Source organism: Flavobacterium gillisiae, assembly GCF_900107635.1.
Taxonomy (GTDB): Bacteria; Bacteroidota; Bacteroidia; order Flavobacteriales; family Flavobacteriaceae; genus Flavobacterium; species Flavobacterium gillisiae.
Window position 1 is genome coordinate 230,685 of the sequence record NZ_FNRD01000002.1, and the last position, 57,671, is coordinate 288,355.

Below are 57,671 nucleotides of genomic sequence, written 5' to 3' on the forward strand. Positions count from 1 at the left end.
ACTTTAAAATTTGGAAAACCACTAATTATCCTTGGTCACGAATCAAAATTAATCGTAGAAATACTCAATATCCCTAAAAAAATTTTTGCTTTTTATTTTAAGAATACCATGTTTAAAGATATGCCTCACAACCAGATGGCAATGATTATGCTCGTTGATGGGTTCCCGAAGGCACAATATGTTTTAGAAAACACAAATGAGCAAACTGTTCAATTAGAATTAAAAAAAGGAACTTGGATAGCTGTAGAAAAAACCGAATTGATAATTAAAAAATATAGTTTGATTCTTTTCTTCTTACTGCTATTAACGATGCCTTGGTTGTATGTGCGTTTTATAGATAAGAAACATTTAAAAACACAGTAACAAAGTAAACGATTGGTTATTGAAAAACACTGCTGACTTCCCAAAATAGGAATTTCAGCAGTGTTTTTTATTTTAGTGCATATTGGCTTAGCTTATTTCTAGCCCAGATAGCAGCGGCATCCTCTTGCGGTAGCGCTAGCGGACACAAGAGATATAGCGGATAGCTGGACACGAGCGAAGCGAACTGACGAAGTAAATAGCTCCAAAAAACTTTGGAACTAAGAAACTTTGGAACTAAGAAACTTTGCCACTTAGTCCCTTTTCCGTACTTTTGCAAAAATAATTTTTCACACTTAAACCGTTTATAGCATGCAACTGTATAACACTTTAAGCGCAGAAGAAAGAGCCATCATGATTGATGATGCCGGAAAACAGAGACTTACTTTGTCGTTCTATGCTTATGCGCAAATTCAAGATCCAACACAATTTCGTAACGATTTATTCCGTGCTTGGGACCCGCTAGTGGTTCTTGGTCGTATTTATGTGGCCAAAGAAGGAATAAATGCTCAGTTATCGCTTCCCGCAGATAATTTTTATGCTTTTAAGGATACAATTGAAGCCTACGATTTTATGCAAGGAATTCGACTGAATATTGCCGTGGAGCATGACGACCACTCGTTTTTGAAATTAACCGTTAAAGTGCGTGACAAGATTGTTGCTGATGGTTTGAATGACGAGACTTTTGATGTGACCAACATTGGAGTGCATTTAAAAGCGAAGGAATTCAACACTATTTTAGACGATCCCAATACCATTGTGGTTGATTTCAGAAATCACTACGAGAGTGAAATTGGCTATTTTAAAGGAGCGATTACACCTGATGTAGATACTTTTCGCGAATCATTGCCTATTATAAACGAGCAATTACAAGATTTTAAAGAAGATAAAAACTTGGTGATGTATTGCACCGGAGGAATTCGTTGTGAGAAGGCTTCGGCTTATTTTAAACACCAAGGTTTTAAAAATGTATACCAACTAGAAGGTGGAATTATTAATTACGCCAAACAAATCAAGGAAGAAAACTTAGAGAGTAAATTCATTGGTAAAAACTTTGTATTTGATCACCGCTTAGGCGAAAGAATTACAGACGATATTGTATCTAAATGCCACCAATGTGGAAAACCTTGTGATGTACACACCAATTGCATCAACGAAGGTTGTCATTTACTTTTTATCCAATGTGAAGAATGTGCACAAGCCATGCAAGGTTGTTGTTCACAAGACTGCGTAGATGTGATTCATTTGCCAGAAGAAGAGCAAAAAGCGATTCGTCGTGGGGTGAAAAACGGCAATAAGATTTTCAAAAAAGGAAAATCGGATGTGTTGACTTTCAAGAATCGAGAAGCGAATCTTGATCCTTTGGCGGCAGTTCCTAACCTTGCTGATTTAACAAAATCGAAAGCGTTGGCTAAAAAGCAACCAAAAATCAAGAAACAATACATTGGGAACGGAACGCATTTTTATCCAAAACCAAGTATTGGTCAATTTTCTATCGAAGAAAATGAAATCAACGTGGGTGATACTATCATGATTAAAGGAATGACTACTGGTGAACAACAACTAGTAATTACTGAAATGCAAGTGAATGATGTGAAGGCTGACAAAGCAGTTGCGGGAGATGTTTGTACTTTTCAATTGCCATTTAGAATTCGATTATCAGATAAATTATATAAGGTTTTAAACTAGTATTTATAACCTTACGTTCCAAAAAAGCCTATTTCATCTACTTGAAATAGGCTTTTTTTTAGCGCCTTTTTTATCTAAAAATTGGATGAACTAATTTTTATCCAAAAAATTAAAAAAAACAGCTCAAATTAGCATTGCTATACTATCAACAACAAAAAGACGTAATTACCGAAAATAAAATGTTAAATATTGTTAAATTGTCTTAGATTTACTTAAACTAATTCAAATTAACTAATCATGAAAAAAAAGTATTTAATTCTTCTACTTTTATTTTTGGGGATTATTACAAGTTACTCCCAAAACACAACGGTAAAAGGTAAAGTTACAGACGCCAAAGGTTTACCATTACCAGGCGCAAACGTTAATCTGAAAGGATCTAAGTCCACCGTTGCAACAGATATGGACGGGACTTATCAAATTCAAGCTTCAAACGGAGCGAGTCTGATATTTTCATACATTGGCTTCAAAAACCAAGAAATCAAAGTTTCTGGAAACACAATCAATGCCTCATTAAAGGAAGATACTGAAACAAAATTAGATGAAGTTGTTGTAACGGCAATGGGGATTAAAAACAAAACCAAATCACTAGGTTACGCCAATCAAACCATCAAAGCATCAGATATTGAGCGTCCTGGTCAATTGAATGCACTACAATCACTACAAGGAAGCATCTCTGGTGTTACAATCAGTAAAACTTCTGGAGAAGCTGGTGGAGGAGTCGACATCTTAATTAGAGGGGTTTCCTCTTTGAGTACAGGAAGTAATAACCAACCTTTAATTGTTATCGACGGTAATCCCGTAAACAATAGCACAATATCTGGAAATGTATTGTCGAGCGCCAATAATTCTTCTCCGGGAAGTAATGAGCAATTTGGTTTTTCAAACCGATCCATCGATATAAATCCAAATGATATCGAAAGCTATACCGTACTTAAAGGAGCGGGAGCAACAGCACTTTATGGAATTTTGGCAGGTAATGGAGTTATAATCATTACTACTAAAAAAGGAAAAGAAGGCAAAACAAGAGTAAACATTTCATCTAGTGTAACGATGAGCGACGTAAACAAATACCCTGAATTGCAATCAAAATGGAGAGAGGGATCTAGTTTAACACCAAGAGTATTGAGCATGAATGCCACTACACCTTCCGGAATTTCATTTTACCCAGGATTTACTTCGGCCTTCCAGAGTAATGGCCCTGCCTATTCAAGTACAGATGATGCTAGCATCAAATTCAGACATTTCTACAAAGATTTTTTTAAAACAGGGATTAACACTACTAACAATATTAGCCTAAGTGGAGGAACTGAAAAAATGAATTATTACGTTTCTGCTTCGACTAGTAAAGACGAAGGAATTGTTCCTAATACTGACTATGCTAGAAAAACATTAAAATTTAATGGCGGGTACAAACTATCAGAGAATTTAAAATTAGGAACTTCAGTTTCTTATGCAAATTCAGGAGGATCACGCGCAAACACCGGCGACAAATCGATAATGAGTTCACTATCTTATTGGTCCCCATCAATATATGTTAATGATTATTTAACTAAAGCTGGAGCCGAAAAAGACTGGACTTCTGGGATTATCGACCAACCGGTTTATTTTGCTAAGACAAGTAATCTAAATGACAATGTAGATCGTTGGATTGCTTCGGCCGACTTAAATTGGCAAGCTAAATCTTGGTTAAACATAACTTACAGAGGAAGTGTTGATAATTATGCCGAAAGTAGAAATAGATATGCTGGTCCTGACTTAGACCCTGGCTCCCCTGTTAACGGGTTTATCGTAAACGAAAAGATCAACTTCAAAGGATTGAATTCAGATTTCCTAGTCTCTGCCACTAAAAAATTCGGAGATTTTAATACTTCGGCAATGATTGGTAATCAAATTTTTGAAACCAACTCTGACTACAGTTTATCAAGAGGTGAAGGTTTGCTTTTATCGAACTTTAACAATATTGCAAACACCATTAATAAATATGCGGCTCAAACCAATGAGGTTGTTAGAACCGTAGGTTACTTTACAGAGTTAAAAGCCGATTATAAGGAACGCATTTTCTTAGCAGCAACAGGACGAAGAGATTATGCTTCTACTCTGCCTGCCGCAAATCGCGCATTCAATTACTTCTCTTCAAATCTTGCATTTGTATTTCATGATTTGATTGACAAAGAAGGAAGCGTCCTTTCCTTTGGAAAACTACGTGGTTCTTGGGCGCAAGTAGGTAAAATTCCACCATTTGGTATAGGAAGATACAGCTATCCAGATATCCCTTTTAATGGTGTTGGCGGCGTAAGTATTGGAACCGTAGATTCTGATCCAAATATAAAAGCTGAGATTGTAACAACAACAGAGATGGGTACAGACTTACGTTTCTTCAACAATCGCATTCGTTTAGAATATACTTATTTTGATAGAAAAAGTGATGGACAAATCCTAAAAGTTACCTTGCCTCAAAGTACTGGTTTAACAGGAACTTGGACTAACTCAGGTTCATTGCAAACAACTGGACACGAACTAACATTGGCTGCTGATATTTTTAAAAACAAAGACTTTACTTGGACTACCATAGCTAATTTTACTGCTTACAAAACAGAAGTTTTAACATTGCCATTTGACAATATTGACTTTGCTTACAATGGTGGTGCCGATATATATTCTCGAATAAAAGTGGGAGATGCCGCAGGTTCATTATACGGTAGAACTTGGACTTATGTAAATGGTCAAAGATTAATAGGCACAAATGGATTACCCGTAATTGCAAAAGATACGAACGGAGCAGTTCTTTATTCTAAAGTTGGAAACGCGTTCCCAGACTATGTAGTTACGCTTAACAACAACTTCAAATATAAAAATTGGGATTTAGCGTTTATGTTTGAGTACAAAAAAGGAGGAGAAGGATTTGATCCAGCAGAAAGAAACGGGATTAGAAACGGGATTCTAAAAATGACCGAGGACAGAAACCACACTCAAGTTTTAGAAGGTGTAAAAGCAGATGGAACTCAAAACAACACACCAGTAACGATTGACGGAAACAGCTATTACAGAAACACAATTATCAATCAAGCTTCGGAAATATTGATTCAAGACACTTCATGGTTGAAACTTAGAAATGTATCATTAACCTACAATTTAGCATCAGATTTAACGTCAAAATTAAAACTATCAAACGCTTCTTTCTCTGTAAGTGGAAATAACTTTTTGCTATGGACTCCTTTTAGAGGGTTTGATCCAGAAGGACAACAATTTGGTTCAGGAAGTAATGTATATGGTTTCTCTGGTTTAAACATCCCTTTAACACAATCTTATACATTGGGCTTAAACATTGGTTTTTAATCTATTAAACGAAACAAATTATGAAAAATATACTTAAAATTGCTAGCGTTTTAACTTTAGTAATCTCCATTTATAGTTGCAGTGATAGCTATTATGACACAAATCTCCCAAGCAACTCTGTTTCAACTGAATCTGTTGCTATTAATAACATTTTGCCTTCTGCTATTCAAGCTACGATGAGTGCGCAATATAGTGCCGCTACTAGTTTGGCACAAGTAGATCAACACATTGCGTCGGCTTTCAATGACCAAAATATTGATAAGCACTATCAAAACTCATTAGATGAATATTGGAGACTAGTTTACTCTAAAGCACTTCCTAATATTAAAATTTTAGAAGACAAAGCAAATTCAACAAATTCAAGTCATTACCTCGCTATTGCAAAAGTCTTAAAAGCAATAAACATTGGATTAACAACTGATCTACACGGCGATGTTCCTTATACCGAAGCAACGCTTGCTGCAACAAATTTTTATCCAAAATACGATGCGCAACAATTAATCTATACTGATGTCATTAAATTATTAGATGACGCTATCGTATTATTTTCAACAGCAAACACTTCTATTTACAGTCCTGGCGCTGATGATTTAATCTACAGCGGAAAAGCAGCAAGCTGGACTAAGGCTGCTTATACTTTCAAAGCTAGATTTCAATTGCATCTAATGAAAGTAAACGGCGGAACCATGACAGCTACAGCGGTTTTAGCAAGCTTATCCAAAGGATTTACAGCAAATAGCGATGACTTTCAATTAAAATACAATAGTGTAAATACAAATCCATGGTATCAATCACAATTGGGTTTATCAACTGGAAATCTTACTTTTTATATTTCGAATCATTTCATAAGCTACATGAATGGAGGTACTGTATTTCCTTTTGCTTCTTCGTTAGTAAAAATGGATCCAAGAATGCCGCTATTAGTAGATTTAAATACGTATTCAAGTGCAAGTATTACTGCAGGTCCAGATCCAACCGTAGTGACAAACTACATAGGGTCAACTAATGGTACTGGAGGTACTTCTAAAACTAAAATCGGCACGCAGTTTTTTTATTCCAAAATCGATTCTCCGCTAGTCTATCTTACCTATGCCGAAGCTAAATTTATCGAAGCGGAAGCACAATTTTTACTCGCTGGAGGAAGTCCAACATCTACAGGAACAAATGCGGCTTCTTACTCTGCTTATCTTACTGGAATTGCTGCTAATATGGATAAAATAGGCGTTATAGCAACTAATAAAAACAACTATTTAGCCGATGCTTCTATCGCAAAAGGAAATACAGCAATTCAATTGAAAGACATTATGAGACAAAAATTCATTGCTTTATTCTTAAATCCAGAAGCGTTCACTGATTATAGAAGATATGATTTTTCTACAAATGCTTTCAAAAACCTAACCATTCCTGCAAATACAGATCCGTTAAATGGAGGTAAATGGATAAGAAGATTTGTTTATTCTAACAACGAAAGAAGTGCAAACACAGCAAATTACAATTTGAATTTTAAATCGATGATTACACCTGTTTGGTGGGATAAATAACATTTAAGTTTCTAGTATAAAGCCTCTATTTCAATAAATAAGGAATTGAGGCTATAGGTTTTCATAAAACGAAATCAATGTTGGTGCTACTATCATGATTAAAGGAATGACCACTGGTGAACAACAACTAGTTATTACCGAAATGCAAGTAAATGATATAAAAGCTGACAAAGCAGTTGCGGGAGATGTTCGTACTTTTCAATTGCCATTTAGAATTCGATTATCAGATAAATTATATAAGGTTTTAAACTAGTATTTATAACCTTAAGTTCCAAAAAAGCCTATTTCATCTACTTGAAATAGGCTTTTTTTTATAAAAACTTTATTATTTTGAGAAAAGTTAACTTTTGCAACTTAAGTTTAAAAAATGCTATCTTTACACATTAATCTTTTTAAGAACTTAAGTTGTGCTCGTCACAACACTATATATAAAATTATGGCATGTACAAGTTGTTCAACTTCTGATGGTGGCTCACCAAAGGGTTGTAAAAATAATGGGACTTGCGGCACCGATAGCTGCAATAAATTAACTGTTTTCGATTGGCTTTCAAATATGACTTTACCTAATGGACAAGCACCTTTTGACTGTGTTGAAGTTCGTTTTAAAAATGGAAGAAAAGAGTTTTATCGCAATACTGAAAAATTGACTTTGAGTATGGGAGATATTGTGGCAACTGTCGCTTCTCCTGGACATGATATTGGAATTGTTACTTTGACTGGAGAGTTAGTTCGAATCCAAATGAAGAAAAAAGGAGCTAATCCTAATAGCAACGAGATTCCGAAAATTTATAGAAAAGCATCACAAAAAGACATTGATATTTGGTCTACTGCACGTGAAAGAGAAGAACCAATGAAAGTTCGTGCACGTGAATTAGCTATTTCTCAAAAACTGGAAATGAAAATTTCTGATATTGAATTTCAAGGAGATGGATCTAAAGCTACGTTTTACTACACAGCAAATGACAGAGTCGATTTTAGACTTTTAATTAAAGATTTTGCCAAAGAATTCAGCACTAGAGTAGAGATGAAACAAGTTGGTTTCCGTCAAGAAGCAGCTCGTTTAGGAGGAATAGGTTCATGTGGAAGAGAATTATGTTGTTCGACTTGGCTAACCGACTTTAGAAGTGTGAATACTTCGGCAGCTCGTTACCAACAACTGTCATTGAACCCACAAAAATTAGCAGGACAATGTGGTAAACTAAAATGCTGTCTAAACTATGAGTTAGACACTTACATGGACGCCTTGAAAGGATTTCCTGATTTTGAAACTAAATTAGTTACTGAAAAAGGGGACGCAATTTGTCAAAAACAAGATATTTTCAAAGGATTAATGTGGTTTGCCTACACTAATAATTTTGCGAACTGGCATGTACTTAAAATTGAAAAAGTACAGGAAATCATCGCCGAAAATAAACTCAAAAACAAAGTCTCTTCACTTGAGGATTATGCAATTGAAGTGATTCAAGAAACGGAGAAAGATTTTAACAATGCGATGGGCCAGGAAAGTTTAACTCGTTTTGACCAACCTAAAAAGAGAAAAAAACCAAACAAAAAACCAAAACCTGCAGGAGATAATAAACCAGCGACTGATAATAAGATTATAGCAAACAATAAAAAGCCAGCAAACAATGGTCCTTCACCTTCAACCGAGAAGAAACCAGCTATAGCAAGAAAACCAATAATTATTACTAAGAATGAGGCTAAGAAATAGCATTTTTTTCGTTTTGATTGCGATACTTTTTTTTTCATGTGATAAAAAAAGAGCTTTTGACGAATATAAATCTGTCGGAAGCGCTTGGCATAAAGACAGTATTATAACTTTCGATTTGCCAGAATTAGATTCCACACAACGATATGATTTGTTCATCAATTTAAGAGACAACAACAATTATCAATACAATAATCTTTTTTTGATCGTGTCCGTTGAAAAACCCAATGGTTATACAAAAGTGGACACATTAGAATACCAAATGGCAAATCCTGACGGAACATTGCTAGGTGACGGATTTACAGACATAAAAGAAAGTAAATTGTTCTTTAAAGAGAATGTGAAATTCAAAGGAAAATACAAAGTCCATATAAAACAGGCTGTCAGAGAAACCGGTAAAGTTCCCGGTGTGACGCTTTTAGAAGGAATTACAGAAGTGGGATTACGAATAGAAAAAAAAGACTAGGATAATTTATGGCTGCTATAAAAAACAACAATAAGGGCAATACTGCTGATAAAGACTTTAAGTATTATACTAAAACATTTTGGAAGATTTTTCTTTACGGAATGGCTGGAGTAGTTCTATTTTTCTTATTTGCCTCTTGGGGGCTTTTTGGTTCCATGCCTTCTTTTGAAGACTTGGAAAACCCGGATTCTAATTTAGCCACTGAAATTATTTCAGCTGACGGAGTAGTATTAGGAAAGTATTTTCAAAAAAACAGATCTCAACTAAAATATTCTGATTTACCTAAAAACCTTGTTCAAGCATTAGTAGCAACCGAAGACGAACGTTTCTACGAACATTCAGGTATTGATGGAAGAGGTACCTTAAGAGCTTTTGCAAGTTTAGGAGCTAGTGGAGGAGCAAGTACTTTGACACAACAACTTGCAAAACAATTATTTCACGGGGAAGGTTCGAAGTTTTTGCCTTTTAGAATTGTACAAAAAGTAAAAGAATGGATTATCGCTATTCGATTAGAAAGACAATATACCAAAAATGAAATTTTGGCCATGTACTGCAATGTGTATGACTTTGGAAACTATTCTGTAGGAGTAAGTTCTGCAGCACAAACCTATTTTTCAAAAGAGCCAAAAAACCTTACTATTGAAGAATCCGCCATACTAGTAGGGATGTTCAAAAACTCAGGGCTATACAATCCGGTAAGAAATCCTGTAGGAGTAAAAAACCGTAGAAATGTAGTACTTGCACAAATGGCAAAAGGAGACATTATTACAGAAAAAGAAAAAGAAAGACTACAAAGTTTGCCAATTACCCTTCATTTTAAACTGGAAAGCCACAGAGAAGGAACAGCAACTTATTTCAGAGAGTATCTTCGTGATTACATGAAAAAATGGGTTGATGAAAACAAGAAACCAGACGGATCTAATTATGACATCTACAAAGATGGATTAAAAATCTATACTACTATTGATTCCAGAATGCAATTACATGCTGAAGAAGCAGTTTCTGCCCACATGGCTAATCTTCAACAAGAATTTTTCATTCAGGCAAAAAACAATAAAAACGCCCCTTTTGTAGGTATCTCAGATAAGGAAACACAGCGTATTTTAACACAAGCAATGAAATCATCAAACCGATGGTCTGTTTTAAAATCAGCAGACATGAGCGATGAGGATATTATAAAATCATTTAGCGTAAAAGCTAAAATGACTGTATTTACATGGAAAGGAGAAAAAGATACTATCATGACTCCGATCGACTCCATTCGTTATTACAAACACTTTCTACAATCAGGTCTTATGGCTATGGAACCTCAAACGGGTAACATAAAAGCTTGGGTAGGTGGAATTAACTATAAATATTTTCAATATGACCACGTAGGTCAGGGAGCTAGACAGGTAGGTTCTACCTTTAAACCTTTTGTTTACGCTACAGCGATTGAACAATTGAACATGTCTCCATGCGATTCCATAATAGATGCTCCTTTCACTATGCCTGTGGGCCGTCACCACGTTACCGCAGCATGGACACCTAGAAACTCTGATAATAAATACAGAGGAATGGTTACCTTGAAAAAAGCATTAGCCAACTCAATAAACACTGTGTCTGCAAAGTTAATGGACAAAGTAGGTCCTGAGGCGGTGGTTAAGCTTACTCATAAATTAGGAATCAAATCAGAAATACCTATTCAGCCATCCATTGCATTAGGTGCAGTAGATATCACTGTGGAGGATATGGTAGCCGCATACAGCACATTTGCGAATCAAGGTGTTTATACAAAACCTCAGTTTCTAAGTCGAATAGAAGACAAAAGTGGCGTTATTATTTATGAGCCAATACCTGAATCTCATGACGTATTAAACAAAGACATTGCTTTTGCCATAATTAAATTATTAGAAGGAGTAACAGAAGGAGGTTCTGGAAACAGATTAAGAACTGAAGGCGGAGGTTATGGATACAATAGAATTACAGGATATCCATATAAATTCACTAACCCAATTGCTGGTAAAACAGGAACAACACAAAACCAGTCCGACGGTTGGTTTATGGGAATGGTTCCAAATCTAGTAACAGGTGTTTGGGTAGGTTGTGAAGATCGTTCTGCCAGATTTAAAAGTATTACTTACGGCCAAGGAGCAACTGCTGCACTACCTGTTTGGGCTTACTTTATGAAACTTTGTTATGCTGATGAAAATTTAAAAGTGTCTAAAGGAGAATTCGACAGACCTCCTAACCTTTCGATAAAAGTTGATTGTTACAATGCACCCGCTGCAAAAGACACAACCGACACGCAACAAAATACAGATGAATTCGAATTTTAAAAACGAATTAACTAAGTAGATTTACAAATTTTAGACTTCGAGACATTTGCGCTTCCCATGCTTAAAGTGTATGACACCGCAACTGTTTGGACTTAAAAAATAGACTATGATAAATAAAAAAGTAGAAAACGTTCAAGTTGCACTTGAAGGAGTTGAAAACGGAATGACTATCATGTTAGGTGGTTTCGGTCTCTGTGGTATACCCGAAAACTCAATTGCTGAATTGGTAAAAAAAGAAACTACTGGCTTGACCTGTATTTCTAATAATGCCGGTGTGGACGATTTCGGTCTTGGATTATTATTACAAAAAAGACAAATCAAGAAGATGATTTCTTCTTATGTTGGAGAAAACGCTGAGTTTGAACGCCAGATGCTTTCCGGAGAGCTAGATGTAGAATTAATTCCACAAGGAACTTTGGCAGAACGTTGCCGTGCAGCTCAGGCTGGAATCCCCGCTTTTTTTACTCCTGCTGGCTATGGTACTGAAGTAGCTGAAGGAAAAGAAGTTAGAGAATTCAACGGAAAAATGCATATAATGGAATTAGCTTTCAATGCTGACTTCGCTATTGTAAAAGCGTGGAAAGGAGATACAGCCGGAAACTTGATTTTTAAAGGAACTGCAAGAAACTTTAATCCTTGTATGTCTGGTGCTGCTAAGATCACTGTTGCTGAAGTGGAAGAATTAGTGGAAGCCGGAACGCTGGATCCAAATCAAATTCATATCCCTGGAATATTCGTGCAGCGTATTTTTCAAGGTTCAAAATATGAAAAAAGAATAGAGCAACGTACAGTAAGAAATAGATAATGAGAAAATGAGTTAATTAGATAATGCAACTCAATTATCTAATTTCCGAATTCTCTAATTAACACATTAATATTATGGCATTAGACAAAATAGGTATTGCGAAACGTATTGCACAAGAACTTAAAGACCGCTATTTCGTAAATTTAGGGATAGGTATTCCAACATTGGTAGCCAATTACATCCCGCAAGGAATTGACGTTGAATTTCAAAGCGAAAACGGTGTTTTAGGCATGGGGCCTTTCCCTTTTGAAGGAGAAGAAGATGCAGATATAATCAATGCAGGAAAACAAACAATAACGACATTACCGGGAGCCTCCTTTTTTGATTCAGCTCTAAGTTTCGGAATGATTCGTGGACAACATGTCGACTTAACTATTCTGGGAGCTATGGAAGTTTCTGAAAACGGAGATATCGCCAACTGGAAAATTCCAGGAAAAATGGTAAAAGGAATGGGAGGCGCAATGGATTTAGTAGCTTCTGCCGAAAACATTATCGTTGCCATGATGCACGTAAACAAAGCTGGGCAATCTAAGATTCTTAAAAAGTGCAGCTTACCATTGACTGGTGTAGGTTGTGTCAAAAAAGTAGTGACTGAATTGGCTGTATTAGAAGTAACCCCTAAAGGTTTTAAACTCTTAGAACGTGCTCCAGGAGTGACAGTAGAACATATAATCGCTTCTACTGAAGCAACTTTGATTATTGAAGGCGATATTCCAGAGATGATTATTGACTAAACTCTTTATAAATAAACATAGGTTGTCCTAAAAAAGGGTCGCTAGATTAACATTAAAAAGAAATCGGCACAGAATTACTTCTGTGCCGATTTCTTTTTTTTAATTACTAATGAATTCTATTTGTTGCTACTGCTCTTGATTGGGGTTTCGTATCATTTTTAAACAATTCCAAAGGCATTCACTACAAATTTCAACAGTAAAACTCACGCAAATTTCTTTAATAACGAAGTTGAAGATAAATTAAATGCAACATCCATTCTTGTGACACCCATTCCTTTATCCTTCCATTTACACAATGCAATCGAAAAATAAATACACAAAATATCAGGGGGATTTTATTGTAAGTAAAACTCACAAATAGCTTTTTTTAGACAAAATACTGCATTTATATCTACGTAATAACTAAATACCTGGAAACTAACCCTATAAATCTACGTCAATACCATATTTTACCCTTTTAAACTAAAAAATAAAATACCTCAGCATCTCCTACTGTCACAGTCTTTTTATCGATTATACGCACATAAATCCGATTAAATACAAAAATAAATAAAAATATTGCTCCTTTTCTTACTTTTTAATCTACATTTGGAAATGAAAATTTTAATCTTTTATTAACATTTAACCTACAGAAAATGAAAAGAAAATTACTCAGTAAAATTGCGCTTGTACTAAGCGTATCATTATTTGCTATTGACGGAAGCGCCCAAGATTCTGCCAAAAACGTAAAACAAAAAGTTGTTGACGAAAATGGGAAACCATCCCTAATCACTTTCAATGAAAACTCCACTTACAAATCGACAGATTCTAAAAAAGTGTTGACGGAACAATTAGAATTAAAAGATAATTCTACATTTTCTATTATGAACACTGAATCTGACAAATCTGGTTTCTCCCACGAAAAGTTTCAATTATACCACCAAGGTGTAAAAGTAGAATACGCGACCTACTCACTCCATTCTAAAAATGGAAAAATAACTTCCATGAGCGGTGAATATTATGACATACAAAATACAGCAGCAATTCCAACTATCTCGCAAGAAACTGCCTTTAAAAAAGCGCTCAACCAAATAGGCGCTTCAACATACTTATGGGAAAATCCTGAAAACGCTTCAAAAATAGGATACCATAAACCTGAGGGAGAATTAGTTTTTCTTCCTTCTATGATTGATCAAGGTGAAAAAAACACAAATCAAAAAGCTCGTTTAGCATACAAATTTGACATCTATGCAACGAGTCCTGTTAGTCGAGGTGATTTATATATCGATGCAATAACTGGGGAAGCACTTTACTACAATGCAACAATCAAACATCTTGGTGAATATAGCCATGCAAAAAGTAGTAGCTTAAATAAGGTTTCAGCAAAAAACACAAACGCTGCAAAAACTTTCTTTGTATCAGCAAATGCGGCTACTAGATATAGCGGAACTCAGTCAATACAAACTGCTTTAAGCGGTTCTTCTTACATATTATCTGATGCTACACGTGGAAACGGAGTTCAAACATTTAATATGAAAAAAGGAACTAATTATAGTGCTGCGGTAAATTTTACAGATAGCGACAATAACTGGACTGCTACGGAATTTAATAATGCCAATAAAGACAATGCTGCCCTTGACGCACATTGGGGAGCAGAAAAAACATACGACTATTTTTCCGCAGTTCATGGAAGAAACAGTTACGATAATATAGGTGCGGCGATAAAAAGTTACGTGCATTATGACCTCGCTTATGACAATGCTTACTGGAATGGTAGCGTTATGACCTATGGTGACGGAAGCGACACCTATTTTGATGCCTTAACATCAATAGATGTTGCTGGACACGAAATTGGTCATGCCGTTTGTGAGAAAACAGCAAATTTAGCCTACCAGAAAGAATCTGGCGCGATGAATGAGGCTTTTTCTGATATTTGGGGCGCATGTATCGAATACTACGCATCACCAGGGAAATCTACTTGGTTAATCGGAGAAGACATAGAAAGACGAGCAGGTCGTCTAGCATTACGTTCTATGAGTGATCCAAAAAGTGAAGGGCAACCAGATACTTATGGCGGAACAAATTGGAAACTAATTGAATGTGGTACTCCTACACAAGCAAATGATTATTGCGGGGTACATACAAACAGCGGAGTGTTAAATCATTGGTTTTACATCTTGACGATAGGAAAATCAGGAACAAATGACATTGGAAACTCTTATAATGTTACCGGAATAAATATTGATAAAGCTGCCAAGATAGCTTATCGTTTAGAAAGTGTTTATTTATCTGCTAATTCTACCTATGCTAATGCCAGAACTTATGGTATTCAAGCAGCAACTGACTTATACGGAGCTGGATCTCCTGAAGTTATAGCTACAACTAATGCATTTTATGCTGTAGGTGTTGGCTCAGCTTATGGAGTACTAAATTATTGTGCTTCAAAAGGAAATAGTGTTGCCGATGAATACATTAGCAAAGTTCAATTAGGCACCATAAATAATACAACTACTGGTGGTAGTGGTTATACTGATTATACTTCTATTTCGACCAACTTAACAAAAGGAGTTTCAAGCACAATTACAATCACACCAACATGGCCTGGAACAAAATATAATGAAGGCTATGCCGTATGGATCGATTATAATAAAAATGGAGATTTTAGCGATGCTGGAGAATTAGTTTGGAGTAAAGCTGCATCTCAAACAACACCAGTTACAGGTTCGTTTACAGTGCCAACGTCAGCGGCTAATGGAGCGACACGAATGAGAGTCGCAATGAAATACAATGCAATACCAACTTCATGTGAAGCTATTTCTTATGGTGAAGTTGAAGATTATACCGTAAATATTGCAGCCGGTGCCGCAGACACAACCGCTCCAACTATTCCTGCAAACTTAGCTGCTTCAGGAACAACCACCACAGCCACAAATCTAACGTGGAGTGCGTCATCAGATAATGTTGGTGTTACAGGATATAATGTTTACCAAGGAACGACATTAAAAAGCTCCGTTACAGGAACGTCATACACCGTTACAGGATTAGTTCCAAATACAGCATATACATTTACAGTAAAAGCAAAGGATCTTGCAGGAAATATATCGGCATCTAGTAATGTGGTAAATGTAACTACATTAAATAATACTCTAGTATATTGTACTTCTAAAGGGAACTCTGTAGCTGATGAATATATTGACTATGTTTCAATAGGAGGTATCAATAACACTACAGCTGGTAATGCTGGATATGGTAACTTTACTAACCTTGTTGGTAATCTTCCTTATGGTTCAAACACTATCTTGTTTAGTGCTGGTTTTAGCGGTACAGCTTACACTGAATATTGGAAAATCTGGATTGACTATAATCAAAATGGAACTTTTGAAACTGCTGAAGAAATGGTGTCAGGATCCTCTTCTAGTAGCGCAAACTTAACAAGCACATTTACGGTTCCTACCTCAGCTTTAGCGGGTCCAACTCGTATGAGAGTGTCAATGAAATACAATGCGGCACAAACTGCATGTGAGGCTTTCTCTTATGGAGAAGTTGAAGATTACACTGTTAATATTGGTGCTGCCGCAATAACAACCATTACAACTGCCAAAGTCGCAATTGATTTAGGAAACGAAGATTCAATTTCAGATGTAGTAATGTATCCAAACCCTGCAGATAACATCCTAAATGTAAGAATGGCGGATAGTAGAAAAGGAACTTACCGACTTATTAATTTCCTTGGTCAACAAGTTGACGCAGGTAAACTATCTGAAAGCGGAATAAACGTTAATAAATTAGGAGCTGGAGTTTATATCTTAGAAGTAAATGACGGTCAAAAAACAGTGGCTAAAAAATTCGTGAAAAATTAACATCACTTAAAAATAGAAAAAAGCTGTCTCTTTCGAGACAGCTTTTTTATTTAAAAATAATAACGATTGACATAATATTATTACTTTATTATGTTTTACGACTAAATACAATTCAAACAGATTAATCATTTTCCTATATAATGTTAGAATAATATATAAAAACTCATGATTTTTAATTTTTTTTAACATTTTAATTCACTATTTTAAGAAATAAACTTATTTTTAGGAAAAATAACCAAAACCAAAAAATGAAAACAACTCTACTCGGAAAGATCGCATTATTTGCATCCGTTTCTTTGTTAACATTACAAACGAACGCGCAAGATGCAAGTAAAAATGTGAAACAAAAATTTATCGACCAAAGAGGAAAACCTTCTTTGATAATTTTTAATGAAAAATCATCTTATAAGGAATCTGATTCACAAAAAGCATTTAAAGAACAATTAGATTTAAAAGACAATTCTAACTATACGAAAACGAAATCTGAAAAAGACAAATTAGGCTTTTTACATGAAAAATTTCAATTATTCCATCAAGGGGTAAAAGTGGAATTTTCGACCTATACGTTGCATTCTAAATCAGGGAAATTAGAATCAATGAGCGGCGAGTTTTATCAACTAGAAAATGTAAATATAAACGCTACATTATCAAAAGAACAGGCTTTTAACAGCGCATTAAAAGAAATTGGTGCAACAAAATACCTTTGGGATTCTCAAGCAGATGCAAAACTTATTGATTATAAAAAACCCGAGGGAGAATTAGTTCTATTGCCTATTACGGATGAAGATGTTACTGGTAAAAAAAAGGAGCAACTTCGTTTAGCATATAAATATGACATTTATGCCACAAACCCCGTAAGCCGTGGTGATATTTATATTGATGCAGTTACAGGAAAATCCTTATTTTACAACGCCACTATTAAACATTTAGGCGAATATAGTCATGGAAGTAAAAACATTGGCAACACTGAAAATGTAAATGCTGCGACAGCTTTTGTTGCCGCAAACGCAGCTACACGCTATAGCGGAAATCAAACCATACAAACTGCCTCAAGTGGAGGATCGTATATCCTTTCTGACGCTACTCGTGGTAATGGAGTTATGACCTACAACATGAACAAAGGTACTAACTACTCTTCAGCAGTTAATTTTACAGATGCCGACAACAATTGGACTGCAGCTGAATATAACAATGCAAACAAAGATAATGGGGCATTAGATGCTCATTGGGGAGCCGAAAAAACATATGATTATTGGACGTCCGTTCATGGAAGAAACAGCTTTGACGGTGCAGGAGCTGCCATAAAAAGTTATGTACATTACAGTAGTAATTATGATAATGCTTACTGGAATGGTAGTGTAATGACATATGGCGATGGAAGCGGAACTTATTTTGATATTCTTACATCAATTGATGTTGCCGCACACGAAATAGGTCATGCCGTTTGTTCAAATACAGCAAATTTGGCTTACCAATTAGAATCTGGCGCTATGAATGAGGCGTTTTCTGATATTTGGGGAGCTTGTATCGAATACTATGCCGCTCCAAATAAATCTACCTGGTTAATAGGAGAAGATATTGAACGAAGAGCAGGACACTTAGCATTGCGCTCCATGAGCAATCCAAAAAGCGAAGGGCAACCAGATACATATGGCGGAACGAACTGGGTCGATCAATCTAGATGTAGACCAAGTAATAGAAATGATTACTGTGGTGTTCATACTAACAGTGGTGTATTAAATCACTGGTTTTATATTCTTACACAAGGTAAAAATGGAACAAATGATATTGGAAGTTCATATAGTGTAACGGGTATAGGAATAGATAAAGCTGCTAAAATTTCTTATCGTTTAGAAAGTGTTTATTTATCGGCAAACTCAACTTATGCAGAAGCTAGAACTTATGGAATTCAAGCATCAACTGATCTGTACGGAGCTACTTCAGCGGAAACAATAGCTACAACAAATGCATTCTATGCAGTAGGAGTAGGCGCCGCCTATATTGGCTCGACAGATACTGTTGCTCCAACGGCTCCAACAAGTCTTGCGGCATCAGGAACAACAACTACATCAACGAACTTATCTTGGACAGCATCTACTGATAATGTAGGGGTTACTGGATATAATGTTTACAATGGTACAACTTTAGTAACTACGGTGACTGGATTAACTTATACTGTGACAGGATTATCAGCAAGTACGGCTTATACTTTTGCTGTAAAAGCTAAAGATGCCGCTGGAAATGTATCTGATTCAAGTAACACTGTAAGTGTAACTACCCTTACTCCTACTCCTGACACTACTGCTCCTACTGCTCCAACAAGTTTAACAGCTGCTTCGACTACAGCAACTTCAACTAATTTAACTTGGACCACCTCTACAGATAATGTAGCAGTAACAGGATATGATGTATATCAAGGTAGCACGTTAAAAGCAACTGTAACAAGCACTTCATATGCTGTAACTGGATTAACTGCCAACACTGCTTATAGCTTCTCTGTGAAGGCGAAAGATGCTGCAGGAAACATTTCTGCTTCAAGTAATGTAATTAGCGTAACAACCACTGCTCCTGTAGTTTCAAACTATTGTGCTTCTCAAGGAAATAGTACTGCCAGCGAAAACATTGCTAGTGTCGTTTTTAATACAATTAATAATACTACTTCAAGTGGTAGCGGTTATGTAGATTACACTTCAATTTCAACGAATGTATCAAAAGGAAGTACCTATACAATTACTATAACACCATTTTGGGCAAATAGAAAATTCAAAGAAGGATACTCCGTATGGATTGATTTTAATGCCGATGGAGATTTTAACGATGCTGGAGAACAAGTAATGACCATTGGAGCAACTCCAAGTTCTTCTGTTAGTGGAACAATTTCAATTCCAACATTAGCAACTACTGGTACAACCAGGATGAGAGTTTCCATGAAAAATGGAGGTGTCCCTTCTGCTTGTGAAACTTTTTCTGATGGGCAAGTCGAAGATTATACCGTTATAATTGATGGTGCTGCATTTAACGGAATCAATTCTTCAACTGCAAATGAAAACTCAGGTTTTGATGTTACTTTATACCCAAACCCAACAACTGAATTTATAAATATTTCTGTAAACGAACATAAAGAAGGTTCGTATAAAATTTATAACTCACTTGGATTTGAAATCCAAAACGGAAAAACTTCTGGAGACGCCATTAATGTGAGTAGCCTAACAAAAGGAATTTATTTCTTCGAATTCAATAACGGAGAAAAAACTGTTGTTAAACCTTTTGCAAAGAAGTAATACGTTCTTTTTAAATACTAGAAAAGCCTCACATCCTGTGAGGCTTTTTTTTATGAGATCAACTTCTTTCAAATAATAATTAGAGAAATAACAACTCTGTAATTTAACACACTGTTAGGTCTACTAAAAACCGAGGTCTAAAGCCTGTAAATTTGCTTTACTAAATGGTTTTTCAACAAAATGAATTATTTTTGAATACGAAGCTGCCTTGTCTTTGTCTTCTTGGTCTACAGAAGAAGTAACCATAATAACTTCGATTTTTTTATTAAACCCTTCTTGATGGATAATATCTAACAAGCCCCAGCCATCCATAACAGGCATGTTGATATCCAAAAATAGTAAAATACGTTCCTCATCATTAGAAAGGCTATCAAAAAAATCCAAAGCCTTAGTTCCCGAATTAAAGGTTCTCGGCGAATCATGAAGACCAACTGCTTTTATTATTTTACTGTGTAAAAACAGAATTATTTCATCATCATCTACAACAACTACATGGTAACTCATTTGTCTTCAATTTTATTTATTGTTTCTGTTTTTTTTACAATATCCCTAATAATAGAATCCAGTTCAGTACTTGAATCAAGAAAGTGATTCAATAAGTCTTCGTAGTCTGAAGGCATGTTAACTGATTCCTTCATAAACTCAACAATAGACATCATTTTTGCTAATGGAGCTCTAACAACATGAGAGTGTGTCCAGGCAATGTCTTTGAGACTTTTATTCTGGTCTTCAATCGTGTTAATGTGCTGCATCTGCTTGGTGATATCATTTGCAATAACCAACTTTGCTTTCTGATTGTTAAAGAAAACAATATTACTTTGAATTTCTACATCAATTATATTTCCGTTTTTTTTCTGATGTCTAAAATATCTTTTTTTTAAGCTATCTCTATATTGGTTAAAAGAATGAACTCCTTCGTCAAATAGTGGATAATCCTCCTCTGGTCGTATCTCTCTTATGGTCTTTTTTAAAAATTCTTCTTTGGTATAACCATATTTCTTTATAGCGGCCTCATTAACATCTAAAAATTGGAAAGTTCCCAGATCATACACCCACATAGCCAGCGGGCTTAGATGAAAAAGGTCCGTATATCGTGTTTTTGCATCATCATATGAATAAAATATTTTTTTGCGCTCAATTGAGCAAATAATACTCTTATACAACATCGCAGCTGTTAGGCCTTCCTTTACTAAATAATCTGAAATACCTTGGGAAATTAATTTGATACTGAAATCCACATCTGCATTTGTGGTTAGCGCTATTATAGGACAAAACAATACCTTATCTATCATTTCATTAACCAAATTTTGCGGACTTATATCTGGTAACGTAAGGTCTAGCAGGACAACATCAAAAAACTTATCGTCTGAAGACAAAATCGCAATGGCTTCTTCGAAGCTTTTTGCATATCTAATTTGAAAATCAAAATTAAGTTCCAATAACAACTGTTCAATCCGCGAAGCGTCAGTTAAATTGTCTTCAACAACTAAAATTAAATATGTATTTTCGTCTTTAATCATCTTGTATGAAAAATTGCAATGGGTATTGCAAAAGCTTTAAATTAAGGGGGGACTTTCTTTACTATGCTTTTTTTCAACCAGTCAAGATCTTAAAAAAGGAAGGGGGATTCTCGTTTCTGTTTTTAAAACAATTTCGATACCGCAAATATAGCATTCCTTTTTGTATTATGATATAATTATAGCTGTTTTGGGGCAGTCAGCCTAACTATCATTCCCTTTGGGTATAGCCTCAATCAGCATTTTTGTATATTCTTTTTGAGGATTGGCATACAAGGCATCTGCATCTGCAATTTCCTCTATTCTTCCCTTGTTCATAACTAAAACCTGATCACTCATATACTTCACCACAGCCAAATCGTGCGAAATAAAAATATAGGTAAACCCAAAATTCTCTTTTAACTCATTTAAAAGGTTTAAAACCTGTGCTTGAACGGATATGTCCAATGCTGAAACCGATTCGTCACAGACGATTAATTTGGGCTGTAACGCAATAGTTCTTGCTATTCCGATGCGTTGTCTTTGTCCACCCGAAAACTCATGTGGATACCGATTAAAATATTCTTCTCCTAAACCAACTCTTTCGAGAATTTCAATCGTTTTGGCTTTTCTTTCTTTGTCATTTTTATACAACCCATGCACTTTCATAGGTTCCATAATGGCCTTACCTACAGGAATCCTTGGATTCAATGACGAGTAAGGATCTTGAAAAATAATTTGAATTTCTTTTCTTAGTTTTTTGAGTTCTGCATTGCCAAGTTTAGTAATATCCTGACCTCGATATAATATTTGCCCTGCGGTAGCCTTGTCTAATTGTAATATGGCATTTCCTAAGGTCGATTTTCCACAACCACTCTCCCCTACTAAACCTAATGTTTCTCCCTCATACAATTTAAAACTCACGTCATTCACCGCTTTAAATCCTGATTTCTTTCCAAAGAAACCTGCTGTAGAAAAATATTCTTTCTCCACATTTATGACTTCCAAAATGGGTGTCTGACTGTACAATTTATTGTGAAAACTAGCTCTATCCTCTTGGGTTACTATCTCAGCATTAATTGTATCATCTAAGAAATTCTGAATCGTGGGCAATCTCTTCAATCGGAAATCTAAAGAAGGACGCGAAGCAATTAGGGCTTTCGTATAATTATGTTGCGGATCTTTGAATATCTGCTTTACTTCTCCTTGCTCCACAATTTCTCCTTGATACATCACCAAAACTCGATGAGCAATCTCTGAAACCAGTGACAAATCATGAGAAATGAATATAATACTCATCCCGGTTTCTTGCTGAATGTCTTTTAACAACTGGATAATTTCTTTTTGAACAGTTACGTCTAAGGCGGTTGTAGGTTCATCTGCTATCAACAATTGTGGTTTGCAGGCAATCGCCATAGCAATCATCACACGTTGTTTTTGCCCTCCTGAAATCTCATGAGGATATTTCTCGAATAATATTTCTGGATTAGGTAATTTAACTTTCTCGAATAACGAAAGTGTCTCCGTCTTGGTTTCTGCTCTTGACAAGCTTGTATGTTGCAACAAAATCTCTTGTACCTGAAAGCCACATTTCAAAGATGGATTCAGCGAACTCATCGGCTCCTGGAAAATCATGGCGATTTCATTGCCTCTAAGTTGCTGCAGTTCCTTTTCGTTTAGATTACCTACATTTTTACTATCAAAAAGAATCTCACCTGCTGAAATTCTTGAAATACTAGCAGGTAACAAACCCAAAATCGCTAAAGAAGAGACTGACTTCCCAGAACCAGACTCTCCAACTATACCTAGGATTTCATTCTGTTGTAAATCATAACTGATGTTCTTGATAACAGCGGTATAAACCCCTTCTTTTTTAAAGGAGATTTCGAGATTCTGAACGGAAAGTAAAGGCTTATTCATAAATGTAAAAGTAAAAATTTAACCGCTTTAAACACATTTTTTTTAAAAAGACTATCAAACAACAAAATACTTATGGCAGAAATTGAAGTAACCGCTTACATTCCATTTATTTACTATTCGTAAGCGGCTTATTAAACATGAATAATCTCATCATCAATCAACAAATCCTCTCTTCGTAGCCTAAGAAAAATCTGAGCAACGGCAATAGTGTCTTTCTCACAATAGGTTACAATCCGATCAATGTCTTTATCTACATAAAAAACATGACCTACTTGACTGCCGTCGATATCACCTTTTGGCGAAGGTACCCCAAGTACTTTGCACATTAATTTTAAAGAAGTATAATGCTTATAATCGCCAAACTTCCATAACTCCAGCGTATCCAAATGGGGGATTTCCCATGGTTTCTTACCAAATAAATTGAGTTTATCAGGCAGTGCGATTTGGTTGATAATCATTCTTCTTGCCATAAACGGAATATCAAATTCCTTAGCATTATGGCCGCACAAAATATGTTGCGGTTGGTTGAAGTGATTGTTTAATAAATTATTGAAGTCCTTCAGGATTGTCTTTTCCTCTCCAAAAAAGGAAGTGACCCGAAAGTTCCGGATATCCCCTTTGATGGTAAAGTATCCAACAGAGATACAAACTATTTTTCCAAACTCAGCCCAGATTCCCGCACGATCATAAAAATCTTCTGGAGTATACTCGTCTTTTCGTTGGTATTGGGTTTTGTGTTCCCACAGCTCTTTCATTTCCGAATCCAGTTCAGTGTAATCAGCGGCTTCTGGTACTGTTTCTATATCTAAGAAAAGGATATTATTGAGGTTGATTTTTTCTATCATATTTATGGCACGCAGATTTACACGGATTAATACAGATTTCCAATTCTCTCGAAAATTTCGATTGACATTAACGATGTTCGAATATAAAGAAAATCGGCCAACTTATATTTAATTCTCTAAAATAAACTTTGTTGATTTGTTGGGTTTTCGTGTTCCAAAAGCCATTTTTTACGCCACAAACCTCCTGCATAACCGGTGAGCGAACCATCTGAACCAATTACTCTGTGACAAGGCACAACAATCCAAAGCGGGTTTTTTCCATTGGCGGAAGCCACAGCCCGAATTGCTTTCACATCTCCTAAAATCTTGGACTGTTCTAAATAAGTTCTAGTTTTTCCAAAAGGAATCTCTAATAATGCTTTCCATACTTTTTGTTGGAATTCAGTTCCTTTTGGATTTAGTTTTAAAGTGAAGTCGGTTCTTTCTCCGTCAAAGTATTCGTTGAGTTGAGTGACTGCTTCTTGTAAAACGTTTGGAATTATAGCTGGAATCGTTGCCTCGTCTGCAACAGTAATTGAGAATATACCGTTTTTATCCCCAATAATTGTAGCAATACCCAGTGGTGTTTTAATGTGAGTAGTTTCCATAGTAAATAATTATGACCTGCAAAGTACACAAAGTTTTACGAAATTGTTTCTAAATAAAAAAACCACTCGATTTACGAATGGTTCTTATTTTTTAGCCCTGATGGAAACGACATCCTTTATGTTTTTGTTTTTAAAAACATAAAGATATAGTGTACAGCGGGAAAAAGCTCCTTAATCTACTACAAGTAGAATGTCTAAATTACTTTAAATTAGAATTGATATACGCTTCTAATCCTTGCAATTCTTCGATAGACATTGCTTTTGTAATTGCAAAATTTGCTTTCATTACTTCATATTGACTTGGGTCAACCAAGGGTTTTGCATCGTCTTTTAAGAAAGCGACAATGTTTCCGCCTTTGGCTTTATAAACTGCAGCAATATCTTGTACACTAGGCCCAATAGTTTTTGTGTCTACTTGATGACAGGTGGCGCAATTGCCTTTTCCTTTAAAGAGTGTTGCGCCAAGTTCTTCTGGAGTTTGGGCTACGGCTGGCATTCCTTCAGAAGATGCTTCTGTAGACGCCGCTGGTTCTTCTTTACCAAAAGATTCTTCTTCCTTTCCCTTACAAGAGAATGCTACTAATGCGATCGCAATAATTACTATTTTTTTCATGATTTTTAATATTTGAACTCAAAGTTAATCTACTAAAAGCTTTTAAAAAATGATAATTATCAGTTTTACTTATTTAAAATCACAGCGGCTTCTTTTGCAAAATAAGTCGAAATCAAACTTGCCCCTGCGCGTTTGATACACATAAGTTGTTCCATCATAATCTTATCATGATCTAACCAACCTCTTTCGGCAGCGGCTTTGATCATCGCATATTCCCCAGAAACATGAAATACCGTCACTGGAACATTTACAGCATTTTTTACTTCACGTACGATATCTAAATAAGCAATTCCTGGCTTAACCATTACCATATCTGCGCCTTCTTCAACATCCCAGAGGGCTTCTTTGATCGCTTCAATACGATTTGCATAATCCATTTGATAGGTTTTTTTGTCTTTTGGAATATCGTTATTGTCAACTGGCGCGCTATCTAATGCATCACGAAATGGCCCGTAAAACGCCGAAGCATATTTAGCGGAATAGCTCATGATTCCCACGTTATGGAATCCTGCAGCGTCAAGTCCTTGGCGCAGGCGCAAAACACGACCGTCCATCATATCAGATGGCGCCACAAAATCGGCACCAGCGGCAGCATGTGAAACGGCCATTTTCACTAAGGCGTCATTTGTAGGGTCGTTTGCTACATCTCCATTTTCAATAATACCATCGTGACCATAAATAGAATATGGATCTAAAGCGACATCTGGCATAACAATCATTTCGGGACAAGCGGCTTTGATAGCTCGAATCGCTTCTTGCATCAATCCGTCTTTATTCCAAGCTTCTTTTCCAGTATTGTCTTTTAGGTTTTCACTTACTTTTACGTAAATATTCACTGCACGAATGCCTAAAGCAAACAGCTCTTTGATTTCTTCCACCGTTAAATCAATCGAACGACGGAAAATTCCCGGCATCGAAGCGATTTCAATTTTTACATTTTCTCCCTCTGCAATAAACATAGGAAACATAAAATCTGACGGACTTAAAGTTGTTTCACGAACTAAACTTCTCATGGATTCGTTAGTTCTTAATCTTCTACCTCTGTGTAATGGGAACATAATGATGTATGATTAACGATTTTTGATTAACGATTTTTGATTTATGTTGATTGTCACCATTAATCAAAAATCATCGGTCTTCAATCTTATTATTTTTATATTTATTAGAATGTCGTTTAACGATTAGTTATATCTGAAATCAAAAATCGTTATTCAGCAATCTTAAATCCAGTCTTTCGGATTTTCTAAAACTTGTATTAATTTTTCTTCTTCGCTTCCTGCTTCCGGATGATGATCATATACCCACTGCACATGCGGTGGCAAAGACATCAATATGCTTTCGATTCTTCCATTCGTCTTTAGTCCAAATAAAGTCCCTTTATCATGAACCAAATTAAACTCAACATAACGACCACGACGGATTTCTTGCCATGTTTTTTGTTCTGCTGTGTACTCTAATTCCTTTCTCTTTTCAACGATTGGAACATAGGCTTCAAGAAAACTATTCCCAACTTCAGAAACAAAGTTAAACCAGTTTTCCATACTCATCTCGTCTGTCGCTTTGCAATAATCGAAGAACAACCCTCCAATTCCGCGTGCTTCATGACGATGTGCGTTCCAAAAATAGGCATCACATTGCTTTTTATATTTTGGATAAAACTCTGGATTGTGTTTATCACAGGCTGTTTTACAAGTCTGATGAAAGTGTATTGCATCCTCATCAAACAAGTAATAAGGCGTTAAATCTTGTCCGCCGCCAAACCATTGTTGAATCACCTTTCCTTTTTCATCATACATTTCGAAATAGCGCCAGTTGGCATGAACCGTAGGCACCATCGGGCTTTTTGGATGCAAGACCAAACTCAATCCGCACGCAAAAAAATCAGCTTCTCCTACATTGAATAGTTTTTGCATGCTGTCTGGTAATTTACCGTGAACAGCAGAGATATTGACACCGCCTTTTTCAAAAACAGCACCGTTTTCGATTACTCGAGTTCTTCCTCCTCCACCTTCTGGGCGTTCCCATAAGTCTTCTTTAAATTTAGCTTGACCATCGACAGCTTCTAATCCTGCAACGATGGTGTCTTGTAAATTTTGTATGTATGCGTAAAATTTATTTTTCATGTTTTAACAGCAACAATTAATTAATTTGATAATTCATAGGCAACATATTTCCAACTCTTTGCTCTGATAATTTACCCGAAAAACTTATATCTTCAATATTTGAATTGATCCCAAACTGATCTACGTAAAAGGAAGTAGTTTCGAAAATTATTTTTGACTGACCATTCTTTTTGTGCAATAAACTATACTCAGCCACGAATTTTTTGCTATGCAGACCCCTATCCTGACGTGCAACAGCAACTTTCTTAGAACCTAAGGTGTCTTTTATCGTGAAGCAATCGTTTGGACTTACTTGATAAGATTTTTCAAACACCAGAAAACTATCCTTCCCTAAAGTTTTATTTTTTAAATTTCTAAAAAAATCTAATTGTGAGCCATTATAACATTTCTCTCTGTTTTTTATTATTCTAGCTCCTGAATTAGTTTCTTCAAAACGAGATAAACCAGAAAAAAAACTCTTTACCACATCATTTGAATTAACACTTAATTTCCAAAACTTAGATTCAAAACTCAACAATTCATAGGTAATCTTGTACCCCAATGCGCTATTGACGATAATTAATGGCTTGTCAGAGAATGCGTTTATTGTTGTTTTATCTTTATCGTATACAAAATAAATATCGTCTTCATTTTCAATTTTAGAAGCTCTCCCAAAGGAAGTTTTACCTAGGAATTGGTCCCTAAACAGCTCCATTTTTTGTTTTCTAGAAAATAGGTCTTTTTTAATTACTACCTCATTTAATGTCTGAACCACTTCTTTTAAAACGATATACAATTCCTTATCTGAATCAATTTTTAAATATTGCGTTTGATAACCCAAAAAACTTACGGCCAAAACAGTATTTAATCTAAAAGTATTATCCAGTTGAAAATTTCCATTTTTATCCGTTATCGTAGCAATTGTGGTTCCGTCAAAGTAAACATTGGCCACCGCAAGAGGCTCTTTATTCTCATCAACGACCTTACCTCTAATTTGAGCAAAGCAAACCGTAACAAATAAAAGCAGTACAAGTGTTTTCATATTTTATCAACTTTAACTTCAAAATCTCATCTCATTAACAAATCATCATCTAAATCGAATAGATTTTCAATCTCCAACTAAAAAAATAACTCTACCTCCAAAACGTTATTGGTAAACGAATAAATTGCTACTTATGAATATTGTAATTTATTCTTGACTATAAATTGGCTTTCGCCAAAGCTATTTTACTAAAAATTTCGAACGAAAAAGTTTTGCTTTCGGATTGAATATGCTCATAAACAGCAATTGCTTTTTCAGTTAAATCAAATGGATTCTCTTTGGAAAAAGCAACCAAAAAATCAGCGAATTGTTCTTTTTGAGCCCAATCCATATTGTGTTTATCCAATAACGAAATCAAATCTTTTTCCTCAATTTGGTCAAGAATAGCAGTTGTTAAGTCGAAATCAGTCAACTGATTATCAATTAAACTAGTGTCTTCTATATTCCAAAATTTTGGAACAAAAACCAAAGAAAGTAAAGTACTTAACATATTGTCAATCTTTACTTTCTTTTCGTCTCTAACTCCTTTGTTTAGCATCTGCTATTATTGATTGTATTCCTTAACAGCATCAATAAACGCCTTAGCGTGATCTACTGGGATATTAGGCAAAATTCCGTGACCTAAGTTCACGATGTATTTGTCCTTACCGAATTCGTCAATCATTTCGTGTACCATTTTCTTAATCACCGGAATAGGAGATAACAATCTTGATGGATCAAAATTACCTTGCAAAGTAATGTTTCCGCCAGACAAATATCTTGCGTTTCTAGGAGAACACGTCCAGTCTACTCCTAATGCCGAAGCACGGCTTTTTCCCATTTCGCCAAGGGCGAACCAACATCCTTTTCCGAAAACAATTACCGGAGCGTCATCGGCCAAAGCTTCAACGATCTGATTGATGTATTTCCAAGAGAATTCTTGATAATCTACAGGCGATAACATTCCGCCCCAAGAGTCAAAAATTTGCACGGCATCTACTCCCGATTTTACTTTTTCTTTTAGGTATAAAATAGTCGTGTCTGTAATTTTTTGTAATAAAACGTGCGCTGCTTCTGGGTGTGAAAAACAAAATCCTTTGGCTTTATCAAAGCTTTTAGATCCTTGTCCTTCTACCGCGTAACACATAATTGTCCATGGTGAACCTGCGAAACCAATTAATGGAACCTCATCATTCAACATTTCTTTAGTCAATTTAATAGCGTCAAAAACGTATCCTAAAGTTTCATGCACATCTGGCACGATTACTTTTTCTACATCCTGAATCGTACGAATAGGGTTTGGTAAATATGGACCAAAATTTGGCTTCATTTCAACTTCAATTCCCATTGCTTGTGGAATCACCAAGATATCTGAAAATAAAATCGCAGCATCTGGAGCAATTCTACGAATCGGTTGCACCGTAATTTCGGCAGCCAACTCTGGAGTTTGACAACGCGTAAAAAAATCATATTTATCACGCAAAGCGATAAATTCAGGCAAATATCTTCCGGCTTGACGCATCATCCAAACGGGTGGACGTTGAACTGTTTCTCCTTTTAATGCTCTTAAAAATAAGTCATTCTTTAACATAATTCTATTTTTTTTATTCCCCACCGCAGCGAGGGTATTGGATTTTTTAATTTTCAGCTGTAGGCTCGATACTTTCTTCCGGATTATAATATTGAATCACTTCAATAATTACGTCTTCGATTGTTGGGATTTCGGCAATTACAATGTTTTTAACTTTGTTTAATTCTAATGATTTTGCAGTAGTATTCCCTACGCAAAAGCAAATCTCCTTTTTGATTTTGTTGTTACTCAAATAACTTTCAACAGCAGATGGACTAAAGAACATTATTCCGTCAAAATTCTCCTGATCAGATATTTTGAAAGGCGCTAATGTAGTTTGGTACACTTCTATTTCATTAAAAGTTATTCCTTCACTTTTTAAGGCTGCTGGCAAGGTTTCCTTACGTAAATTTCCGCTCAAAAAAGTATAACTTTCTTTGCTATAAATTAATGTAATTATCTCCGCTAACTCAGAAGCATAATCCATATAAACACTCACCGTAAATCCGTTAGCTTCCAGTAATTCTTTGGTTTTAATACCTACACAAAAGACCATTTTAGTCTTAAGAACTTCCCAACCGCTTTGTTCGATTAAACTTGCAACAGCGTTTTGACTACTAAAAATCAAATTATCGTTGAATTTATCTAATTCAAAAAGGTTGTTCTTAATTTCGATAAAATCTTGCTCTAAAAGATCAAAATCAGCATCGATAAATACCTGCCTTTGTTCTGCAGACAATGTTTTAGTTGATAAAATACTTATTTGACTCATTATTTCTTTAAGTTATTTTTAATTTCCGTCATTAATTTTGTTCCGCCATTATTTAATACTTCTTGGGCAGAGAAGAAACCTAATTTTTTCCATTCTTCGATAGGAACAATTTTTTCTACTTCTATTTTTTCTTTTCCGTCAAGCGAAAAAAGAACTCCTTGAAAATGAATGGTATCTTCTTCTTCATTATAACGTGCCAAAGCTCCAATAGGTGCGGTACAACCGCCTTCTAATGTTTTTAGAAACTGACGTTCTATGTAGGTTACGATTTCGGTTTCAATATCATTTAGCTGAGACAAAGCGTCTAATGTAAACGCATCTTCTTGCATAGCAACAACAAGCATAGCTCCTTGAGCGGGAGCGGGAATCATCCAATCTAAATTAATGTAATTCTCCGGTTTTAAGTTGATTCTTTCTAAACCAGCAGCGGCAAAAATAGCTCCGTTCCAGTCTCCTTCGTTCAACTTTTTCATACGCAAATTTACATTTCCGCGAAGGTCAACTACTTTATGTGTTGGATATTTATTCAGCCATTGCGCTTGTCGACGTAAACTTCCTGTAGCAATAGTCCCTGATTCGTTAAGAAAATCAAGATTGCCTTTATGCACTAAAATATCTAAGGTATTCGCTCTTTCTAAAACTGCAGCTTGAACAATCCCTTTTGGCAAAGCCGTAGGAACATCTTTCATAGAATGCACAGCAATATCCACATCACCATTTATCATAGCAACATCAAGTGTTTTAGTAAAAATTCCTGTGATTCCTAATTCGTAAAGTGGTTTGTCAAGAATGATATCTCCAGTAGATTTAACCGATACAATTTTTGTTTTATACCCTAAATCGTTTAACTTTTTTTCTACTGTGTGTGCTTGCCAAAGTGCGAGTTCGCTATCGCGAGTTCCAATTCGTATTGTTTTTTCAGCCATTTTTATATTTTGATTTCAAAAAGGTTTCTTAAAAAAGAAAAACCATTAAGAAATTTTAGAATTTCGTATAAATTTACTTTGCTGCAAGACCTATTTTAAAAACCTTTTCGATCCACTCAATACTTTCATCCACCATGGTATCATCATCTTTCAAATGGTTAGCAAAGTGTGTAGTAATTTTTTGGATAATTCTTGCACTAATAATCTCTGCTTGTTCTTCGTTGAAATCAGCTATTTTTTTACTCTGGAAATTTAATTCCGAAGTTTTGATAGCGTTTAGTTTTTCTTTCAAAGCATGAATGGTAGGCGCAAATTTTCGTCCTTTTGTCCAAACATTAAACTCTTCTTTGATTTCTTCGATAATAGCTTCAGCAGCTGGAATATGATTTTTTCTGTTTTCTAAAGTTTCATCCGTTAATTGCGACAAATAATCCATGTGAATTAATGTAACGCCATCTAATTCCTGAACATCTTCATTTACATTTTTAGGAATGGATAAATCTAAAATCAATAAAGGTTTTTTTAGATTCAAAATTGCTTTATCTACAGTAGGATTTTGGGCGCCCGTAGCAACTACAACAACATCTGCTTTTTGTAACTCGAGATGTAACTCTGAATAATCTTTTACGATTAAGTTTAGTTTACCCGCTAGTTTCTCCGCTTTATCTTTCGTTCTGTTGATTAGAGTGATGTGTTCGTTTTTGGTGTGTTTAACCAAATTTTCACAGGTATTACGACCAATTTTCCCTGTACCGAACAATAGAATGTTTTTGTTTCCAATATCTTCTACATTCTTCATTATATATTGAACCGAAGCAAAAGACACCGAAGTGGCTCCGGAGCTAATTTCTGTATCTGTTTTTATTTTTTTACTCGCTTGAATAACCGCATTCACTAATCTTTCCATGAAGTTATTAGCTAACCCCATCGCTTTTGATTGCGTAAAACTGGATCTTATTTGGGAAATAATTTCAAAATCACCAAGAATTTGGCTGTCTAAACCTGTTCCTACGCGAAACATATGGTTTATAGCTTCTTGATTTTTGTATACAAAACCAACTTTTTGAAATGATTCAACGCTACCTTGACTGTTCTCGCAAATCAATTTTATTAATTGAAAGGGGTGTTCTGCAAATCCGTATATTTCAGTTCGATTACAAGTAGAAGTTACGATTAAGCTTTCAATCCCTTCCTCTTTTGCTTGTTCCAGTAAACGTGTTTTAGCTAAAGCATCTAAGCTAAATTTTCCTCTAATCTCGGCATCTGCTTTTTTATAGCTTAATCCAACGGAGTAAAAATACTGATGCTTTGATAGGTTATTATTTTCCATATAAATACTTTTCCAAAAAGTGAGACAAAATTATCACTATAGACTTTATAAAAGTAACGCTAGAAGTTCTTTTTGTGTCGCTGGATGTTTTTTTGTTTCCAATCGTCTGTTTTAATGCAAAAATAGTTAGTTTTGTAGTGAAATCAAGTTATCACGCCTCGCTTATTTAGAGTCGTTCTAAACTAAAGCTATTGATAATTGTCATGTTTTAAATTAAAAAATGTCGCTATGAGTTCTCAAGAAATTATAAAAATTGAAGATGACTTTACCTTAATTCGTTTTCAGAATGACAGCACAGAATCCTTTAATGCCCAGCGCGAAGTCAGCAGTGGGTTGATTCAGTTTCATTTTGGATTAAAAGGAAGTGCTAAATTTATATTCAACCAAGGGAACTATTCCTTAGAGTTGAAAGAAGAAAAATCATTGCTTTTATACAATCCGCAAAAAGAGTTGCCATTAAATCTAGAACTAGCGCCAAATTCATGGGTGATTTCGGTAATTATTTCAATCAAGAAATTTCACGCTTTATTTTCAACAGAAGCCGATTACATTACTTTTTTGAGCGGAGACAATAAAGACAAGAAATATTATAACGAAGGAAAGATAAGTCCGTCGATGGCCATTGTACTATCGCAATTATTTCATTACAACCTACATCCTTCCATAAAAAACTTGTACTACAAAGGAAAAGGCTACGAATTATTGAGTTTGTATTTCAATAGAACCGAAGATCCCAATGCAGAACAATGTCCGTTTTTAATAGATGAAGACAATGTGATGAAAATTAGAAAAGCCAAAGAAATTATTATTGCTAATATGGCTGAACCACCAGGTTTACAAGAACTAGCCGATGAAATAGGTTTGAATTTAAAGAAACTGAAAATGGGTTTCAAACAAATTTACGGCGATACTGTTTATGGATTTCTATTTGATTACAAAATGGATTTTGCTCGAAAGTTACTCGACAGTGGATCCTATAACGTAAATGAGGTAGGATTAAAAATAGGATACAGCACCGGAAGTCATTTCATCGCTGCCTTCAAAAAGAAATTTGCCACAACGCCAAAGAAATACTTAATGTCCATAAATCCGAATACGTAATTCGTCATCGGTTTTATATATTAAACAATAAATAAAAAATAGTTAATCGTAATTTACAGCAAACCAACTTTAATTACTTTTGCCACAAGATTCCACATGCTTCGCACTCAAGGGTTCTGCCTGAAAAGCTGAAGCAATGATAATAATAAAAAGAAATAATTTATGAAAGGTGTATTATTAGTCAACTTAGGTTCTCCTGAAAGTCCAACTGCAAAAGATGTAAAACCTTATTTGGATGAATTTTTAATGGACAAATACGTAATTGATGTTCCGTTTTTGTTAAGAGCATTATTAGTTCGCGGAATCATTTTGCAAACAAGACCTAAAAAATCGGCTGCAGCCTACGCTAAAATATGGTGGGACGAAGGTTCTCCGCTTGTCGTGATCTCAAAAAGAATGCATGCTAAAGTTAAACAATTAGTGAATGTTCCCGTTTCCCTTGCCATGCGTTATGGAAACCCATCTCTTTTGTCAGGGTTACAAGAATTACACGATCAAGGCGTTACTGAAGTGATGCTTTTTCCTTTGTACCCGCAACATGCGATGGCATCAACGACTACGATATTAGAACTAGCTGAAGAACACCGTAAAAAGTATTTCCCAGAAATGAAATTTACGATTGTACCGGCTTTTTATAACAAACCAGACTATTTACAAAACCTTGCCGATTCTATAAAAGGACACTTGGAAGGTTACGATTATGACCATCTATTGTTTTCTTACCATGGAATTCCGGAGCGTCACATTCGCAAAACGGATATTACTAAATCACATTGTAAAATTGACGGCTCTTGTTGCAATACGCCCTCACCGGCACATGAGTTTTGTTATCGTCATCAATGTTATGAAACCACAAAACAGGTCGTGAAATTATTAGGTATTCCAGAAGGAAAATACAGCCAAACGTTTCAATCGCGTTTAGCGGGTGACAAATGGCTTACGCCTTACACGGATGTCGAAGTGAACAAAATGCCTGAAAAAGGAATCAAAAAATTAGCGGTGGTAACCCCAGCTTTTGTCTCTGATTGTTTAGAGACATTAGAGGAAATCGCGATGGAAGCCAACCACGAATTCAAAGCACATGGAGGCGAAGAATTCTTGGCAATTCCTTGCTTAAACGATAGTGATGCTTGGTGCAATACTGTAAGCAATTGGATTACCAAATGGGTAGCTGTTGAAAAAACAACTGCGTAAATGGCAATTTCAGCCGAAGAACTAGGAACCGAAGACATAAAAAAACTCTTGATGAAGCAGGCTTTGCCTGCTTCTATTGGGATTTTGTTCATGTCCGTCAATATTCTTATTGATACCATATTTGTCGGACAGTGGATTGGTTCTCTAGCTATTGCGGCTGTAACCGTTGTGTTGCCCATAACGTTCCTGATTTCATCATTAGGAATGGCTATTGGCGTAGGTGGCGGTTCTGTTCTTTCTAGAGCTTTGGGTGCAAAAGATCGCGAAAAAGCGAAAACTACTTTTGCCAATCAAATTATGATGACCTTTATTTTGGCGTCACTTTTTGTACTGCTAGGGATTTTTTTTAGTACTGAAATGCTACTGCTTTTTGGTGCAAAAGGAGCTATCATTGCACCGGCAGCTGAATTTTTTTCCCCAATCATTCTTTCTGTGCCTTTCCTGGCACTTTGCATGATGGGAAACAATATCATAAGAGCAGAAGGCAAAGCTAAGTTTGCCATGGTCGCCATGATTATTCCTGCTTTTGTCAATATCATTTTAGATATTATTTTTATAAAAACGATGGGATTAGGCATGTTTGGAGCTGCGCTAGCAACCTCCATTTCCTATTTTATGTGCTTCCTTTTTGTTCTTTGGTTCTTTGTTTATAAAAGCGAATTAAAACTAAAAGCACGACATTTTAAGCTACACTTACCAATCTTAAAAGAAATTACAGAACTAAGTTTTGTCACTTTTTCAAGACAAGGAGTTATAGCTGTTTTGGCAATTATTCTCAACCATACTTTATACTCGTATGGGGGCGAACATTCAATCGCCGTTTACGGAATAATAAGTAGAATGTTGATGTTTGCCCTGTTCCCTATTCTTGGAATTACACAAGGATTTATCCCAATTGCCGGTTATAATTATGGGGCTCAAAATTTTGGAAGAGTAAAAGAAAGCATTCAAATATCCATCAAATATGCCGCACTATTAGCATCGTTGATATTTGTTGTTATTCTCTATTATGCCACGCCAATAGTAACCATTTTTACCACCGACCCAAAAGTTATTGCCGAAACACCGAATGCCTTGCGATGGGTATTTGCCGCTTCTCCTATTATAGCCATCCAGTTAATTGGGGCTGCCTATTTTCAAGCGGCAGGGAAAGCTAAAAAAGCATTAATGCTGACGCTGAGTAAACAAGGATTTTTCTTAATTCCGTTAGTACTGATACTACCGAATTTTTTCGGTATTTTTGGAGTGTGGGTGGCCTTCCCTATTGCCGATGTGTTGTCAACAATACTAACCGGTTATTTTCTAAAGAAAGAAATGAATACAAAATTGATTAAAACTACTGATGGAATATTATAACTACCTCAAATCCCTACACCTCATATTTGTAATTACCTGGTTTGCAGGTTTGTTTTATATTGTTCGGTTGTTTGTTTACCAAATTGAAGCAAATGACAAACCATCTCCAGAGAAAGAGATACTGCAAAAACAATACAAAATCATGACTTATCGCTTGTGGTATATTATCACTTGGCCGTCGGCGGTTCTGGCTAGTATTTTTGCGTTTTGGATGTTATTTTTCACTCCCTTAGGACGATCTTGGTTGCAAATGCCATGGATGCATGTAAAACTTGGCTTTGTATTTGTGTTGTATTTATACCATGGTAAGTGCCATCAAATATTTAAGCAATTGCAAAACGACCAAGTTAAATACACAACTAACTTTATGCGTTTATGGAATGAAGGCGCTACCATCATTCTTTTTGCAGTAGTTTTTTTAGTGGTCTTAAAAAATGCAGTTAATTGGATTTACGGAGTAGCTGGCATTTTTATATTTTCAATTACGATTATGTTGGGCTTTAAATTTTACAAGAGAATACGAGAGAAAAACAGTGATCAGTGATCAGTCTTTCAGTATTCAGTTTCTCCTAATACTGATATATAAAAAGATGAAAAACTAAAAAGAGAACAATGCTAAAAGGTTTCAAATTATCGATGTTGTCGCTACGAATTCGGATTTTTCTTTCGATGATCGTACTGATAATTGTAGCCTCTGTTTTGCTAGCTTCCATCTCCATTATCCAATTTAAGAACGAAGCCAAAGAATACCATCAAGAGCGATTAGAAAGAAAAGAAAATGCAGTTAGGGAGCATATTAATTATGTCCTTTCTACAACAACTTACCCTTTAACGACTGAAAACCTGGATTTAATTTTCAAGGATAAAATTCATGAACTGGCGCACATTCATAATATTGAAATAAACATTTATAGTCTAGAAGGAAAGCTTTTAAAATCATCGAAAGAGTCTTTTTCCGTTGATAAGGTTTCGCCACCTATTCCAAAATACATATTAAAACTGGTGCGTTCTTCTATCGAAAAACGATACGTAGACATAAAAACTATAAATGGCGTCAAAAACAGATCTTCGTTTACTCAAATAAAAGACGACAAATTCAAACCACTGGGTGTTTTGAACTTACCCTATCTTGAGGATGACGGCTTTTATGAAAAGGAGTTGCATAGTTTCTTAATCCGTTTAGGGCAAGTCTATACCTTCATGTTAATTGTGGCATTTGGACTAGCTTATTTCCTCGCAACTTACATCACTAAATCACTAAAAACGATTTCAGACAGGATAAACGAAACTAGTTTTGGCCAAAAAAATAAAAAAATAGTACTAGAGGCGAGCAGCAAAGAAATCAACTTATTGATCAAGTCTTATAATCGAATGGTCGAAGAACTCGAGATAAGTGCCGTGAAATTAGCGCAAAGCGAAAGAGAAGAAGCTTGGCGCGAAATGGCGAAACAGGTGGCGCATGAAATCAAAAACCCATTGACGCCAATGCGTTTGACAGTCCAAAGCTTCGAAAGAAAATTCAATCCTGAAGATCCTGACATCATCCAAAAAATGAAAGATTACTCGGAAACATTGATTCAGCAAATTGATACGATGAACGCCGTTGCATCTGCTTTTTCTAATTTTGCTTCTATGCCAGCACAACAAAACGAAACGCTGAATGTAGTAGAAGTCGTTGAACTGTCACTAGATATTTTCAATGAAGAACATATTGTTTTTGAAAGTGATTCTCCCGAAATTATTTCTAAAGTAGACCGAACACAATTGATTAGAATCATCACCAATTTAGTTAAAAACGCCATTCAATCCATACCCGAACAACAGGAAAACAAAAACGTTTTTGTAGCCGTAAAAAAAGACGGCAACAATGTACTAATTATCGTTGAAGACAATGGAATCGGAATCAAACCCGAAGATATCAGTCGTATTTTCGAACCTAAATTCACCACTAAAAACAGCGGAATGGGATTAGGTCTGGGTATTATCAAAAACATCATTGAAAATTATAAAGGAACAATTACCTTTGATACAGAATATGGAAAAGGAACACGATTTACCGTGTCACTTCCAATAATTAACTCTTAAATTACTAAAATGAGCTACACTAACATTCTAGTTGCAAAAGAAAACAGTATTGCAACAATAACTATAAACCGCCCTACAAAACTAAATGCCTTAAATACAGTAACGATTCAAGAACTGCATGAAGCATTTCAGGAGTTGGAAAAAAATTACGAAACCCGTGTGGTTATTTTAACCGGAAGCGGTGAAAAAGCATTCGTAGCTGGAGCTGATATCGCTGAATTTGCCGACTTTTCAGTTGAAGAAGGAGTTCAATTAGCTGCACAAGGACAAGACATTTTATTCAATTTTGTCGAAAACTTAAAAATTCCTGTTATTGCAGCCGTTAACGGATTTGCACTTGGAGGAGGATTAGAATTAGCTATGGCTTGTCACTTTAGAGTCGCTTCAGATAATGCTAAAATGGGCTTGCCAGAAGTATCTTTAGGAGTTATTCCAGGATATGGTGGAACGCAACGTTTACCTCAATTAATAGGAAAAGGACGCGCTATGGAAATGATTATGACCGCCGGAATGGTAACGGCTGACGAAGCCTACAGAACTGGTTTAGTAAATCATGTGGTACCACAAGCGGAACTTTTAGAATTCTGCAACGGAGTAGCACAAAAAATAATGAGAAACTCTCCATTGGCAATTAGCAAAGCAATTAAATCAATTAATGCTAATTATAAAGACGGTGAAAATGGATTTGAAACAGAAATTAAATCCTTCGGAAAATGTTTTGGAACCAATGATTTTAAAGAAGGTACAACCGCTTTTTTAGAAAAAAGAAAAGCTGCCTTTACTGGAGAGTAAAAATTATTATATAAAAAAACACCGCAGATTCATTGCTTTTAAAACTATGGATCTGCGGTTTTCTATTTAAAAAATTAAAGTTTTCGTAGAATACATCCCTCTTTTCAGATACAAAAGCTAATTTTGCACACTCTCTTTTTAGAGAAAATAAACCTAAAATTAAACTCATGTCCTACGAACCTATATTTGCCCAATTTTGGGAAAGCGTAAAACAAAGTATTCAAAACGGAACTTATGCCAAGTTAACTTTGGCGAAGACCATAGGCGATACAGAACTAAAAAATATTTATGTTCGTCCTGTGTTATTGGAAGATGACGTTTTTAGTCTTTCACTTAGTGCAAAGTATAAAACAGAGGAAATAGAAAGTTTTCATACGATTGATGAAGCCTTTATTGTATTGGCTCCGTACATGAACAATCCGTTTTTAACAGCCCTTTTATTCACTACTGAAAACGATATTACTTTCAAACTCAACAAAAAAAGAGTAGGAAGCATTATAGAACAGCCACCTACGTTTAAAAATGCTTCAGATGTAATTATCGAAATGAAAGAAAAAGGGATTTCGATTTAAGATTTTTGATTAACGATTGCTGATTTTTGATTTAAAAATCAGCAATCGAAAAAGATCTGAAATATAAAATCGTTAATCCGCAATCAAAAATCTTATTTTGCTCCATCCCACTCTGCATAAAATTGTGCAATAAATGTTTCCATGAAACGATGTCTTTCCAATGCAATTTGCTTACCAGTTGGCGTATTCATTTTATCTTTCAACAAGAACAGTTTCTCATAAAAATGATTTAGCGTAGGCGCCTCACTATTTTTATATTCCTCTTTTGTCATTTTTAAATTCGGAGCTATTTTAGGGTCGTACAACGCTCTATTTTTGAATCCGCCATAATTGAACGCTCTAGCAATACCAATCGCTCCAAGAGCGTCTAAACGGTCTGCATCTTGAACAATTTCTAATTCTATAGACAAGAAGTCCTTTTTGAAATTTCCGCCTTTAAAAGAGATGTTTTCTATAATTTTGATGACGTGCTCAATAATTGCTTCATCCACTTCCTCTGATTCTAGAAATGCTCTCGCTGTTTCTGGTCCAACCCCTTCGTCTCCATTATTGAATTTACTATCTGCTATATCATGAAGCAAAGCTGCCAGTTTTACAATGGTCTCATTACAGACCTCATCTTTTGCGATCGACAATGCATTTTTATAGACTCTTTCAATATGAAACCAATCGTGGCCGCCTTCGGCATTTTTCAATTTCTCTTTAACAAAAGTGATTGTCTTACTAATGATATCTGTGTTATTCATCTTTTATATTTTATAAAAAAATGTTGATTTCTAAAGTTATTACACTCTAAAAATCAACATTTGTATTTTATTTTATTGTTGATTCTGAAATCAACATTCGTTACTTTTACAACTAAAATCTACAATCTTGCAGGCTCTACCCATTTGAAAATATGGGATTCTTGAGGAATAACCATTCTTTCTGAAATTCTAGCCATTCTAGCAGGTAATTTCATTAGATAATCACGTGCTTTCTCTGCCTCATCAGTTAAACCGGTAATTTTATCAATTTCCCATTTAACCATTAATTTTTGCATGATATCAATATAATCTGCCGCAGTATAAACTCCGATACGCTGCGCTGAATCAGAAAACTGTTCGAATGCAGTACTAATTTTCTCTCCTGATTCTCTCAAGAAATGCGCTGGCATAACAATTTTAGCTTTCATCATGTATTGAAAAGCAAGCATCATCTCACTAGGATCTATCTTGAAAATAGCACTTACAAACTCAGAATAAGCATGGTGATGACGCATCTCGTCACCGGCAATCATCTTACACATTTTAGACAACTTATTGTCTCCATATTTCTTAGCCATTTGTGCCACTCTATTATGAGAAACATAAGTAGCAAGCTCTTGAAAACTCGTGTACACAAAGTTTTTATAAGGATCTCTTCCAGTTCCAATATCGAAACCATCATTGATAAGGTGTTGCGTTGTCATTTCAATCTCACGCATATTAACACGCCCAGATAAATACAGGTATTTGTTTAATAAATCACCGTGACGATTTTCTTCACCTGTCCATTGTCTGATCCATTTTGACCAACCATTTCTTTCTACGTTATCAATTCCCTCAACATCCATCAACCAAGATTCATAGGTAGGAAGGGCTTCTTCAGTAATGGTATCTCCAACTAAGGTTACCCAAAAATCATAAGGTAATTCCTTTGCTATTTCTCGCAACTCTCTAACCTCTTCAAAAAAGTTGTCACTTTCTGAATTGGGTAAAAAATCGGTTGGTTGCCATATTTTTTCAACAGGTATTAAATATTGATCAACATAGCTATCAACGTTTTTTTCCAAAAACTGCATAACTTCTAATCGAATGTTTTTTATTGACATTTTATATAAATTAAAATTTTATTCCATTTACTACTGCGCTTTCTGTCTTCTCCATCAGCTCAGCAAAATCATATTCACTTACTGCTAATGGTTTATGTAATACAAAGGTAAGCCGATTTCCCAAACCTAAAGGAAAAAATCCAAATTTAACGATTTTCCAAGAATTGTTTATACTTACTGGAACGACATAAGCCGATGGTGCGTTCTTACATAATATTTTCAAACCGGTTTGCGCAAACTCTTTTGGCTTCCCTGTCTTACTTCGGGTTCCTTCCGGAAAAATAACTGCCGAACGGTTATTTGCAACTATATAATCAGCCAAACCTTTAATTGCAGGAATCGCTTGCTTAGGATCTTTTCTATCAATCAACACAGAACCTCCATGACGCAAATTAAAGGAAATACTTGGAATTCCCTTCCCTAATTCCTTCTTACTTACAAATTTACAATGAAATCTACGTAAATACCAAATCATTGCTATGATATCGTACATACTTTGATGATTAGACACAAATATAATTGGTACATTTTTGGGTACACTTTCTATATTTTCAAATTTAAAGGTTGTTCCCAAAAGGTTCGTGAGTCTCACGAAAATAAAATTCATGTAGTCCACACTTTTTTTATGGGCTTGGTATCCAAAAACATTGAAACAAACCCATTGAATAGGGTGAAAAATGACCAACGTAAGTCCAAATAACAAATAATATATTACAGATATGGGATACGATATTATTTTTTCCATGCTTAAAATTTAAGCGGCAAAAGTAGCAAATATATTTTTTACTGCTATTTAATTCCTAAACAATAATAGATTTAGCGTTTATACCGATTATGTATTCAATGGTAGTCCAAATAATCCACATAGCTATCGGGAGGACTCTTTTCAGACTATATCGGCATCATACTATACATTTTCTGACTAATAAATAACTATAATTAGTATTAATTGTACCTTTGTCTGCTATAATCCCTCTCTCTAAAGAAAAATGAATTTCACTTATCCAAAAAAAGAAAAACTAAAAAGTAAAATCACAATTGGATTATTATTTACTGAAGGGAAATCTGTATCTAAATATCCGTTACGACTCGTATATCATTGCGGGCCATCAAGTGACGGTCAGCAAATAAAAATGGGAGTTTCTGTTTCTAAGAGGAATTTTAAAAAAGCAGTTGACAGGAATTACTTCAAACGCGTTCTGCGCGAAACCTACCGCCTGAATAAACACATCCTTACTGACAACCTCGACCAACCGTATTCTTTCATGTTTTTTTACCAGACCAAAGACCGCTTGTCTTATGAGGAGATTAACATCAAGACCATACAACTGTTTGAAAAATTTATAGCACAAAACGGTAAAAAAGAACAAACAGAAACAAATAGCGATCTTGTAAAAGAATAATTTCGCCTCGATAATTAAATTAGAATTTATCAAAAAAATTGTAGTTTTAGCTCTAAATAAAATTAATATGAAATCTATTATTCTGTTTTTATTGGTGCTAATATCTTTTTCAAGCTGTAAAAAATCCGACAGTGAAATAGTAGGTTTTTCAATGTCGCCAAATTCATCAGAATTAGATCAAGTAAAATTTGTGAAACCTGTAGTTGCAAACGCTGAAGAAATTACTGAAGAGCCTCCAATTAACTCCTCTCAGAAAGAACAAAAAACTACAGAACAAAAAATAATTAAAGAAGCCAATCTTCGATTTGAAACTACTGATTTAAATTCTACTTATAATCAGATATTAAAAAACACTACCGAAAGTGGTGGCTCAATACAAAATGACACTGAAGGCAAAGATTACGGCACTATATTTAGACGATTAATCATAAGAGTTCCTAGTCAGAATTTTGATGTTTTTTTAAAAAACATATCAAAAGGCGTTTCCTATTTTGACAATAAAGAAATTTCAGCACAAGATGTAACGACTCAATATATTGATATTGATGCGAGATTAAAAACTAAAAAAGTACTTGAAAATCGCTATATTGAATTATTAAAAAAAGCAACTAAAGTATCGGAAATGTTAGAAGTTGAGGCACAACTATCAGCCATTCGTGAAGAAATAGAAGCTAAGCAAGGACAGTTTAACTATTTACAAGATAGGATTTCTTTAAGTACAGTTACTGTAGAGTTTTACAAACCGGTTGCTCCAGATAGTGGCATAACCGTTTCGTATGGAATGAAAATCTGGAATGCAGCCAAATCTGGATTTAATAGCTTCTCAAGCTTTTTCATAAGTTTAATTAGCGTTTGGCCTTTCCTTATTCTCCTTGGAATAGTATTCTATTTTGTGAAAAAAAGATTTAAGAAAAAAACCGTTTAAGATGACAAAAATTTTAAAAAAAAAATACATAGTCCCCGTAGTTGCTTCGGCATTACTGTTTCTAGGCGCCAGTTTCAAAAACGATTTTTTTGAAATTGCAAAACAAATCGAGATATTCACTACGCTTTTCAAGGAATTGAATATCAACTATGTTGACGAGACAAATCCTGGAGACCTAATGGACAATGCAATCAAAGGCATGTTAGCCGGTCTAGATCCCTACACTGTTTATTTCAATGAACAGGAAGTGGTCAAATTCAAAATAAACAATACCGGGGAATATACAGGAATAGGCGCTTTGATTACCCGAAGAGAGGATAAAATAATTATTCGTGAGGTCTACAAAGATTTCCCTGCTGATAAAGCTGGTCTTAAACCTGGAGATGAAATTACTCAAATAGGAGATGTTCTTTTATCCGACTTCAAAGACGATGCTTCCCAACTAATGAAAGGTGCTAAAAACACCAAAATCGACGTTAAATATATCCGTCAGGGAAAAACAAATACGGCACAAATTATTCTTGATGAAGTCGAAATAAAATCGGTGGTGTTTTTCTCGAAAATTGATGAAAAAACAGGATATATCGTCTTGGCACATTTTAATAAAAAAGCTTCCTATGAAACCAAACAAGCATTAGAGGAACTAAAGAGACAAGGTGCTGAAAGAATTATATTAGACCTAAGAGCAAATCCCGGAGGTTTATTGAATGAAGCGGTAAACATATGCAATCTTTTTGTACCGAAAAATGAAGTTATCGTAACCACAAAATCGAAAAACGAAAAACACAACAACACTTATAAAACGACAATGGAACCAGTCGACACGGCAATTCCATTAGTAATAATTATAAATGACAAAAGTGCTTCAGCATCAGAGATTGTATCGGGTGCGCTACAAGATTTAGACCGTGCTGTAATAGTGGGAAGTCGCAGTTTTGGAAAAGGTTTGGTACAAAAACCAATAGACTTAACATACAACACCCAGTTAAAAGTAACAATTTCTAGATATTACACGCCATCAGGAAGGTGTATTCAAGCTTTAGACTATGCCCATAAAGATAAAAATGGCGTAGCCATCAGAACGGATGAAAAAAACTACAACAGCTTTAAAACCAGAAAAGGAAGAAGCGTTTATGACGGTGGCGGCGTTTTACCAGACATCCAACTTGAAGAAACAAAAACAAGTCCTATTGCCAATGCATTGTTGAAAAATGATGGGATTTTCAATTATGCAACGGCCTATTATTACAAAAATCCTAATTTAGGAGTACAAGTACCTTCTTTTTCGAATACTGACTTTTTAGATTTTAAAAAATTCTTGAAAACTCAGAAAATTTCTTTCGATACCGAGACAGAGCAGGCACTAAAAAACACTTTGGCTGTGGCCAAAAAAGAAAAAATAGACGCCACGATTACCGCAGAATACGAACAACTTCTTGCGGCACTTCAAAAAAGTGAAGAGACACTATTGGATAAAAACCAAGAAGAAATTAAAGGGCTAATTGTTGATGAAATTATTAAACGATACCAATATCAGGAAGGTCTTTATCAATATTATGTGAAAACTAATTCCGAAATAAAAAAATCCGTCAGTATTTTAAACAATAGTGCTGACTATAAAAATATTTTAAAACTTTAATGCTAAAATATTTAAAAATAATAGCTCTGCTGTCCTTTAGCTATCTTACCGCTCAAGCAGGGAAAGTAGAAACTGTTTATTTTGAATTTGATAAATACAACCTCTACTCTGAGCAGGAACAAATGATCTTAGATTTTATAATAAAAGCAGATACTACTAAGATAGAATCTATTCAAATCTATGGCTATTGTGACGATCGTGGAACCGCTGATTATAATTATAAATTATCAGAACAAAGAGTAAATGCTGTTCGTAATTTACTTATTTCCTATGGCTTCAATAAAAACAAAATTGTAATAATTGAAGGAAAAGGACGCGTCATTTTAACTGATGATCTTTTAGAAAATCTAGGTGAAATACGATCCAAAAACCGACGTGTCGATTTACTAGTAGTGAAGAAAAACAGCTTTGGGAAAGGGATTTATAACTCTTTTCAGGACAAGCACGTAGTAGGGGATCGCATTTATTTAGAAAAAATATATTTTCCGTTCGGAAGCAGCAAGCTAAACTATCAATCCAAACAAGAATTAGACAAAATCGCTAAAATACTTGACTCAAATAATGGAATTGAATTTGAAATTATAGGTCATGTATGCTGCACTCCCAGTTATTACGAAGACGCTATCGATAGGGAAACTAATGAGCGAAAACTATCCGTAAATCGCGCCAAATCTGTTTTCCTATATCTAATGAATAAAAACATCAATAGCCTAAGAATGTCTTATAAGGGTGTTGGAAATAAATTCCCCTTAGGAAAAGGGGAAGAATATGACAGGAGAGTTGAGTTTCTTATTACAAAAATATAATTACTCTTTCTTCATTTCGATATGTGGAATATCATCTTCCAGATACATTTCGCTACTTTGCACAAACCCGTGGCTTTCATAGAATTTCTTCAGATATAACTGAGCGCCAATGGTTATTTTACTTTCCCCATAATGCTGTGCTATTCCAGCAATGGCTTCCCGCATCAAATCATGACCCCATTTTCTGTCTCGGTAATTAGCATCTACCACTACCCTTCCTATTGATGCATTATCAAAACTGATTCCGGGTTTAAAAAGTCGGGCATGAGCCACTACTTTTCCTTCAAACTCTGCAAAAAGATGCAATGCTACCTTATCCTTGCCATCAAGATCAAGATAGACGCAGTTTTGCTCCACTACAAAGATCTCACTTCTTAATTTAAGTAAATCATACAGTTCATTAACTGAAAGTGCCTCAAAAGGCTTTATTTTCCATTCTATTGCCATCGATTGTTTCTATAATTTAAAATTTAGGTTTTGGAATTTGTGCTCCTTTACAATTCTTTTTTAAGCACTGTAACTGATTTTATGATTGATTCTAATTCATGCATGGAATCTCGTTTTTCCTTCGAAGGTGAATAACAAAATCCCTCCAGAAACAACACTCTATTATTTACTGTATCAAAAATGGCGTAATTAATAAAAGGGCCCGACATGAAATCATTTCGTAACTCCCAGGTTCCTTTTATTTCATACGTTAACTTACCGTCCAGTTTAATCTTAAAGAAATAAGGAGCATAAGCTTCTTCAGTAATCATATCCGTATCGGGTTCTTTCCCGTGAATGTATAAAGCACCTATAGAATCTCTCGTTTTAATGATATTTGAAACCAAATTCTTATTGTTCTTTATCGCATTAATGGGTACTTGATAAATTAATAAACTGGTGTTTCCGCTTACTAATTCCTTCTTTAACCAAATAAAATTAGCATCCTGCACCATGTTTTCATAATCAGATGGGACGTCTATAGTGATATTGAATTTTTCAGTAAATAATTTTTCTTCAAGAAGTGACTTTTTATTAATTCTTTGGCATTCCTCAATTTCAGTCTGGCGAATGATTTGAATTATTTGAGAGGTGTTTTTTTCGAAAATAGATACAATGTCTTCTCCTGTCTTTCCTGAAATATGAAAAACATTTTGCGGTGAAGCATATTCATCTTTCTTTATGGAGAAGTAATTTTTATCTCCTTTTTTAACTATAATAATATTTCGGCTATCCGTCATAAACCCTTCCATAAGTTTAATAGGATATTGATTTATGGTAAAAAGAGGTTCTTCTTGTGGCAATCCGATTACTGGGGAAGCAAACTTATTTCTTATACTATCCCCTATCTCGCCATTCCAGAGCTGATCATCAATAATAACAGAGATATTATTGACTTTTCCAGTCGTTTTTCGAATAGCGTTAGTTTTTTCCTCTTTACAGGAAAAAAACAGAACCGAAATAAGGAGTATTAAAAAATGGGATTTATTCATTCTAATTATATTATGAAATAAAACCCAAATTTATAGAAGTTAAACGTATTATCCGCTAATTTTCAACTTCATTCCAGGTTTAATTTTTTCATCGCGAATATCGTTCCACTTTTTTATGTCGGAAATCGTTATCCCAGGATGTTTTTTGGCTATGCTGTATAAAGAATCACCTTTTTGAACATAATAGTCAATTCCCAATTTTTTAGATACGGCTGCATTATCCTTCTTTTTGAATGAATCTACCGAAGCTTGAGTCGTATTGATGGCAACTTCATTCTTAGCAACTACCAAGACTTTACCTAAAACAATGTTATGATCTGATAACTGATTCCATTCTTTTAAATCGGCTACTGAAGCACCAAATTTCTTCGCTATATTTCCAAGGTTGTCTCCTTTTTCGACTGTATATTCAATGTCTTTCATTTCTGCTTCTGCAACAAGCTCCGTTTTAGTATCGGTATTTGTTGCTGCAACCTTTAAAGACGCTCCTAATTGAACAGTCGTATTCGAGAGATTGTTCCATTCCTTAATTTCAGCAACTGTAACATTGTTCTTTTGAGCAATGCTGTTTAAATTATCTCCTTTTTGAACAATATAAGTAGTGGTAGCATTTGCAGAAACGGTATCTGTCTTAACCTCTTTTATAATTTTAACGTCCTTCACGACTTTTACATCTGTGGAAGCAATTTCCGTTCTAGGTTCTTTTTTAACGGTTTGCACAACGCTTTCTGTAGAAATAATTTTCAAACTTTTTCCGTAGCCAATGGAGTTACTTCTAAGTCCGTTCCATTTTTTAATTTCGGCAACAGCAACATCATATTTACTGGCAATAGAACTCAAATTATCCCCTCGTTTTACCTTGTAATATTTTGTTTTAGTTTGTGAAACTGTTTTTGTTTCAGTGTTATTTTCATCACTTTTTGCTATAGCTTTTGAATTTCTGAAAGGGTTTTCCTTAACATCTATTTCATGTTGTATATAAGCATACATTTTGTCTTCATTCGAAACGAATGTGGCAATTTTTTCTGTTGGTAATCTCAAGTAATGATGTTCGTCGTTGTAAAAAGGAATGATATTCAATTTGTATGACGGGTTCAGTAACTGTAATTGTGAAACGGGAACGTCTAATAAATCAGCAACTTGCTTGAATGACATTTGCTTCTTAATCATTATGGTATCCGTTGCAAAGTGCTGTACTACCGCTCTATCTGCTTTTATTCCATGCTCATTGTGGTATTCATATAAATACATGGTAGCTAAAAAAGCAGGAACATATCCTTGTGTTTCTTTAGGTAGATGTTTTCTTATGTCCCAATAACTTTGTTTTCCTCCAGAGCGTCTGATTGCTTTAGACACATTCCCAGGTCCTGAGTTATAAGATGCCAATACTAATTCCCAATCTCCGAAAATGGAATACATATTAGACATGTATTTTGCGGCTGCGGCTGTCGATTTCAAAGGATCACTTCGTTCATCTACATACGAATCGATCTTTAAATTGTATTGTTTTCCAGTTTGATACATAAACTGCCAAAGTCCGGTGGCGCCCATTCTGGAAACGGCTTTTGGGTTTAATGCTGATTCGACAATAGACAAATACTTTATCTCCAAAGGCACATTTTGTTTGGCGAAAGCCTCTTCAAACATGGGGAAATAATACTCTGAGATTGCCATTAATCGCTCAAACGAATGCTTTCTGTACTTAAGGAACGATTTAATTACATTTTCAAGGCTCTGATTGTATTCAATCTTGAAAGGCGATTTTGCATTCATGGCCTCCAATCTTGATTTCAACAATTCCGTAGGCAATTCATAATCTACCTTCGCATCCATATTGATGTTCTCAATATCAGAAGTAATATCATTGTACAACTCCAGATTTGTCAATTCCTTCATCCATAAACTGTCTACACAGGTAGCCATGTCGTCTTTTACGAAGGTTTTTTTAATTGAATCTAGGTACGATAGATTTGTTTCTATACTAACAATTCCTTTGTTTTCTGCAAATTGTTGCGAAAACGAAGGAATTGATGTTAATAAAATGAAGGATAGTGATATATTTTTTATAGTCATATTAATGTTGTCAACATCCTTAATTCTAAACGATTAAGAAATTGTTATTTTTACAAACTTAATATGTTATAACTACAAACTTCAATAAAAATTGTTAAAAGTGAAATCTCTAGTCTAAAATCGCCGCGATTCCTGGCAATACTTTACCCTCAAGCATTTCAAGCATCGCACCTCCACCTGTAGATACGTAACTCATTTTGTCCTCAAGACCAAATTGTTTTACTGCCGCTACAGAGTCACCACCACCCACAAGAGAGAAGGCTCCTTTTGCAGTAGAAGCTGCTATATATTTACCCAGTTCGATAGTACCATTAGCAAAACTTTCCATTTCGAAAACTCCTAATGGACCGTTCCAAAGAATAGTTTTTGATTCCATAATTACTTTTTCGAAGTTGGCTAATGATTTTGGACCTGCGTCCAAACCTTGCCATCCATCAGGAATTTCTATTACGTCAACAATTTTAGTTTCGGCGTCATTTGAAAATGCATTTGCCGCAACCACATCAACCGGAATATGAATTTGTACTCCTTTTTCTTTTGCTAATCTTAGAATTTCAAGTGCCAATTCTTGCTTGTCATCTTCACAAATAGAATCTCCAATTTTTCCTCCTAATGCTTTTACAAAAGTAAATGTCATTCCACCACCAATAATCATGTGGTCAACTTTATCCAAGATATTTTCGATAACAGTAATTTTAGAAGACACTTTTGATCCACCTAAAACAGCCGTTACAGGCTTCTCGCTATTTTTCAATACTTTGTTTAAACTCTCTATTTCTTTTGCTAATAATAATCCGAAACATTTTTTGTTTTCAAAAAACTGAGCAATGATAGTCGTCGAAGCATGTGCTCTGTGTGCTGTTCCAAAAGCATCATTTACATAGATATCTCCTAGTGCCGCTAGTTGTTTTGCAAAAGCAATATCTCCAGCTTCTTCTTCACTATGGAAACGTAAGTTTTCCAATAATAAAACTTGGCCTGGCTGTAATTCAGCTGCAGCATTTTCAGCCTCTTTACCAATACAGTCTGAAACAAAATTAACTGGTACCTCAAGAACTTCTGAAGTTGTTTTCAAAATATGCTTCAATGAGTATTTTTCTTCAACACCTTTTGGTCTACCCAAGTGTGACATCAAAATTACACTTCCACCTTGCGCTAAAATAGCATCAATTGTAGGTTTTGCTGCTTCAATTCGAGTAGCATCAGTCACGTTAAAATTTTCGTCTAACGGCACATTAAAATCAACACGTATTATTGCTTTTTTATTTTTGAAATCAAAATCGTTTAAAGTCTTCATCAGGTCTATTTTTAGTTTGTTTATTTGAAAGAACACCAAATATAGAACTTTTAGATTATTAATAAATTTGAAAAAATCAAAAAAACCCAAACATAAACAGCGAAATCGATGTAAATCCATAAATAATTTATTTTTATGTCAAATAAAAAATGATATATTCACAAAAAGAGGGAATAACGCTTTCTAAAAGGTTTCCATATCCAATGTCATTTTGCGGTTACATTTTAGTAAACTTTGCTATGTAATATTTTAGACTAACCCATTTTCTTATATCTTTGCTTCATGCAATTTTCTGAAATTTTAGGACAAGAACACATTAAAAATCATCTGACGCGAAGTGCCGATTTGGGTAGAATCCCGCACGCACAATTGTTTGTTGGTCCTGAAGGAAGTGGTACCTTAGCCATGGCGATTGCCTACGCACAATATATTTTGTGTGGCAACCAAAACGGAGAAAATAGCGGTACCAATCAAGCTTGCAATCTAAAGTTCCAAAAGATATCGCATCCCGACTTACATTTTGCCTATCCTACTGTAACGACCGAAGAAGTAAAGAAAAGTCCGAAAAGCATTGATTTTATTACTGATTGGAGAAAATTTATAACCACAAATCCTTACGGCGGTTTATTTGATTGGTACGCCATATTAGGTGTTCAGAATAAGCAAGGCGAAATAAGAGTAGATGATGCACAGGAAATTCTAAAAGCATTGTCGTTAAAATCATATGAAGGCGGTTATAAAATTATGCTAATCTGGATGGCAGATAAACTAAACATTTCTGCTTCCAATAAATTATTAAAGCTGCTGGAAGAACCACCAGAAAAGACCGTTTTTATTTTGATTACTGAGAATGAAGAAGATCTAATTCAAACGATACGTTCTCGATGTCAGATTTTACATTTTAATGGTTTGAGCGAGCCTATCATTGCAGAAGCATTGGTAACAAGAGAACAAACTGATCCCAAACTGGCGGCAAAAATTGCACATCAGGCACAAGGAAATTACAACATAGCCTTACACTTACTTCATGCCGATGATGAAGAACATCCCTTTGAACAATGGTTTGTTACCTGGGTTCGAGCGGCATTCAAAGCAAAAGGAAATGCTGCGGCAATTCAAGATTTGATTCTTTGGAGTGAAAAGATTGCAGGCTTGGGAAGAGAAACCCAAAAGAAGTTTCTTCAATTTTGTATCGAAATGTTTCGTCAGGCGTTAATGATGAATTACGAGACCAAATCGTTAGTTTATTTTGAACCCAAAGTCGATAAATTCAAATTGGAAAATTTTGCACCCTTTGTAAATGGTAATAACATTCACGATATCTTTAAAGAACTTTCTGACGCAATGTATCATGTGGAACGCAATGGAAATGCAAAAATCATATTAACTGACTTATCAATAAAACTTACACGTCTAATCCACAAAAAATAACCATATGAACAACGTTGCCTCCATTTTAATATTAGTTTTTTTAGCGATCTCTTTTCTGCAATCCGGTTACGATAAACTGTTTTATTGGAAAGATAATATCGAATGGTTAAAAGGTCATTTTTCTAAAACACCTTTACGAAATCAAGTACCATTGGCTTTAGCAAATGTGCTGGTATTGGAATTAATATCCGGTATTTTGTGTATTGTGGGTTGCATCGAATTATTGATAAACAATGGTAGAGTATTTGGTTTTTATGGCGCAGTTTTTTCTTGCATAACTTTACTTATGTTGCTTTTTGGGCAACGATTAGCAAAAGATTACGATGGAGCAAGAACCATTGTTATCTATTTTATACCGGCAGTTATGGCCGTGTACTGGTTAAATTAGAATACATAAAAAAAGAAAACAGTAATTACATTGACAAATAAAATGACACCAAAACATCCTTCCGAATCCTTGACAACATTAACTGATTTAGTGTTGCCAAGCGAAACAAATCCTTTGAATAATCTTTTTGGCGGTGAATTACTGGCGCGAATGGATCGTGCTGCAAGTATCGCTGCGAGAAGACATTCGAGAAGAATCGTAGTTACAGCATCTGTAAATAGCGTGGCTTTTAATAGAGCCATTCCATTAGGAAGTGTTGTGACTGTTGAGGCTAAAGTTTCCAGAGCTTTCAAAAGTTCGATGGAGATTTTTATCGATATCTGGGTAGAAGATAGAGAATCCGGTAATAAAACGAAGGCTAATGAGGCTATTTACACTTTTGTAGCAGTAGATGACACGGGAAGACCGGTAGAAGTACCCCAAATAATCCCAGAAACGGAACTCGAAAAAGAACGTTTTGATGCCGCATTAAGACGAAAACAACTCAGTTTAGTTTTGGCTGGAAAAATGAAACCGGCAGAAGCAACAGAGTTGAAGGCCCTGTTCATGTAAAAAATAGAATTTGTGACTGTCTTTTTTATAGAAAATTAAGGTTTTAAAAAAAATCTTGAAAGAGAAAATTCACATCATAAAAAGAAGTATTTTTACGAAAACATACAATTACTTTTAAATGAAATTAATAGCATACTAATCCATGCTGTTAGTTTGTTACAGATAGAAAAACAATACAAATAGATGAAAGAAAAGGTAAAAGAGAAAGAGAAGATGAGTACAGAGAAAGAAGCTAAATTAAAAGCGCTACAACTTACGCTTGACAAACTGGATAAAACCTACGGAAAAGGAACTGTAATGAAAATGGGCGATAAAGCCATTGTTGAAGTAGAAACTATTTCTTCAGGGTCTTTAGGTATCGATTTAGCATTAGGAGTTGGTGGATATCCAAGAGGAAGAATAATCGAAATATACGGCCCAGAATCATCTGGAAAGACTACGTTGACACTTCATGCTATAGCAGAAGCTCAAAAAGCAGGTGGAATTGCAGCATTTATAGATGCAGAGCATGCATTCGACAGAAATTATGCTGAAAAATTAGGCGTAGATATTGAAAACCTTATTATTTCGCAACCAGATAATGGAGAACAGGCATTAGAAATTGCTGAAAACTTGATTCGTTCAGGAGCAATTGATATTGTTGTTATTGACTCTGTTGCTGCTTTGACTCCAAAAAGTGAGATCGAAGGTGAAATGGGAGATTCTAAAATGGGACTTCATGCTCGTTTAATGTCACAGGCATTAAGAAAACTAACCGGAACGATCAGCAAAACAAATTGTACCGTTTTCTTTATCAATCAATTGAGAGAGAAAATTGGAGTAATGTTTGGAAATCCTGAAACGACTACCGGTGGAAATGCATTGAAATTTTACGCTTCGGTACGTTTAGATATTCGTCGTTCTACACAAATTAAAGACGGAGACAGCGTTCTAGGTAACAGAACCAAAGTAAAAGTGGTAAAAAACAAAGTAGCACCGCCTTTTAAAATTGCCGAATTTGATATCATGTACGGTGAAGGAATTTCAAAAACAGGAGAGATTTTAGATCTTGCCGTAGAGTTTGAAATTATTAAAAAAGCAGGTTCTTGGTTCAGTTATGGTGAAACTAAATTAGGGCAAGGACGTGATGCAGTAAAATCTTTAATTAAAGATAATCCTGAATTAGCGGATGAACTTGAAGCTAAAATCAAGGAAAGAATAAAAGAATTAGCAGACGCATAAAACTAAAAAAAAGAGTTGGCCATGGCCAACTCTTTTTTTATACTTTATTTTTTGAAAACATCCATTTTTTCTCGTTTGCTTCATTCTCATACGCCACTAGTTGCGTGTGAATGACATCTCGAACTTCTTCCCTGATATGTCTTCTGTCTATTCCTGTTTTTCCAGAGGTTTCAATTTGTTCATGTATTTTAACCCGCATTAATCCGGGACCACCGCTAAAAAAAGTATACGAAAGTCTCTTTTTATTATCTGCAAAAGTAATAGGAACTATTGGGATTTGATGTTCAATTGCGAGGCGAAATGCACCGTCTTTAAACGTATCTAAAAGTATCGATTCATCATCTGGAACACCACCTTCAGGAAAAATACAAACACTTAAACCGCGGTCTAATCTTTTCTGAGCCTCATTAAAAACTGTCAAACGGCTTTTAGAGCAACCTCTGTCTACTAAAATACAAGTTCGTTTATAGAAAAATCCAAATAACGGAATCTTGCCCAACTCTACTTTTCCAACAAAAACAAAAGGGTTTTTCACCGTGGCGAGCATCAGCATAATATCGGTCATAGAAGTGTGATTGGCCACGATCATATAACTTTTATTCGGTTCTAAGTTTTGGTTTTTTTCGATTTTATAGTAAAACCCCATTCCGAAGAGTATGAATTTGGCCCAAATTCGAGACATTTTAAAATAATATGGATATCCTTTTTCAGATAGGATAGACAATACTAAAAACGGCAACATAATCACTATGGGGATAGTAAATAAAACATAAAACCACATCCGCCACAAAGTCCAGAAAATTATTTTTATTCCTTTCATGACGTCAAAAATAAGGATTCCAATGATACTATTATTAAAAAGAATTAAATTTGGGAAATATAACCGCAAAGAACGCAAAGTTTTACGCAAAGTAAAAAACAAGAATGACTGAAAATGAGATTTCTAACATTGTAATTGGTTTAGCAATTGACGTACACAGAGGACTTGGTCCTGGTTTATTAGAAAACGCTTATAAAGAGTGCTTGTATTTTAAAATTAATCAAGCTGGCTTATTTGTTGAAAAAGAAAAAGCCATGCCTTTAATATTCGAAGACGTTTATTTGGATTGTGGTTACCGAGTAGATTTATTAGTTGAAAAGAAGTTGATAATCGAACTTAAAAGTGTAGATTCTTTAACCGATATTCATTTAGCTCAGACCTTAACTTATTTAAAACTGGGAAAACACAAACTAGGACTTCTTATCAACTTTAATGAAATTCTATTAAAAAACGGAATCAGAAGGGTCGTTAATAACCTATAATTACTAAGTTATTCATCATTTTAACACCTTAGGCCTTGAAAAAAATATTCTTTGCAAACTTTGCGAAAAAACTTTCCGAACTTTGCGGTAAATAACTAAATAAACTACACGAACTTCGCACTTCAGAAAAAAATCACAATGGCTAAAATACTTACAGGCGTTCAAAGTACAGGAACTCCACATTTAGGAAACTTACTAGGCGCAATTATACCGGCAATACAATTATCAAATGATCCTAAAAACGAATCGTTTCTTTTCATTGCCGATTTGCATTCTATCACGCAAATAAAAAACGGAGAATTATTGAGAACGAATACTTACAGCACAGCAGCAGCTTGGCTGGCTTGTGGACTAGACGTAAATAAAGTGGTTTTTTACAGACAATCAGATGTGCCACAAACTGCGGAATTGTCTTGGTATTTAAGTTGTTTTTTTCCTTTTCAACGTTTGACTTTAGCGCATTCGTTTAAAGACAAAGCCGATCGATTAGAAGATGTAAACGCAGGGTTGTTTTCGTACCCGATGTTGATGGCTGCCGATATTTTATTGTATGATGCAGAGTTGGTACCCGTAGGGAAAGACCAATTGCAACATCTTGAAATAACTAGAGACGTTGCTTCAAGATTCAACCACCAAATGGGCGAAACCTTCGTTATTCCAGAAGCTAAAATTCAGGAGGATAGTATGCTGATTCCTGGAACTAATGGTGGAAAAATGAGTAAATCAGCCAATAATATCATCAATATATTTCTGGATGACAAGTCACTGCGCAAACAGGTGATGAGCATTGAAACCGACAGCACACCACTAGAAGACCCAAAAGATCCAGAAACTTGTAATGCGTTTGCTATTTATAAATTATTAGCAAGCGAAGAGCAGTTAGCAACTATGAAAGCTAATTATCTTGGAGGAAACTATGGTTACGGTCACGCCAAACAAGCTTTG

51 protein-coding genes (2 of these 51 cut by a window edge) are annotated in these 57,671 nt (G+C 35.1%); 29 read left to right on the forward strand and 22 right to left on the reverse strand.

Translation table 11 applies throughout. The annotated features are described in order from the left end of the window. From BLV35_RS04495 to BLV35_RS04545, 12 genes are all read left to right on the forward strand, one after another. Window positions 1–363: the 3' portion of a hypothetical protein gene (locus tag BLV35_RS04495; RefSeq protein WP_091085352.1), read on the forward strand. The gene continues 276 nt to the left of window position 1, outside the view; 363 of the gene's 639 nt are visible here — the last part of the coding sequence; the start codon falls outside the window, past its left edge; its stop codon occupies window positions 361–363. Window positions 364–672: 309 nt separating this feature from the next. Continuing rightward, window positions 673–2,049, forward strand: coding sequence for an oxygen-dependent tRNA uridine(34) hydroxylase TrhO (gene trhO / locus BLV35_RS04500; protein ID WP_091085356.1), 1,377 nt, complete (start codon window positions 673–675; stop codon window positions 2,047–2,049). A gap of 237 nt (window positions 2,050–2,286) precedes the next feature. Further along, entirely contained in the window at window positions 2,287–5,385 is a 3,099-nt protein-coding gene (locus BLV35_RS04505) for a SusC/RagA family TonB-linked outer membrane protein (protein WP_091085359.1), read from the forward strand. A 20-nt stretch (window positions 5,386–5,405) separates the two neighbouring features. After that, entirely contained in the window at window positions 5,406–6,926 is a 1,521-nt protein-coding gene (locus BLV35_RS04510) for a SusD/RagB family nutrient-binding outer membrane lipoprotein (RefSeq protein ID WP_091085361.1), read from the forward strand. A gap of 94 nt (window positions 6,927–7,020) precedes the next feature. Next, window positions 7,021–7,179 carry a hypothetical protein gene (locus BLV35_RS19125; RefSeq protein WP_176980575.1) on the forward strand — a complete coding sequence of 53 codons (159 nt, stop codon included), beginning with the start codon at window positions 7,021–7,023 and terminating at the stop codon, window positions 7,177–7,179. A 183-nt stretch (window positions 7,180–7,362) separates the two neighbouring features. Then, window positions 7,363–8,637 carry a PSP1 domain-containing protein gene (locus BLV35_RS04515; RefSeq protein WP_091085366.1) on the forward strand — a complete coding sequence of 425 codons (1,275 nt, stop codon included), beginning with the start codon at window positions 7,363–7,365 and terminating at the stop codon, window positions 8,635–8,637. Next, window positions 8,621–9,100 (forward strand): gliding motility lipoprotein GldH, encoded by a 480-nt coding sequence (locus BLV35_RS04520; RefSeq protein WP_091085370.1) that lies wholly within the window; start codon window positions 8,621–8,623, stop codon window positions 9,098–9,100. The genes BLV35_RS04515 and BLV35_RS04520 overlap by 17 nt, the downstream gene beginning before the upstream one ends. Before the next feature lie 8 nt (window positions 9,101–9,108). Next, window positions 9,109–11,418: a penicillin-binding protein 1A gene (locus BLV35_RS04525; protein ID WP_091085373.1), complete on the forward strand. Its 2,310-nt coding sequence runs from the start codon at window positions 9,109–9,111 to the stop codon at window positions 11,416–11,418. Between the two features lie 106 nt (window positions 11,419–11,524). Then, on the forward strand, window positions 11,525–12,223 hold the full coding sequence (locus BLV35_RS04530) for a CoA transferase subunit A (RefSeq protein WP_091085376.1): 699 nt from the start codon (window positions 11,525–11,527) through the stop codon (window positions 12,221–12,223). Between the two features lie 74 nt (window positions 12,224–12,297). Continuing rightward, window positions 12,298–12,957: a CoA transferase subunit B gene (locus BLV35_RS04535; RefSeq protein ID WP_091085378.1), complete on the forward strand. Its 660-nt coding sequence runs from the start codon at window positions 12,298–12,300 to the stop codon at window positions 12,955–12,957. Window positions 12,958–13,592: 635 nt separating this feature from the next. Beyond that, a complete protein-coding gene (locus BLV35_RS04540; RefSeq protein WP_091085381.1) occupies window positions 13,593–16,796 on the forward strand; it encodes a M4 family metallopeptidase in 3,204 nt (1,067 codons plus the stop codon). A gap of 248 nt (window positions 16,797–17,044) precedes the next feature. After that, on the forward strand, window positions 17,045–20,077 hold the full coding sequence (locus BLV35_RS04545; RefSeq protein WP_091085386.1) for a M4 family metallopeptidase: 3,033 nt from the start codon (window positions 17,045–17,047) through the stop codon (window positions 20,075–20,077). A 123-nt stretch (window positions 20,078–20,200) separates the two neighbouring features. On the opposite strand, the gene BLV35_RS04550 is transcribed toward BLV35_RS04545, so the two are convergent. The 14 genes from BLV35_RS04550 to hemA all read right to left on the reverse strand — a co-directional run bounded on the left by BLV35_RS04550 (window position 20,201) and on the right by hemA (window position 33,259). Further along, on the reverse strand, window positions 20,201–20,581 hold the full coding sequence (locus BLV35_RS04550) for a response regulator (RefSeq protein WP_091085390.1): 381 nt from the start codon (window positions 20,579–20,581) through the stop codon (window positions 20,201–20,203). Beyond that, window positions 20,578–21,597 (reverse strand): PAS domain S-box protein, encoded by a 1,020-nt coding sequence (locus BLV35_RS04555; RefSeq protein ID WP_091085396.1) that lies wholly within the window; start codon window positions 21,595–21,597, stop codon window positions 20,578–20,580. The genes BLV35_RS04550 and BLV35_RS04555 overlap by 4 nt, the downstream gene beginning before the upstream one ends. Window positions 21,598–21,798: 201 nt before the next feature. Continuing rightward, entirely contained in the window at window positions 21,799–23,493 is a 1,695-nt protein-coding gene (locus BLV35_RS04560; protein WP_091085397.1) for an ABC transporter ATP-binding protein, read from the reverse strand. A gap of 131 nt (window positions 23,494–23,624) precedes the next feature. After that, window positions 23,625–24,338 carry a 3'-5' exonuclease gene (locus tag BLV35_RS04565; RefSeq protein ID WP_091085399.1) on the reverse strand — a complete coding sequence of 238 codons (714 nt, stop codon included), beginning with the start codon at window positions 24,336–24,338 and terminating at the stop codon, window positions 23,625–23,627. Between the two features lie 116 nt (window positions 24,339–24,454). Further along, window positions 24,455–24,925 (reverse strand): methylated-DNA--[protein]-cysteine S-methyltransferase, encoded by a 471-nt coding sequence (locus tag BLV35_RS04570; RefSeq protein WP_091085400.1) that lies wholly within the window; start codon window positions 24,923–24,925, stop codon window positions 24,455–24,457. Between the two features lie 199 nt (window positions 24,926–25,124). Next, entirely contained in the window at window positions 25,125–25,538 is a 414-nt protein-coding gene (locus tag BLV35_RS04575; RefSeq protein ID WP_091085403.1) for a c-type cytochrome, read from the reverse strand. Between the two features lie 65 nt (window positions 25,539–25,603). Continuing rightward, a complete protein-coding gene (gene hemB, locus BLV35_RS04580) occupies window positions 25,604–26,596 on the reverse strand; it encodes a porphobilinogen synthase (protein ID WP_091085406.1) in 993 nt (330 codons plus the stop codon). 162 nt (window positions 26,597–26,758) lie between these two features. Then, entirely contained in the window at window positions 26,759–27,661 is a 903-nt protein-coding gene (gene hemF, locus BLV35_RS04585; protein WP_091085407.1) for an oxygen-dependent coproporphyrinogen oxidase, read from the reverse strand. A 16-nt stretch (window positions 27,662–27,677) separates the two neighbouring features. Further along, window positions 27,678–28,682 (reverse strand): carboxypeptidase-like regulatory domain-containing protein, encoded by a 1,005-nt coding sequence (locus BLV35_RS04590; protein ID WP_091085409.1) that lies wholly within the window; start codon window positions 28,680–28,682, stop codon window positions 27,678–27,680. A gap of 157 nt (window positions 28,683–28,839) precedes the next feature. Beyond that, the gene (locus BLV35_RS04595; RefSeq protein ID WP_091085415.1) at window positions 28,840–29,220 is read right to left on the reverse strand and encodes a hypothetical protein; all 381 of its coding nucleotides are present in this window, start codon (window positions 29,218–29,220) and stop codon (window positions 28,840–28,842) included. A gap of 6 nt (window positions 29,221–29,226) precedes the next feature. After that, window positions 29,227–30,252 (reverse strand): uroporphyrinogen decarboxylase, encoded by a 1,026-nt coding sequence (hemE, locus tag BLV35_RS04600; protein WP_091085420.1) that lies wholly within the window; start codon window positions 30,250–30,252, stop codon window positions 29,227–29,229. A 46-nt stretch (window positions 30,253–30,298) separates the two neighbouring features. Continuing rightward, window positions 30,299–31,003, reverse strand: a complete 705-nt coding sequence (locus tag BLV35_RS04605) for a uroporphyrinogen-III synthase (RefSeq protein ID WP_091085424.1) — start codon at window positions 31,001–31,003, stop codon at window positions 30,299–30,301. Next, the gene (hemC, locus tag BLV35_RS04610) at window positions 31,003–31,929 is read right to left on the reverse strand and encodes a hydroxymethylbilane synthase (protein WP_091085426.1); all 927 of its coding nucleotides are present in this window, start codon (window positions 31,927–31,929) and stop codon (window positions 31,003–31,005) included. The genes BLV35_RS04605 and hemC overlap by 1 nt, the downstream gene beginning before the upstream one ends. A 73-nt stretch (window positions 31,930–32,002) precedes the next feature. Then, window positions 32,003–33,259, reverse strand: coding sequence for a glutamyl-tRNA reductase (hemA, locus tag BLV35_RS04615; protein WP_091085428.1), 1,257 nt, complete (start codon window positions 33,257–33,259; stop codon window positions 32,003–32,005). A gap of 228 nt (window positions 33,260–33,487) precedes the next feature. Between hemA and BLV35_RS04620 the strand changes: the two genes are divergently transcribed. From BLV35_RS04620 to BLV35_RS04655, 7 genes are all read left to right on the forward strand, one after another. Continuing rightward, complete coding sequence (locus BLV35_RS04620; protein ID WP_091085430.1) at window positions 33,488–34,360, forward strand: helix-turn-helix domain-containing protein; 873 nt, start codon at window positions 33,488–33,490, stop codon at window positions 34,358–34,360. Between the two features lie 162 nt (window positions 34,361–34,522). Continuing rightward, window positions 34,523–35,554 (forward strand): ferrochelatase, encoded by a 1,032-nt coding sequence (hemH, locus tag BLV35_RS04625; RefSeq protein ID WP_091085432.1) that lies wholly within the window; start codon window positions 34,523–34,525, stop codon window positions 35,552–35,554. After that, window positions 35,555–36,910: an MATE family efflux transporter gene (locus tag BLV35_RS04630; RefSeq protein ID WP_091085436.1), complete on the forward strand. Its 1,356-nt coding sequence runs from the start codon at window positions 35,555–35,557 to the stop codon at window positions 36,908–36,910. Further along, window positions 36,897–37,454: a CopD family protein gene (locus BLV35_RS04635; protein WP_091085439.1), complete on the forward strand. Its 558-nt coding sequence runs from the start codon at window positions 36,897–36,899 to the stop codon at window positions 37,452–37,454. The genes BLV35_RS04630 and BLV35_RS04635 overlap by 14 nt, the downstream gene beginning before the upstream one ends. A 125-nt stretch (window positions 37,455–37,579) precedes the next feature. Next, window positions 37,580–38,995, forward strand: coding sequence for a sensor histidine kinase (locus BLV35_RS04640; protein WP_091085442.1), 1,416 nt, complete (start codon window positions 37,580–37,582; stop codon window positions 38,993–38,995). A 9-nt stretch (window positions 38,996–39,004) separates the two neighbouring features. Further along, complete coding sequence (locus BLV35_RS04645) at window positions 39,005–39,787, forward strand: enoyl-CoA hydratase/isomerase family protein (protein ID WP_091085445.1); 783 nt, start codon at window positions 39,005–39,007, stop codon at window positions 39,785–39,787. 167 nt (window positions 39,788–39,954) lie between these two features. Beyond that, window positions 39,955–40,359: a hypothetical protein gene (locus BLV35_RS04655; RefSeq protein WP_091085454.1), complete on the forward strand. Its 405-nt coding sequence runs from the start codon at window positions 39,955–39,957 to the stop codon at window positions 40,357–40,359. A 92-nt stretch (window positions 40,360–40,451) separates the two neighbouring features. Here the strand turns inward: BLV35_RS04655 and BLV35_RS04660 are convergent, their stop codons facing one another. From BLV35_RS04660 to BLV35_RS04670, 3 genes are all read right to left on the reverse strand, one after another. After that, window positions 40,452–41,105, reverse strand: a complete 654-nt coding sequence (locus BLV35_RS04660) for an HD domain-containing protein (RefSeq protein WP_091085458.1) — start codon at window positions 41,103–41,105, stop codon at window positions 40,452–40,454. A 119-nt stretch (window positions 41,106–41,224) separates the two neighbouring features. After that, window positions 41,225–42,211: an acyl-ACP desaturase gene (locus BLV35_RS04665; RefSeq protein ID WP_091085461.1), complete on the reverse strand. Its 987-nt coding sequence runs from the start codon at window positions 42,209–42,211 to the stop codon at window positions 41,225–41,227. Window positions 42,212–42,221: 10 nt separating this feature from the next. Further along, window positions 42,222–42,956 (reverse strand): lysophospholipid acyltransferase family protein, encoded by a 735-nt coding sequence (locus BLV35_RS04670; RefSeq protein ID WP_091085464.1) that lies wholly within the window; start codon window positions 42,954–42,956, stop codon window positions 42,222–42,224. Between the two features lie 244 nt (window positions 42,957–43,200). Here BLV35_RS04670 and BLV35_RS04675 point away from each other — a divergent pair, with 244 nt between their 5' ends. The 4 genes from BLV35_RS04675 to BLV35_RS04690 all read left to right on the forward strand — a co-directional run bounded on the left by BLV35_RS04675 (window position 43,201) and on the right by BLV35_RS04690 (window position 46,984). After that, window positions 43,201–43,614: a ribonuclease P protein component gene (locus BLV35_RS04675; protein WP_091085466.1), complete on the forward strand. Its 414-nt coding sequence runs from the start codon at window positions 43,201–43,203 to the stop codon at window positions 43,612–43,614. Between the two features lie 67 nt (window positions 43,615–43,681). Continuing rightward, window positions 43,682–44,539, forward strand: coding sequence for a DUF4349 domain-containing protein (locus BLV35_RS04680; protein WP_091085470.1), 858 nt, complete (start codon window positions 43,682–43,684; stop codon window positions 44,537–44,539). Window position 44,540: 1 nt separating this feature from the next. Beyond that, window positions 44,541–46,178 carry a S41 family peptidase gene (locus BLV35_RS04685; RefSeq protein ID WP_091085473.1) on the forward strand — a complete coding sequence of 546 codons (1,638 nt, stop codon included), beginning with the start codon at window positions 44,541–44,543 and terminating at the stop codon, window positions 46,176–46,178. Further along, a complete protein-coding gene (locus tag BLV35_RS04690; RefSeq protein ID WP_091085476.1) occupies window positions 46,178–46,984 on the forward strand; it encodes an OmpA family protein in 807 nt (268 codons plus the stop codon). Before BLV35_RS04685 ends, BLV35_RS04690 begins: the two co-directional genes overlap by 1 nt. Here the strand turns inward: BLV35_RS04690 and BLV35_RS04695 are convergent, their stop codons facing one another. The 4 genes from BLV35_RS04695 to BLV35_RS04710 all read right to left on the reverse strand — a co-directional run bounded on the left by BLV35_RS04695 (window position 46,985) and on the right by BLV35_RS04710 (window position 51,832). Next, on the reverse strand, window positions 46,985–47,431 hold the full coding sequence (locus tag BLV35_RS04695) for a GNAT family N-acetyltransferase (RefSeq protein ID WP_091085479.1): 447 nt from the start codon (window positions 47,429–47,431) through the stop codon (window positions 46,985–46,987). Window positions 47,432–47,478: 47 nt separating this feature from the next. Continuing rightward, window positions 47,479–48,462 (reverse strand): DUF4837 family protein, encoded by a 984-nt coding sequence (locus BLV35_RS04700; protein WP_091085483.1) that lies wholly within the window; start codon window positions 48,460–48,462, stop codon window positions 47,479–47,481. Window positions 48,463–48,510: 48 nt separating this feature from the next. Beyond that, a complete protein-coding gene (locus BLV35_RS04705; RefSeq protein WP_091085487.1) occupies window positions 48,511–50,535 on the reverse strand; it encodes a LysM peptidoglycan-binding domain-containing protein in 2,025 nt (674 codons plus the stop codon). A gap of 109 nt (window positions 50,536–50,644) precedes the next feature. Beyond that, complete coding sequence (locus tag BLV35_RS04710; RefSeq protein ID WP_091085804.1) at window positions 50,645–51,832, reverse strand: phosphoglycerate kinase; 1,188 nt, start codon at window positions 51,830–51,832, stop codon at window positions 50,645–50,647. A gap of 282 nt (window positions 51,833–52,114) precedes the next feature. Between BLV35_RS04710 and BLV35_RS04715 the strand changes: the two genes are divergently transcribed. The 4 genes from BLV35_RS04715 to recA all read left to right on the forward strand — a co-directional run bounded on the left by BLV35_RS04715 (window position 52,115) and on the right by recA (window position 55,424). Next, the gene (locus BLV35_RS04715) at window positions 52,115–53,263 is read left to right on the forward strand and encodes a DNA polymerase III subunit (protein WP_091085490.1); all 1,149 of its coding nucleotides are present in this window, start codon (window positions 52,115–52,117) and stop codon (window positions 53,261–53,263) included. 4 nt (window positions 53,264–53,267) lie between these two features. Further along, complete coding sequence (locus BLV35_RS04720; RefSeq protein WP_091085493.1) at window positions 53,268–53,651, forward strand: DoxX family membrane protein; 384 nt, start codon at window positions 53,268–53,270, stop codon at window positions 53,649–53,651. Window positions 53,652–53,693: 42 nt separating this feature from the next. After that, on the forward strand, window positions 53,694–54,203 hold the full coding sequence (locus tag BLV35_RS04725; protein WP_091085495.1) for an acyl-CoA thioesterase: 510 nt from the start codon (window positions 53,694–53,696) through the stop codon (window positions 54,201–54,203). Between the two features lie 213 nt (window positions 54,204–54,416). Continuing rightward, window positions 54,417–55,424, forward strand: coding sequence for a recombinase RecA (gene recA / locus BLV35_RS04730; RefSeq protein ID WP_091085808.1), 1,008 nt, complete (start codon window positions 54,417–54,419; stop codon window positions 55,422–55,424). Between the two features lie 37 nt (window positions 55,425–55,461). Here recA and BLV35_RS04735 read toward each other — a convergent pair whose 3' ends face one another. Continuing rightward, entirely contained in the window at window positions 55,462–56,244 is a 783-nt protein-coding gene (locus tag BLV35_RS04735) for a lysophospholipid acyltransferase family protein (RefSeq protein ID WP_091085811.1), read from the reverse strand. A 104-nt stretch (window positions 56,245–56,348) separates the two neighbouring features. Between BLV35_RS04735 and BLV35_RS04740 the strand changes: the two genes are divergently transcribed. Together BLV35_RS04740 and trpS are read left to right on the forward strand one after the other, a co-directional pair. Beyond that, complete coding sequence (locus BLV35_RS04740; protein ID WP_091085497.1) at window positions 56,349–56,726, forward strand: GxxExxY protein; 378 nt, start codon at window positions 56,349–56,351, stop codon at window positions 56,724–56,726. Window positions 56,727–56,864: 138 nt separating this feature from the next. Then, on the forward strand, window positions 56,865–57,671 hold the 5' portion of the coding sequence (trpS, locus tag BLV35_RS04745) for a tryptophan--tRNA ligase (RefSeq protein ID WP_091085501.1). It continues 168 nt past the right edge of the window; only the first 807 of its 975 coding nucleotides appear in the window; it begins with the start codon at window positions 56,865–56,867; the stop codon falls past the right edge of the window.

Coding starts and splice junctions, on each gene's coding strand:
- BLV35_RS04680 (WP_091085470.1), top strand. CDS start 43,682: ATGAAATCTATTATTCTGTTTTTATTGGTGCTAATATCTTTTTCAAGC.
- BLV35_RS04660 (WP_091085458.1), bottom strand. CDS start 41,105: ATGAATAACACAGATATCATTAGTAAGACAATCACTTTTGTTAAAGAG.
- BLV35_RS04530 (WP_091085376.1), top strand. CDS start 11,525: ATGATAAATAAAAAAGTAGAAAACGTTCAAGTTGCACTTGAAGGAGTT.
- BLV35_RS04505 (WP_091085359.1), top strand. CDS start 2,287: ATGAAAAAAAAGTATTTAATTCTTCTACTTTTATTTTTGGGGATTATT.
- hemA (WP_091085428.1), bottom strand. CDS start 33,259: ATGGAAAATAATAACCTATCAAAGCATCAGTATTTTTACTCCGTTGGA.
- BLV35_RS04595 (WP_091085415.1), bottom strand. CDS start 29,220: ATGCTAAACAAAGGAGTTAGAGACGAAAAGAAAGTAAAGATTGACAAT.
- trhO (WP_091085356.1), top strand. CDS start 673: ATGCAACTGTATAACACTTTAAGCGCAGAAGAAAGAGCCATCATGATT.
- BLV35_RS04605 (WP_091085424.1), bottom strand. CDS start 31,003: ATGAGTCAAATAAGTATTTTATCAACTAAAACATTGTCTGCAGAACAA.
- BLV35_RS04700 (WP_091085483.1), bottom strand. CDS start 48,462: ATGAATAAATCCCATTTTTTAATACTCCTTATTTCGGTTCTGTTTTTT.
- BLV35_RS04565 (WP_091085399.1), bottom strand. CDS start 24,338: ATGATAGAAAAAATCAACCTCAATAATATCCTTTTCTTAGATATAGAA.
- BLV35_RS04520 (WP_091085370.1), top strand. CDS start 8,621: ATGAGGCTAAGAAATAGCATTTTTTTCGTTTTGATTGCGATACTTTTT.
- BLV35_RS04670 (WP_091085464.1), bottom strand. CDS start 42,956: ATGGAAAAAATAATATCGTATCCCATATCTGTAATATATTATTTGTTA.
- BLV35_RS04740 (WP_091085497.1), top strand. CDS start 56,349: ATGACTGAAAATGAGATTTCTAACATTGTAATTGGTTTAGCAATTGAC.
- BLV35_RS04550 (WP_091085390.1), bottom strand. CDS start 20,581: ATGAGTTACCATGTAGTTGTTGTAGATGATGATGAAATAATTCTGTTT.
- BLV35_RS04695 (WP_091085479.1), bottom strand. CDS start 47,431: ATGGCAATAGAATGGAAAATAAAGCCTTTTGAGGCACTTTCAGTTAAT.
- BLV35_RS04590 (WP_091085409.1), bottom strand. CDS start 28,682: ATGAAAACACTTGTACTGCTTTTATTTGTTACGGTTTGCTTTGCTCAA.
- BLV35_RS04640 (WP_091085442.1), top strand. CDS start 37,580: ATGATCGTACTGATAATTGTAGCCTCTGTTTTGCTAGCTTCCATCTCC.
- BLV35_RS04635 (WP_091085439.1), top strand. CDS start 36,897: ATGGAATATTATAACTACCTCAAATCCCTACACCTCATATTTGTAATT.
- BLV35_RS04555 (WP_091085396.1), bottom strand. CDS start 21,597: ATGATTAAAGACGAAAATACATATTTAATTTTAGTTGTTGAAGACAAT.
- hemF (WP_091085407.1), bottom strand. CDS start 27,661: ATGAAAAATAAATTTTACGCATACATACAAAATTTACAAGACACCATC.
- BLV35_RS04510 (WP_091085361.1), top strand. CDS start 5,406: ATGAAAAATATACTTAAAATTGCTAGCGTTTTAACTTTAGTAATCTCC.
- BLV35_RS04720 (WP_091085493.1), top strand. CDS start 53,268: ATGAACAACGTTGCCTCCATTTTAATATTAGTTTTTTTAGCGATCTCT.
- BLV35_RS04685 (WP_091085473.1), top strand. CDS start 44,541: ATGACAAAAATTTTAAAAAAAAAATACATAGTCCCCGTAGTTGCTTCG.
- BLV35_RS04620 (WP_091085430.1), top strand. CDS start 33,488: ATGAGTTCTCAAGAAATTATAAAAATTGAAGATGACTTTACCTTAATT.
- hemC (WP_091085426.1), bottom strand. CDS start 31,929: ATGGCTGAAAAAACAATACGAATTGGAACTCGCGATAGCGAACTCGCA.
- BLV35_RS04630 (WP_091085436.1), top strand. CDS start 35,555: ATGGCAATTTCAGCCGAAGAACTAGGAACCGAAGACATAAAAAAACTC.
- BLV35_RS04525 (WP_091085373.1), top strand. CDS start 9,109: ATGGCTGCTATAAAAAACAACAATAAGGGCAATACTGCTGATAAAGAC.
- recA (WP_091085808.1), top strand. CDS start 54,417: ATGAGTACAGAGAAAGAAGCTAAATTAAAAGCGCTACAACTTACGCTT.
- BLV35_RS04645 (WP_091085445.1), top strand. CDS start 39,005: ATGAGCTACACTAACATTCTAGTTGCAAAAGAAAACAGTATTGCAACA.
- BLV35_RS19125 (WP_176980575.1), top strand. CDS start 7,021: ATGATTAAAGGAATGACCACTGGTGAACAACAACTAGTTATTACCGAA.
- BLV35_RS04540 (WP_091085381.1), top strand. CDS start 13,593: ATGAAAAGAAAATTACTCAGTAAAATTGCGCTTGTACTAAGCGTATCA.
- BLV35_RS04705 (WP_091085487.1), bottom strand. CDS start 50,535: ATGACTATAAAAAATATATCACTATCCTTCATTTTATTAACATCAATT.
- BLV35_RS04545 (WP_091085386.1), top strand. CDS start 17,045: ATGAAAACAACTCTACTCGGAAAGATCGCATTATTTGCATCCGTTTCT.
- hemB (WP_091085406.1), bottom strand. CDS start 26,596: ATGTTCCCATTACACAGAGGTAGAAGATTAAGAACTAACGAATCCATG.
- BLV35_RS04515 (WP_091085366.1), top strand. CDS start 7,363: ATGGCATGTACAAGTTGTTCAACTTCTGATGGTGGCTCACCAAAGGGT.
- BLV35_RS04725 (WP_091085495.1), top strand. CDS start 53,694: ATGACACCAAAACATCCTTCCGAATCCTTGACAACATTAACTGATTTA.
- BLV35_RS04655 (WP_091085454.1), top strand. CDS start 39,955: ATGTCCTACGAACCTATATTTGCCCAATTTTGGGAAAGCGTAAAACAA.
- BLV35_RS04560 (WP_091085397.1), bottom strand. CDS start 23,493: ATGAATAAGCCTTTACTTTCCGTTCAGAATCTCGAAATCTCCTTTAAA.
- BLV35_RS04570 (WP_091085400.1), bottom strand. CDS start 24,925: ATGGAAACTACTCACATTAAAACACCACTGGGTATTGCTACAATTATT.
- BLV35_RS04665 (WP_091085461.1), bottom strand. CDS start 42,211: ATGTCAATAAAAAACATTCGATTAGAAGTTATGCAGTTTTTGGAAAAA.
- BLV35_RS04735 (WP_091085811.1), bottom strand. CDS start 56,244: ATGAAAGGAATAAAAATAATTTTCTGGACTTTGTGGCGGATGTGGTTT.
- BLV35_RS04575 (WP_091085403.1), bottom strand. CDS start 25,538: ATGAAAAAAATAGTAATTATTGCGATCGCATTAGTAGCATTCTCTTGT.
- hemE (WP_091085420.1), bottom strand. CDS start 30,252: ATGTTAAAGAATGACTTATTTTTAAGAGCATTAAAAGGAGAAACAGTT.
- BLV35_RS04675 (WP_091085466.1), top strand. CDS start 43,201: ATGAATTTCACTTATCCAAAAAAAGAAAAACTAAAAAGTAAAATCACA.
- hemH (WP_091085432.1), top strand. CDS start 34,523: ATGAAAGGTGTATTATTAGTCAACTTAGGTTCTCCTGAAAGTCCAACT.
- BLV35_RS04690 (WP_091085476.1), top strand. CDS start 46,178: ATGCTAAAATATTTAAAAATAATAGCTCTGCTGTCCTTTAGCTATCTT.
- BLV35_RS04715 (WP_091085490.1), top strand. CDS start 52,115: ATGCAATTTTCTGAAATTTTAGGACAAGAACACATTAAAAATCATCTG.
- BLV35_RS04535 (WP_091085378.1), top strand. CDS start 12,298: ATGGCATTAGACAAAATAGGTATTGCGAAACGTATTGCACAAGAACTT.
- BLV35_RS04710 (WP_091085804.1), bottom strand. CDS start 51,832: ATGAAGACTTTAAACGATTTTGATTTCAAAAATAAAAAAGCAATAATA.